Source organism: Xanthomonas sp. BRIP62415 (genome assembly GCF_003993515.1).
Lineage (GTDB): Bacteria > Pseudomonadota > Gammaproteobacteria > Xanthomonadales > Xanthomonadaceae > Xanthomonas > Xanthomonas euroxanthea.
This window is the reverse complement of sequence record NZ_QEZH01000032.1, coordinates 1-57,671: the sequence shown is the minus strand read 5'-3', so window position 1 is coordinate 57,671 and position 57,671 is coordinate 1. Positions and strand designations below refer to the sequence as shown.

General features: G+C 67.2%; 39 protein-coding genes, 1 tRNA gene and 1 other RNA gene (1 of these 41 running past the window's edge). 21 read left to right on the top strand and 20 right to left on the bottom strand.

Annotated features, from left to right (window positions below):
- Together bioF and bioB are read right to left on the bottom strand one after the other, a co-directional pair.
- On the bottom strand, nucleotides 1–1,180 hold the 5' portion of the coding sequence (bioF, locus tag EO141_RS17385) for an 8-amino-7-oxononanoate synthase (RefSeq protein ID WP_127169804.1). 26 nt of this gene lie to the left of the window's left edge; the window shows 1,180 of its 1,206 coding nt (coding positions 1–1,180); it begins with the start codon at nucleotides 1,178–1,180; the stop codon falls past the left edge of the window.
- Nucleotides 1,181–1,277: 97 nt separating this feature from the next.
- Nucleotides 1,278–2,312: a biotin synthase BioB gene (gene bioB / locus EO141_RS17380; protein WP_104649106.1), complete on the bottom strand. Its 1,035-nt coding sequence runs from the start codon at nucleotides 2,310–2,312 to the stop codon at nucleotides 1,278–1,280.
- A 49-nt stretch (nucleotides 2,313–2,361) separates the two neighbouring features.
- On the opposite strand from bioB, the gene EO141_RS17375 reads away from it, so the two are divergent.
- On the top strand, nucleotides 2,362–3,087 hold the full coding sequence (locus EO141_RS17375; protein ID WP_206514819.1) for a ComF family protein: 726 nt from the start codon (nucleotides 2,362–2,364) through the stop codon (nucleotides 3,085–3,087).
- 114 nt (nucleotides 3,088–3,201) lie between these two features.
- Here the strand turns inward: EO141_RS17375 and ubiA are convergent, their stop codons facing one another.
- Nucleotides 3,202–4,107, bottom strand: coding sequence for a 4-hydroxybenzoate octaprenyltransferase (gene ubiA, locus EO141_RS17370; RefSeq protein ID WP_104649108.1), 906 nt, complete (start codon nucleotides 4,105–4,107; stop codon nucleotides 3,202–3,204).
- Between the two features lie 229 nt (nucleotides 4,108–4,336).
- Between ubiA and EO141_RS17365 the strand changes: the two genes are divergently transcribed.
- Nucleotides 4,337–4,413: transfer RNA gene (locus EO141_RS17365), tRNA-Arg, on the top strand.
- A 419-nt stretch (nucleotides 4,414–4,832) separates the two neighbouring features.
- On the opposite strand, the gene EO141_RS17360 is transcribed toward EO141_RS17365, so the two are convergent.
- From EO141_RS17360 to EO141_RS17335, 5 genes are all read right to left on the bottom strand, one after another.
- On the bottom strand, nucleotides 4,833–5,315 hold the full coding sequence (locus EO141_RS17360) for a MarR family winged helix-turn-helix transcriptional regulator (protein WP_104649109.1): 483 nt from the start codon (nucleotides 5,313–5,315) through the stop codon (nucleotides 4,833–4,835).
- Between the two features lie 274 nt (nucleotides 5,316–5,589).
- Nucleotides 5,590–5,862 carry a hypothetical protein gene (locus EO141_RS17355; protein ID WP_126945059.1) on the bottom strand — a complete coding sequence of 91 codons (273 nt, stop codon included), beginning with the start codon at nucleotides 5,860–5,862 and terminating at the stop codon, nucleotides 5,590–5,592.
- A gap of 308 nt (nucleotides 5,863–6,170) precedes the next feature.
- Entirely contained in the window at nucleotides 6,171–6,533 is a 363-nt protein-coding gene (locus EO141_RS17350) for a hypothetical protein (RefSeq protein WP_164739277.1), read from the bottom strand.
- Nucleotides 6,534–6,901: 368 nt separating this feature from the next.
- On the bottom strand, nucleotides 6,902–7,648 hold the full coding sequence (locus tag EO141_RS17340; protein WP_127169800.1) for a glucose 1-dehydrogenase: 747 nt from the start codon (nucleotides 7,646–7,648) through the stop codon (nucleotides 6,902–6,904).
- 372 nt (nucleotides 7,649–8,020) lie between these two features.
- A complete protein-coding gene (locus tag EO141_RS17335) occupies nucleotides 8,021–8,362 on the bottom strand; it encodes an HPF/RaiA family ribosome-associated protein (RefSeq protein ID WP_104585671.1) in 342 nt (113 codons plus the stop codon).
- A gap of 352 nt (nucleotides 8,363–8,714) precedes the next feature.
- On the opposite strand from EO141_RS17335, the gene EO141_RS17330 reads away from it, so the two are divergent.
- Entirely contained in the window at nucleotides 8,715–11,138 is a 2,424-nt protein-coding gene (locus EO141_RS17330; protein WP_164739299.1) for a DUF3772 domain-containing protein, read from the top strand.
- Between the two features lie 525 nt (nucleotides 11,139–11,663).
- Here the strand turns inward: EO141_RS17330 and EO141_RS17320 are convergent.
- Together EO141_RS17320 and EO141_RS17310 are read right to left on the bottom strand one after the other, a co-directional pair.
- On the bottom strand, nucleotides 11,664–13,772 hold the full coding sequence (locus EO141_RS17320) for a phosphoglycerol transferase I (RefSeq protein WP_104649114.1): 2,109 nt from the start codon (nucleotides 13,770–13,772) through the stop codon (nucleotides 11,664–11,666).
- 369 nt (nucleotides 13,773–14,141) lie between these two features.
- Nucleotides 14,142–15,866 carry an AarF/UbiB family protein gene (locus EO141_RS17310; protein ID WP_104585679.1) on the bottom strand — a complete coding sequence of 575 codons (1,725 nt, stop codon included), beginning with the start codon at nucleotides 15,864–15,866 and terminating at the stop codon, nucleotides 14,142–14,144.
- A 240-nt stretch (nucleotides 15,867–16,106) separates the two neighbouring features.
- Here EO141_RS17310 and EO141_RS17305 point away from each other — a divergent pair, with 240 nt between their 5' ends.
- The gene (locus tag EO141_RS17305; protein ID WP_104649116.1) at nucleotides 16,107–17,048 is read left to right on the top strand and encodes a DUF808 domain-containing protein; all 942 of its coding nucleotides are present in this window, start codon (nucleotides 16,107–16,109) and stop codon (nucleotides 17,046–17,048) included.
- 247 nt (nucleotides 17,049–17,295) lie between these two features.
- On the opposite strand, the gene EO141_RS17300 is transcribed toward EO141_RS17305, so the two are convergent.
- Nucleotides 17,296–18,915: a GGDEF domain-containing protein gene (locus tag EO141_RS17300; RefSeq protein WP_127169797.1), complete on the bottom strand. Its 1,620-nt coding sequence runs from the start codon at nucleotides 18,913–18,915 to the stop codon at nucleotides 17,296–17,298.
- 484 nt (nucleotides 18,916–19,399) lie between these two features.
- Between EO141_RS17300 and glgA the strand changes: the two genes are divergently transcribed.
- The 8 genes from glgA (at nucleotide 19,400) to EO141_RS17260 (ending at nucleotide 32,637) form a co-directional block, all read left to right on the top strand.
- Entirely contained in the window at nucleotides 19,400–20,983 is a 1,584-nt protein-coding gene (gene glgA, locus EO141_RS17295) for a glycogen synthase GlgA (protein ID WP_164739275.1), read from the top strand.
- Entirely contained in the window at nucleotides 20,980–23,211 is a 2,232-nt protein-coding gene (locus tag EO141_RS17290; RefSeq protein ID WP_126945031.1) for a 1,4-alpha-glucan branching enzyme, read from the top strand. The genes glgA and EO141_RS17290 overlap by 4 nt, the downstream gene beginning before the upstream one ends.
- A 2-nt stretch (nucleotides 23,212–23,213) precedes the next feature.
- On the top strand, nucleotides 23,214–24,971 hold the full coding sequence (treZ, locus tag EO141_RS17285; RefSeq protein ID WP_127169796.1) for a malto-oligosyltrehalose trehalohydrolase: 1,758 nt from the start codon (nucleotides 23,214–23,216) through the stop codon (nucleotides 24,969–24,971).
- Entirely contained in the window at nucleotides 24,968–26,914 is a 1,947-nt protein-coding gene (locus EO141_RS17280; protein WP_164739274.1) for a 4-alpha-glucanotransferase, read from the top strand. Before treZ ends, EO141_RS17280 begins: the two co-directional genes overlap by 4 nt.
- On the top strand, nucleotides 26,911–29,514 hold the full coding sequence (treY, locus tag EO141_RS17275) for a malto-oligosyltrehalose synthase (protein ID WP_127169795.1): 2,604 nt from the start codon (nucleotides 26,911–26,913) through the stop codon (nucleotides 29,512–29,514). The genes EO141_RS17280 and treY overlap by 4 nt, the downstream gene beginning before the upstream one ends.
- Before the next feature lie 13 nt (nucleotides 29,515–29,527).
- Nucleotides 29,528–29,701, top strand: a complete 174-nt coding sequence (locus EO141_RS17270; protein WP_104649120.1) for a DUF2934 domain-containing protein — start codon at nucleotides 29,528–29,530, stop codon at nucleotides 29,699–29,701.
- A 124-nt stretch (nucleotides 29,702–29,825) separates the two neighbouring features.
- Nucleotides 29,826–31,988: a glycogen debranching protein GlgX gene (glgX, locus tag EO141_RS17265; protein ID WP_115675758.1), complete on the top strand. Its 2,163-nt coding sequence runs from the start codon at nucleotides 29,826–29,828 to the stop codon at nucleotides 31,986–31,988.
- A gap of 16 nt (nucleotides 31,989–32,004) precedes the next feature.
- On the top strand, nucleotides 32,005–32,637 hold the full coding sequence (locus EO141_RS17260; RefSeq protein WP_127169794.1) for an NAD(P)H-binding protein: 633 nt from the start codon (nucleotides 32,005–32,007) through the stop codon (nucleotides 32,635–32,637).
- A 585-nt stretch (nucleotides 32,638–33,222) separates the two neighbouring features.
- Here EO141_RS17260 and EO141_RS17255 read toward each other — a convergent pair.
- Entirely contained in the window at nucleotides 33,223–33,999 is a 777-nt protein-coding gene (locus tag EO141_RS17255; protein ID WP_127169793.1) for an SDR family NAD(P)-dependent oxidoreductase, read from the bottom strand.
- A gap of 212 nt (nucleotides 34,000–34,211) precedes the next feature.
- On the opposite strand from EO141_RS17255, the gene EO141_RS17250 reads away from it, so the two are divergent.
- From EO141_RS17250 to EO141_RS17240, 3 genes are all read left to right on the top strand, one after another.
- Nucleotides 34,212–34,287, top strand: a non-coding RNA gene (locus EO141_RS17250) — sX9 sRNA.
- Nucleotides 34,288–34,533: 246 nt separating this feature from the next.
- A complete protein-coding gene (locus tag EO141_RS17245; RefSeq protein ID WP_164739273.1) occupies nucleotides 34,534–35,943 on the top strand; it encodes an FAD/NAD(P)-binding protein in 1,410 nt (469 codons plus the stop codon).
- Between the two features lie 522 nt (nucleotides 35,944–36,465).
- The gene (locus tag EO141_RS17240; protein WP_115675762.1) at nucleotides 36,466–36,897 is read left to right on the top strand and encodes a VirK family protein; all 432 of its coding nucleotides are present in this window, start codon (nucleotides 36,466–36,468) and stop codon (nucleotides 36,895–36,897) included.
- A gap of 139 nt (nucleotides 36,898–37,036) precedes the next feature.
- On the opposite strand, the gene EO141_RS17235 is transcribed toward EO141_RS17240, so the two are convergent.
- Nucleotides 37,037–38,509 (bottom strand): TolC family protein, encoded by a 1,473-nt coding sequence (locus tag EO141_RS17235; protein WP_127169792.1) that lies wholly within the window; start codon nucleotides 38,507–38,509, stop codon nucleotides 37,037–37,039.
- Nucleotides 38,510–38,597: 88 nt separating this feature from the next.
- Here EO141_RS17235 and EO141_RS17230 point away from each other — a divergent pair, with 88 nt between their 5' ends.
- From EO141_RS17230 to EO141_RS17215, 4 genes are all read left to right on the top strand, one after another.
- Nucleotides 38,598–39,215 (top strand): TetR/AcrR family transcriptional regulator, encoded by a 618-nt coding sequence (locus tag EO141_RS17230; protein ID WP_119129403.1) that lies wholly within the window; start codon nucleotides 38,598–38,600, stop codon nucleotides 39,213–39,215.
- A gap of 75 nt (nucleotides 39,216–39,290) precedes the next feature.
- A complete protein-coding gene (locus tag EO141_RS17225; protein WP_127169791.1) occupies nucleotides 39,291–40,439 on the top strand; it encodes an efflux RND transporter periplasmic adaptor subunit in 1,149 nt (382 codons plus the stop codon).
- Entirely contained in the window at nucleotides 40,436–43,540 is a 3,105-nt protein-coding gene (locus EO141_RS17220; RefSeq protein ID WP_127169790.1) for an efflux RND transporter permease subunit, read from the top strand. Before EO141_RS17225 ends, EO141_RS17220 begins: the two co-directional genes overlap by 4 nt.
- Before the next feature lie 135 nt (nucleotides 43,541–43,675).
- Entirely contained in the window at nucleotides 43,676–44,482 is an 807-nt protein-coding gene (locus tag EO141_RS17215; RefSeq protein WP_127169789.1) for an oxidoreductase, read from the top strand.
- Nucleotides 44,483–44,813: 331 nt separating this feature from the next.
- Here EO141_RS17215 and EO141_RS17210 read toward each other — a convergent pair whose 3' ends face one another.
- Nucleotides 44,814–45,569, bottom strand: coding sequence for an SDR family oxidoreductase (locus tag EO141_RS17210; protein ID WP_164739272.1), 756 nt, complete (start codon nucleotides 45,567–45,569; stop codon nucleotides 44,814–44,816).
- A 129-nt stretch (nucleotides 45,570–45,698) separates the two neighbouring features.
- Here EO141_RS17210 and EO141_RS17205 point away from each other — a divergent pair, with 129 nt between their 5' ends.
- Both EO141_RS17205 and EO141_RS17200 read left to right on the top strand, forming a co-directional pair.
- Nucleotides 45,699–46,103, top strand: coding sequence for a helix-turn-helix domain-containing protein (locus EO141_RS17205; protein ID WP_104649130.1), 405 nt, complete (start codon nucleotides 45,699–45,701; stop codon nucleotides 46,101–46,103).
- A gap of 220 nt (nucleotides 46,104–46,323) precedes the next feature.
- A complete protein-coding gene (locus tag EO141_RS17200) occupies nucleotides 46,324–46,656 on the top strand; it encodes a DUF6172 family protein (RefSeq protein WP_127169788.1) in 333 nt (110 codons plus the stop codon).
- A 60-nt stretch (nucleotides 46,657–46,716) separates the two neighbouring features.
- On the opposite strand, the gene EO141_RS17195 is transcribed toward EO141_RS17200, so the two are convergent.
- From EO141_RS17195 to EO141_RS17165, 6 genes are all read right to left on the bottom strand, one after another.
- On the bottom strand, nucleotides 46,717–48,009 hold the full coding sequence (locus tag EO141_RS17195) for a DEAD/DEAH box helicase (RefSeq protein WP_127169787.1): 1,293 nt from the start codon (nucleotides 48,007–48,009) through the stop codon (nucleotides 46,717–46,719).
- Nucleotides 48,010–49,336: 1,327 nt separating this feature from the next.
- A complete protein-coding gene (locus tag EO141_RS17185; protein ID WP_127169785.1) occupies nucleotides 49,337–50,875 on the bottom strand; it encodes a dihydrolipoamide acetyltransferase family protein in 1,539 nt (512 codons plus the stop codon).
- Entirely contained in the window at nucleotides 50,872–51,255 is a 384-nt protein-coding gene (locus tag EO141_RS17180; RefSeq protein ID WP_104649133.1) for an SH3 domain-containing protein, read from the bottom strand. Before EO141_RS17180 ends, EO141_RS17185 begins: the two co-directional genes overlap by 4 nt.
- A gap of 1 nt (nucleotide 51,256) precedes the next feature.
- Nucleotides 51,257–52,330 carry an alpha-ketoacid dehydrogenase subunit beta gene (locus EO141_RS17175; RefSeq protein WP_164739271.1) on the bottom strand — a complete coding sequence of 358 codons (1,074 nt, stop codon included), beginning with the start codon at nucleotides 52,328–52,330 and terminating at the stop codon, nucleotides 51,257–51,259.
- Nucleotides 52,323–53,411: a pyruvate dehydrogenase (acetyl-transferring) E1 component subunit alpha gene (pdhA, locus tag EO141_RS17170; protein WP_104649134.1), complete on the bottom strand. Its 1,089-nt coding sequence runs from the start codon at nucleotides 53,409–53,411 to the stop codon at nucleotides 52,323–52,325. Before pdhA ends, EO141_RS17175 begins: the two co-directional genes overlap by 8 nt.
- A gap of 177 nt (nucleotides 53,412–53,588) precedes the next feature.
- Complete coding sequence (locus tag EO141_RS17165; protein ID WP_127169784.1) at nucleotides 53,589–57,176, bottom strand: lamin tail domain-containing protein; 3,588 nt, start codon at nucleotides 57,174–57,176, stop codon at nucleotides 53,589–53,591.
- Between the last annotated feature and the right edge of the window lie 495 nt (nucleotides 57,177–57,671).

Here is a 57,671-nt window from a genome sequence, read left to right as displayed (position 1 = left end):
GACCGACCACATCGCGCGCCTGCACGATGGCCTCGATCAAGGCCTGCACCTGCTGCGGCGTATGCAGCGCGGACAGGGTCACACGCAGACGCGCCTTGCCTTCGGGCACGGTGGGCGGGCGAATCGCGCCAACCAGAAAGCCGGCCTGTTCCAGCGCGGCGGACATCGCCATCACCGTGGCTTCTTCGCCGCACAGCAAGGGCTGGATCGGCGTATCCGAGGCCATCAGTTCGAAGCCGTGCCGGCGTGCGCCATCGCGGAAACTGCCGATCGACTCGACCAGCTTGGCACGCCGCCAATCGTCGCGACGCGCCAGGCGCACCGCCGCCAGGGTTGCAGCGACCTGCGCCGGCGGCAACGCGGTGGTGTAGATGTAGGGGCGCGCGGTTTCGGCCAGATGGCGTACCAGCGCTTCATCGCCAACGACGACCGCGCCATAGCCACCGAGCGCCTTGCCCAGGGTCACCAACTGCAGCGGCACCTCGGCCACGCCCAGTCCGGCATCGGCCACGCAGCCGCGCCCCTGCGGGCCGAGCACGCCCACGCCGTGTGCGTCGTCGACATAGAACAGCGCCTGCTGCATGCGCGCCACCAGGCTCAACGCGCGCAGCGGGGCCACATCGCCATCCATGCTGAAGACGCCATCGCTGGCCAGCATCGCCGCGCCCTCGGGCGCGCCCTTGAGCTGACGCATCGCGCCTTCTACATCCAGGTGCGGATAGCGGCGCAGCCGGCAGCCGGCCAGGCGCGTGGCATCGAGCAGGCTGGCGTGGTTGAGCCGGTCCTGCACGCAGACATCGTCGTCCTCGCTGAGCAGGGCCTGCTGCACCGCCAGATTGGCGACAAAGCCGCTGCCGAACAGCAGGGCCGACGGATAGCCCAGCCACTGCGCGATCTCGCGTTCCAGCGTTTCGTGCGCGGTGTGGTTGCCGCAGATCAGGTGCGAGGCGGTGGCGCCGGCGCCATCGCGCGCGGCGGCGTCCTGCAACGCAGCGACCACTTCGAACTGCTGCGACAGGCCCAGATAGTCGTTGGAGCAGAAGCCGGTCAGCCAGCGGCCATCGATCTCCAGCCGCACGCCATCGCGCCGGCTCACCAGCCGCCGTACCCGCACCCGTTCCTGGGCCACACGCAAGGTGCGCAGCGACGAAATCCGTTCGTGCAGATCGGGGCGAGCCATGGGGGCATTCAGCGGCAGAAAGGTGCGCTAGCGTAGCCTGCCGCGCCCGGCGCGCCCAGCCGGCACCGACGATCGGTGCCGGGTGCTCGCTTCGCGGTCAGGCAGCGTGCTCGCAGGCCGTGCTGCGGGTGATCTCCGCATGCACGGTGCCCGGGTGGTCATGGTCGGCGGCGTCGACGGTGATCTGCATCGGGCGCAGGCCCAGGCGCTGGAACAGGGCCTGGTCGCGCTCGGTGTCCGGGTTGCCGGTGGTCAGCAGTTTTTCGCCGTAGAAGATCGAGTTGGCACCGGCCAGGAAGCACAGCGCCTGCAGCTCGTCGCTCATTGCTTCGCGGCCGGCGGACAGGCGCACCATCGAGTGCGGCATCGTGATGCGGGCCACGGCGATCATGCGCACGAATTCGAACGGATCCAGCTGCTGGGTGCCGTGCAACGGCGTGCCGGCAACCTGCACCAGCTGGTTGATCGGCACCGAGTCCGGATGCGCCGGCAGCGTGGCCAGCGCCAGCAGCAGGCCGATACGGTGCTCGCGGGTTTCGCCCATGCCGACGATACCGCCGCAGCAGGTCTTCAGGCCGACATCGCGCACATGCTCCAGCGTGTTCAGGCGGTCCTGATACTGGCGGGTGTGGATGATCGAGTCGTAGTAATCCGGCGCGGTGTCCAGATTGTGGTTGTAGTAGTCCAACCCGGCGTCCTTGAGCGCGCGCGCCTGGCCGGCGTCGAGCATGCCGAGCGTGGCACAGGTCTCCAGCCCCATCGCCTTGACCTCGCGGATCATCGCCGCGACCTTGGGGATGTCGCGCTCCTTGGGCGAGCGCCAGGCCGCGCCCATGCAGAAGCGCGAGGCGCCGGCGGCCTTGGCCTGGCGCGCCTTGGCGACGACCTCTTCGGTCTCCATCAGCTTCTGCGCGGTCACGCCGGTGTCGTAGCGCTGCGCCTGCGGGCAGTACGCGCAGTCTTCCGGGCAGCCGCCGGTCTTGACTGACAGCAGCGTGGAGACCTGCACTTCCGCCGGATCGAAGTGTTCGCGATGCACGCTGGCGGCGCGGTGCAGCAGCTCCGGAAACGGCAGATCGAACAGCGCCTGCAGCTCGTTGCGATCCCAGTCATGGCGTACGACAACAGACATCGGGGTTTCCTGACAGTCAGCGGCTTGGAAGCCAGGCAGTCTGGTGAGCATGCGAGAGGCTGTCAACTTCGATGAGGTGCATTCGGTTTACAGCTGGCCGCGACGGGTGTTGCGGCTGCTGCTGCCGAACGTGTGCCTGGTATGCGCCGAGGCCGGCACTGCCGATGGCGATCTCTGCCCGTGGTGCCGCGCGGCCTTGCCCGATCACGGGCGCGCCTGCCTGTGCTGCGCAACGCCATTGTCCGCCTCCGATGAAGCGCTGCTGTGCGGGCAATGCCTGCAGCATCGGCCGCCGCTGCAGCACGTGCATGCGTGCTTCACCTATCGCTGGCCGGTGGATGGCCTGCTGCGGCGTTTCAAGTTTCGCCAGGATCTGGCCGCCGGGCGTCTGCTCAGCGAGTTGATGGTCAAGGCGTGTGCGGGCCTGCCGCGTCCGCAGGCACTGGTGCCGGTGAGTCTGCATCGGCAGCGCCTGCGCCAGCGCGGTTACGACCAGGCGCTGGAGCTGGCCAGACCGCTCGGGCGCGCGCTGCGGTTGCCCTGCCTGCCCTTGCTGCGCCGGGTCCGCGCGACCGCGCCGCAGTCGGAGCTGGATGCGGCCGAGCGCCAGCGCAACCTGCGCGGCGCCTTCGTCGCGGGTGGCGCGTTGCCGGCGCATGTGGCATTGGTGGATGACGTGATGACCACCGGTGCGACGCTGCATGCGGCGGCGCAGGCCTTGCATCGGGCCGGCGTGCAGCGGGTGGATGCGTGGGTGTGCGCGCGGGTGCCGTGAGGCTGGTGGGCCGCGGGTTGTGAGCTGCACCATGGAGCTTCGCCCGTACCCTCACCCCGACCCCTCTCCCGCGGGGAGCGGGGCTTAAGCCGAGGTGGTTTTCCCGTCTGCGGGTCAGCGCATTGCCAGGGCGGCGGCGATGCCGACGAAGATCGCCAGGCCCACCCAGTTGTTGTGCAGGAAGGCACGGAAGCAGGGGCCGCGTTCGCGGTGGCGGGCAAGCCGGAATTCGTAGGCCACCAGCAGCGCGGCCACGCCCAGCCCTGCCAGGTACGCGATGCCGAGACCGGCACGCAGGCCGACCAGTGCCAGTGCCGCAAACATCGACGCATACAGCAGGCCCTGCGCGAGCAGGTCGAACCTGCCGAACAGGATGGCGGTCGACTTGCTGCCCATGCGGATGTCGTCCTCGCGGTCGACCATGGCGTACCAGGTGTCATAGGCCGTCGCCCACAGGATGTTGGCCGCGTACAGCAGCCAGGCCAGCCATGGCACGCTGCCCTGCACCGCGGCGAACGCCATCGGGATACCCCAGCCGAAGGCCATGCCCAGATAGACCTGGGGCAGGTGGGTATGGCGTTTGAGATAGGGGTAGCTGGCAGCCAGGAACACGCCCGGCACGCTCAGCGCCACGGTCAGCCAGTTGAGCGTGAGCACCAGCGCGAACGCCACCAGCATCAGCACCACGAACACCCACAGCGCCTCGCGCCCGGACACCGCCCCGGTGGCCAGCGGCCGCGACTTGGTGCGCTCTACATGCGGGTCCAGCCAGCGGTCGGCGTAGTCGTTGATCACGCAGCCTGCCGAGCGGGTCAGCCAGACCCCGGCGGTGAACACGAACAGCGTCCACAGCGGCGGCAAACCATCGGCAGCCAGCCACAATGCCCACCAGGTGGGCCACAGCAACAACAGGCTGCCGATCGGACGATCGCCGCGGACCAGCTTCCAGTACTGCCCCAGTCGCTGCGGCCAGGTCAGCGCGGGCGCTGTCGGCAGCTGTTCAACACCATGCTTGCTCATCCTGCAAAGGGTAGCAGTGCGGCCTGGCCGCGGTCATGCGCTGGCCGGTGATCGCGCAGTGCATCGTCCGGGCTCCCAGGCGGCTGCCCGACGCCGCGCCAGGCCGGGCAGGAGTGGGCGCGGCATCCGGGCGAGCCCAGGTCGGCAACGCGGTGGTGCTTGGTCGTTCGGCAGGCCTGCGCTGCGGGGTCACGCGCACGGCGGCGGTTCTGGCATAATGCCCGACCAGGCGCTCGTAGCTCAGCCGGATAGAGTAGTGGCTTCCGAAGCCATTGGTCGGGGGTTCGAATCCCTCCGGGCGCACCAATTCGCGTTCCAGGCTTGTCCCGGGATACCAATAAACCCTCGAGAAATCGGGGGTTTATTGTTGCTGGTCCGCCGAAATCCGGGCAGGCCCATTGAAATGATTTCAATGCACGAACAATGGCCATCTTCATGGTGATGGATCCAGATAGCCGTGCGTTTGCGCTACGTGCGTACCCGGGCGTCTAGGTGCAGCTGGTGGATTCGACCGAGCAAACGCGGGTTGGCGGGCTCACGAGAGCCGGGGGCGCTTTCTCCAGTCGTATCACCGCTGGTCGACACCTCCGGGCAGCGGCGCACCGGGCGCATCGGTAAGGCACCGCTGCAGCGCTTGATCAGCTGCTACCTCGGGACGCTTCCTTGGCAAGCACCTGGCCGCCTCCCGCAAAAGCCCGCTCCTTACCCACATGTCATGCGGTCGGTCAGGCCTCGGACGTTCCGGCATGAAGGTCTCCAGCGGAGAATGCCAGGCATTGGCTCTCCAGGTTACGGAGTACGCGCACCGCAATGCGCCCTTCGGTGTCGTCCATGCCGGCGATCAGTTCGTTTCGCAGGCCGTCGAGCGCCTTGCCGAGTTTGAGCGACACCGCACGACCCCGTTCGGTCAGGTGCAGGGTTTTGGCGCGGCCATCGGACAGGTCCCTGCGCCGCTTCAGCAAACCGTCCCGTTCGAGTTGGGTGACCGATCGCGCAATGGCGGCCGGATCCAGCGCCGATTCCTCGGCCACGTCTTTCTGCCGGATACCATCGCCCAGCCGGGCGATCACAAGAAGAACCGCCGCGATGGACAGGGAAACGCCCAGTTGCGCCAGGGCGATTCCTGCTGCGCGTTGCCAGGCGCGCCCGGCAGGCAGCACGGTCCAGGTCAGCGTCGTTCGCCAATCTTCGCCTTCGTGAAATGACATATCCCGTGAGTCCCATTGCTGATGCGGCCGGGACGACGCGTCCGGGTTTCGCCTGTTTTCCCCGATACCTTAGCTTGATCTGCGCCGAGGCATTGAAGCGCTGGTCCGTTGTCGATGCATCAATTAAATCCCATCCGCGTCTCGCCGTTCAATCGATTCGTCGTGCGTGCGTGCTGCGACCGTCGTGAAGAGCAGGATGGACAAGCGCAGGCGCAGGACCGTGGAGCTGGATGCGTCACCGGCGGCGCTCGGAGAGGCGGGAAGCACTCGGCTGTCAGGGGGCGCTACAAAAACGGGAGCCGTCTTCTTTGGTCAACGGCTGCTGCTGACGCTTACCGTCCGGGGCAGTCCCTTCATACACCGCGCAGTTGCTGGCATCCCATTCAAAACGCGCGTCCTTGTAGTGATAACGCGCCTGGGCACGCTCGAATGCCTTGACCTCTGCGCTGGGCAGGGCGCCATCGTCGATCTTGTGTTCCTTGGCGACGGGGGCGCCCGTGCACGCAGTAAGTGAAAGCGCAAGCGCTGACAAGAGACCTAGCTTCATGACCACTCCAATTCGGACGCTGACGTCGGGATAGATGGAAGGCCAGTGCGGCCCCGTTATGGAAGCAGACTGTAAGCAGGTCAGTATGAAATGTGCGTGCGAGTCCTATCGCCAGGAGCGACTGACAAGACGTAACAAGCGCTCGTCAGGGTGGATGCGGACGGTAAACGGAAACCGGCGTGCACGACTGACGCGTGCCGATTCCGCGCACCGGCCCATACCCACCTGATCAGTCCAAGCGTCTGTACTTTCGTCACTTGCTGGCGACTGACTGCCCTGGTGCCCGGATGCTGGAGGACGCCGCGGACCTAATGCTTGCTGCCACTCGTGCCACGGCGAATTGTCTGCTCGGCCTCGTCCAGGGTCCTGTTGTAGCTGGCGCTCTCACCCGCGCTGACGAATCCCTGCTGCTTCGCTCTCGTTGCGGAATCGGTGCGGACCCAGCTGAGCTTCTTCTCGATCTCCGCAGCCTGGGCATTGGACAGCTTGCCTGCCTTGCGCGCCTCGGCCAGGCTAGCGTTAATCGCCTCGTAACGTGCCAACACCTTGGCGTGCAGCGGATCAGGGGCGTGGCTGGCCCGCTGCTGTGCACGTGCGACGTTGACGGAACTCATTCCTGCGAAGACACCGATGCAGGTGGCAAATGTCATGAACATCAGCGTTTTCTTCATGCGATTTTTCACCTGTCATCGAATGCGAACCAACGGCCTGTCGAACCGGCCCGGACCGTGCCGCATGATTATAGTCCAACGCCAAATTGACGGTGGATTGCTCTGAAATTTTGCGTCTCGACGCGCGATTGCTGGACGCCGCCCAACAAAACCCGTGCAGCTGCCACGCCGTACCGGAGGCGGCGCGGCAGTCACGATGGTGGCGCAAGCGTTCCATCACTGCCACCACGTCGCCGCCCCTGATGTGCTGGTGCACTTCACTGCTCACACGTTCCTTGGCGAAGTGATCCCGCCGGTCAGGGCCCGGGAACGATGCCGGTTGAACCAGGCGTGGCAGCGAGTCCCCACGCGTCCTGACACGGGCAAGCTTACTGGGCGAGCAGTCCACCATCGACGACATGCTCGTGCCCGGTGATGTAGGACGATTCGTCGGACGCCAGGAACAGAACCAGGTTGCTGACCTCGCTGGCCTTGGCGATGCGCCCCAGTGGGATCTGGGCAACGGCATCACCGCCGTTTTCGTCCGTCCCTTCCACCATCATCGGGGTCTGGATGAAGCCCGGGTGGACCGAGTTCACACGGATGTTGTCTGCGCCATATTCGATTGCCGTCGCCTTGCTCATTCCGCGTACGGCGAATTTGCTGCCGACATAGGCCAGGCTCGGGAATCCGTAATTGGCTGCCATTCCTGCGATCGAGGAAATATTGACGATCGATCCCACCTTCGCCTTCAGCATGGAGGGGATGACTGCCTTCATGCCAAGGTAAACGGCATTCTGGTTGATCGCACAGACCTTGAGGAAATCTTCTTCGGAGATGTCCGCAGTCTTGGCAATGGGGCCCAGGATCCCTGCATTGTTGACCAGAATCGTGACGTTGCCGAATGCCGCTTCCGCTTCGGCCACCACGTTCTGCCATGCGTCCCAGCTCGTGACGTCCTGCTGGACGAAGCGAACATGCTTGCCCAGCTCGGAGGCCAGTGCACGCCCTCCCTCGGCATTGATGTCAGTGAAAACAACGTGCGCACCCTCTTCAACGAAATTGCGCACATGCGACGCGCCCATGCCCTGTGCGGCACCGGTGACGATTGCGACTTTGCCTTGCAGTCTGCCCATCATTCTTCTCCTGCGATTGAGTGGCCTCGCGGCCGCCAGTCGAACTAGTGTGTGGAAATATAGATGACGGGTCAATTAATTACTGTCGAGGCGAAGAGGACGATCAGGTGGCCCTCGAGCGTTGCGCGCTGCATGGGCCTCGGCACTTTCGACAGCCCCGGCGCAACACGGCCATGTCCAGGCTCAGCGCGGCGAGCAGCTCCAATGCAAAAGCAAAACGCCATCGGCCCGCTGCAGTGTCACTGCAGCGGGCCGATGGCGTTTCTGATCAGGGTTGCACGCCGGCCTGAGTATCGACGCGGCGTTGCACTGTGAGGCCAGCGATGCGTCGCTTGGCAGGGGGCGAGGAGCGCCACCCTGCGCAGGCTCGGATCAGAGCACGTCCGGCGGCGGTGTGGTGGCCTTGGCGTGCTGCTTGCCACGTGCGTGTTCGATGGCGGTGCGCAGCTTGCGCGCGGCGCCGGTGACGGCCGAGGCGGTGGTTTCGGCGCTATTGGTGGCCGCGATCGGCGGCAGGCCGGCGACGTGCGCCTCGATGCTGCAGGTTCGATCCGCTGCGCCGCCGCGTTGGCCGTTTTCATCGCGCAAATGCACGTCGACGCGGGTGATGTCGCTGGCGAAATGCGCCAGCTGGGCGGAGCAGGTCTTCTCGACATGCTGCACGACAGAGGGGTCATGCGGCACGTGCTTGTCGGTCTGGATCTGAATCTGCATAGAGTGTCTCCTTCGCGGTCATCCGCTGCGTCTGCCGTAGCGGTGACTCGATTCTGCGACAGCGCACCGTTGCCGCAAGGTGACAAGCTGCACCACGTTCATGCACAGGTTGGGATGGCCCGGCGGTGCACCCGCTGCGGCGGCCGGCGCCGTAACCGCGATCGCCAACGCGCCTCCAATCGCGCAGCACCCGTCACGCCTGGCGAGCTCTGCCAGGCTGAACCCTCACGGCAGCGGCGAACTGCCCGGCTGCGGGCAGTGGATTAAGATGCCGGCACCGCGCTGATGTGCGCCTGTCCGATGTCTGCCTGTGTCCGAATTCCGAGTTGCCCTGGGTGCCCGTCGCGGCGTGTTGCAGCGTGTGCTGTTGCTGGTCGCGTTGTGGATGGTGTGCGTGGGTGCCGCCATCGCGCAGGACGACGACACCCTGCTGGAGACCGCGCAGACGCAGCTCGACAGCATGCAGAAGGTACTGACCCAGGCCGACGCGGGCATGGAGAAGGCCGATACCGAGCAGCTGGGCAAGCTGACCGAGGACGTCGCCGGCGCGCAGCGGCAGGCGCAGGATCTGGTGCGCACGCTGGAGCAACCGCTCAAGGAGCTCAACGGGCGCTTGGAGGGGCTTGGTGTCGCGGCGCAAAACGAACCGGCCGACCTGGTCAAACAGCGCAGGGCGCTGACCAAGGAGCGCGATCAGCTCAATGCCGAGTTCATCCGGGCCACGCTGCTGGCCTCCAACGCCAAGGACCTGGCCGACCGGCTCGAGCGCGAGCGCGTGCAACGCTTCAGCGTGCAGCTCTCCACACGGGTGGCCTCGCCGTTGTCGCCGACGTTATGGCATCAGATCGGGCAGCAGTGGCCGGACGATCGTGCCCGCCTGCAGGCCTTGTCCGACAAGACGGTGCAGCTGGTGCAGGCAGGTGTGGCGGCCAATGGCGTGGGCGGGCTGATCACCGCTGCCGTGGTCGCGTTGTTGCTGGCACTGCCGCTGCGCATCTTCCTGCGCCACCTGGGGCGTCGCTATGCGGCCTCGCGTGCGCCCGGCGGACGCCTGCGGCGCTCGGGGCTGGCCCTGTGGTTCCTGCTGGTCGGCACGTTGAGCCTGGGGATTGCGGCATTCGTGCTGGTCGAAGGGATCCGCGCGCTCGGCGAGCTGCCCGATGACCTGGACCAGCTGCTGACCGGGTTTGTCGCCATCAGCGTGGTGGCTGCCTTCGTCGGTTCGCTCAGTGCCAGCCTGTTGATGAAACACCAGCCCAGCTGGCGCCTGTTCCCGCTGGACGATGCCACCGTCGACCGCCTGCGCGTGCATTGCCTGGCCACCGCAGCAGTGATCTGGTTCAGCGGCATGGCGATCAAGATCAACGAGGTGGCCGGCAGCAGTCCGGCGCTGACCGCCGCCACCGATGCGGTGGCGGCGCTGCTGTATGCGGGGTTGATCCTGTCGGCGCTGGCCGGGCTGACCCTGTCCTTGCGCGCGCATGCGGCAAATGCCGGCGTGGCCGATCCGGACAGCGATGCGCCGCCGCCGGTGGTCACGCGCGGTGGCGGCTTCATCGTGCTGATCCGCCTGCTGGGTCACCTGGCGGTGATCTTCGCATTGATCGCAGCCCTGTTCGGTTATCTCAATCTGGCCTTGTTCGTGGAGCGGCAGATCATCTGGATCACCCTGGTGTGCAGTCTGCTCGGCCTGCTGGTGGTCTTTACCGACGATCTGATGACCTGGCTGTTCAAGCCGGACGGCCGTTTCAGCCGGGCGTTGTCGCATGCGCTCAGCATCGGCAGCGGACGCCTGGTGCAGCTCGGGCTGCTGATCTCTGCCGCGACACGGGTGTTGCTGGTGCTGCTGGGCATCGCGGTGCTGCTGACGCCGTATGGTGCCAATATCAGCGTGGTCACCGACTGGGCGGAGAACATCGCCCACGGCATCACCATCGGCAAGGAGCTGGTGATCACCCCCGGCGATGTGTTCAGGGCGCTATGCGTGTTCCTGCTCGGCATGGGGCTGGTGCACGTGGTGCAGCAGTGGTTGCTCAACACCTATCTGCCCAAGACCGAGCTCGATGACGGTGCGCGTAACTCCATCAGCACCGTGGCGCGTTATCTGGGCTGGCTGATCGTGGTGGTGTGGGGCCTGACCGCATTGGGCCTGGATCTGAAGCGGCTTGCGCTGGTGTTGAGTGCGTTGTCGGTGGGCATCGGTTTCGGTCTGCAGGCGATCACGCAGAACTTCGTGTCGGGTCTGATCCTGCTGGCCGAGCGGCCGGTGAAGATCGGCGATTGGGTACGCATCGGCGATCAGGAGGGCGATGTGCGCAAGATCAGCGTGCGTGCGACCGAGATCCAGGTCGGCGACCGCTCCACCCTGATCGTGCCCAACTCGGAATTGATCACCAAGAGCGTGCGCAACATGACGCTGTCCAACCCGATGGGCCGGGTGCAGCTGCAGTTCTCGGTGCCGCTGGAAACCGACGTGGCAAAGGTGCGCAACATGCTGCTGGACCTGTTCGCCGAGCACACCAAGGTGCTGGCCGACCCGGCACCCTCGGTGTTCATCGATTCGCTGGCTGGCGGGCACGTCAACTTCAATTCGTTCGCGTACGTGCGCAGTCCGCGCGATTCGTATGGGGTGCGCAGCGAGCTGTTCTTCGCGTTGCTGCAGCGGATGGAAACGGCAGGGATTGCGCTGCAGTCGCCGCAGGAAATCCGCTTCAGCCGCGCAGGTGCTGCGGTGGCGCGCGATCCGGGCGATGGCACGCCGGCATCGGAAGACTGAGCCGGCCCGTGCACGATGCGCGGCGTGTCCTGCGTTGGTGGTGCAGCTAAAACTCGCAGGGTCGAGGGCGCGGCGCCCTCACCGCTTGCGGCACGCGCCGTAAACCCATCCCTGGGGGCTCGGTGGCGGCATTCGTGCCGCCACACGGTCCCGCAACCGGCAAGGACACCGCACCAGACAGTTGGTCGGCGCTCATTTGAAAGCTGCCTGTCGTGCGGTGTGCATCAGACATGGAGCCGATACGTCATGAGCGTACGACGCATCCAGCACCGCTCTTACCGTGCACACCGACCGTTTCGACTGGCCCTTGCCCGCTTACCGTCGCGGGACCTTGAGCGGCATGGATGCCGCGCCGGAGCCTACATGGACGTACTTGCGGCGTGTCCCGCGATGGTGGGAGGGCAAGGGCCCTGCAGCCAGGCCGCACATCGCATGCTTCGGCTTCGGCCTTGCCTTTGCCTTTACCTCATCCACATCCCTCGACCTCGACTGAGACCGAGACCGAGACCGAGACGTTGGCCAGGCTCAGGAGCGATCCGCGACCTGGCTCTGTTTCACCAGGGCCAGATCGTCCACGCTGACATCTTCGGTGTAGTCCAGCCAGGCACGGATCTCCAGATCGTCCACCGCATGTTCCAGGCCCACCGGCATGCGGATGCGACCGGCCGCATCGGGCACCACCCACTGCTGGGCCAGCACCACCTTGCGCTCTGACGAGACGGCTTCCACCCAGAAGGCCCGCGTCGGCCGGCGCTTGGCGTACAGCTCCAGCATGTAACGACCGGCCTCGGTCTTGCGGGCAGTCTGGGTGAGCATGATCGGTTGGCGCACGCGGGGGCGCGGGCCTTGCTGGCTGGCCTCCAGCGGCGCGTCCACGGCGATGCCGCGGGTCAGGTCCGGATCGCGATACAGCTTCATGCTCTGGTGGCGGTCGACCACCAATGCGCACCAATCGCCATCGGCCGAACCGTCCTCGAACGCCGTGCAGCGATCCACATACGCCAGCGTGCCCTCGGTGTGGGTGCGATCGAACTGGCGCGAGGTGTTTTCCAGATAGACGGTTTTGAGATTGGTGTCGTCGTCGTATTCCAGCAGCACCGGCGGGCGCACCTGTTGCACGCCCACCACCACATCGCCATTGCCGTTGATGCGCAGCATGCGTGTGCTGCGCCCGGTCCACAGCGTGCGCGCGTAGGCGAGATAGCGCGGGTAGTCCTTGCCGCTGTCGCGACTGGCCGCCACGCTGGCGCTGGGAGGCGCGTCGCTGGCCAGCAGCGAGCGGCCAAAGCCCAGCGTGCGCATGCCCGGTTCCAGCAGCTGCAACAGCGTTGCACCCGAATCCAGCGTGCTGCCGGCGCGCGTGACCACTTGTTGCGGAGCGATGTCCTTGCCGAGGAACAGCAGCAGGTTTTCGCGCTTCTGCTTGGCGAGCACGTCGCTGAGATCGTTGGGCATCGCCAGGTGATCGGAGGCGATCACGATGATGGTGTTCTTGCCGTAGCGGCTGTTGCGAATGCGCGTGACCAGCTCGCCGATCAGCCGGTCGCTGCACTTGATCGCATGCAGCAGCCCGATGTCGCCCAGTGCGCTGTCGTAGTGCTGGCCCTTGCAGGCCAGCGGCAGATGGCCGGCGGGGTGGTGGGTGTCCATGGTCAGCGTGGTGAGCATGAACGGCTGGCCGGCGCGCGACAGCGTCTGGAAGCTGTCCCAGGCATCGTCCAGCAGCACATCGTCGTGCACCCCCCAGGCGGAAAAGTGCTTGGGCGCCACGCCCTTGTCGCGGAAGTAGCTGACGTCGTGCACCACATCGAAACCATGGCTGGACAGAAAGCTGCCCTTGCCGGCAAAGCTGGCATCGGCACCGCCGACATAGTGATTGCGGTAGCCCTGATCCTTGAGATAGTCGCCCAGGCAGCGTGCTTCGGGCAGGAACAGGCCCATGCGGCCCATGCTGTTTTCATCGCCGGGCGCGGTGGTCAGCGGCACGCCGCACATCGAAGCGACCATGCCGGCGATGGTCCAGCCGCTGCCTTCGGTGGAGGTGAGGTTGCGTACGTCCACTGCCTCGCTGGCCAGGGCGCGCAGGTTCGGCATCAGGCCGGGAAACACCTTTTCATCGAAGTAGGTGCGTTCCAGGCTCTCGCCGTAGATCCACACGATGTTCTTGCGCTTCTGCAAGGGCTGCTGCGGCACCAGGTATTCCGGCACCACGGTGGCGTAATCCACGGGGCGCAACTGGTAGTACAGGCGCTTGCCGTCGCGGTACAAGGGGCTGACCGCGATGCTGACCAGCAACATCATCACGAAGGCGCCAAACACCGCGTTGCCTCCGCGCGGGCGACGGAAACGCCGCACCTTCAGCAACACCAGCGGGCTGAGCGACAGCAGCACCATGCCGATAAACACGGCGATATAGGCGGAAAAATCGCTGACGCCGGCACCGTCCATGTCCGCGCGCAGGTGATACAGCGTGGCAGCGTTGATGCCATCGCCGCTGAGCCGATCCACCAGGCCCCAGGCACTGAGCAACAGCAGCAGCAACGACAACAGACCGGCCTTCAGCCACGCCAGACGCGGCGAGGCGACCAAGAGCCAAAGCAGGAGCAACAGCGAAAACAACAACATCCAATGCATGCGGCAGCGTCCGTGGGGGAATGATGCGAGCGCGTACCGGACGCCTTGCTCGCCATGTCCTGTGCGCCACACCCAATGTGACACCCGGATGACGGACTATGCCGCGCCGAAGCTGACTGAAATGTTTGTTCGCGTTAAGCCATCGCCGCAGCGTGGCGGATCGCACGCGTTGACGCTCCCCTGGTCGCGGTGGCGTTCGCCAGAAAATCGGCGCTATCTGCATTGCGCATTTGGCGCGCTTCTCGCAGATGGGCGACGTGGCTATCACCCCGCACCACCCGATCTGCTTTGACGGTTTGACGCGGCTGTCTTGGCAAGCGATGTCGCGCCCGGGTGCGCTCCTACGCGGAGGTGGGGTCTGTTGGAGTGCTATCGATGCCCGCGTTCTTCGCGCGCACGCACACGGCGGTCGAACAACAGGGCGCTGAGCACGATGCCCAGGCCCAGCACCACGCCGAGCAGGAACAGCACCATCGCAATGGCCGGGTAGCCCCACAGTTTCAAGCCGGTTTCGATGCGCATCATCTGCGCCGAGGCCATGATCAATGCCGCGGTCACGATGCCGGCCGCCACGCGGTTGGCGATCTTCTGCAGGCTTTCCATCAGATGCGATTCTTCCAGCCCGGTGACGCGCATCTGCAGCCGGTTTTCCGCCGCCAGCGACAGGATCTCGGACATGCGGCGCGGTCCTTCGCGCACCAGGTGCTGCAGTTCCATCGCCTCGCTGGCCAGATTGGCGGCGGACAGGGACTTTTTCAGCCGCGCGCGCATCACATGCTGCAGATGACGTTCGACGATGCGGCGCGTGTCCAGGTGCGGCGACAGCGCGCGGCACACGCCTTCCAGGTTCAACAAGGTCTTGCCGAGCAGGCTCAGCTCCGGTGGCGTGCGCAAGCCGTTGGAGGTGGCGATGCGCACCAGATCCAGCACCACGCGGCCTTCGGAGGTGGTGTCGTGGGCGGCATACCGGGCGATCATCTGCCCGGTTTCGCGCTGGTAGCGGTCCTCGTCGTAATCCTCCAGGCGCGTGCTGAGCGCAATGGTCTCTTCGGCGACTTCTTCGCCACGGCCGTCGACGGCGGCGAACAGCAGCTTGAGCAAGCGCTCGCGCAGGCGCGGGGGAACATGCGCGACCATTCCCAGGTCGAAGATGGCCAGGCGCCCGTCCTGCAGCACGCGCAGGTTGCCCGGATGCGGGTCGGCATGGATCTCGCCATGCACGAACATCTGGTCCAGGTAGCCCTTGACCAGCTCTGCGGCCAGGTTGTCCATCGGCTGCTCGGTGCGGCGCAGGCCGGAGATCTTGTCCACCCGCACGCCTTCGGCCAGCTGCATGGTCAGCACCTTGCGGCTGCTCAGGTCCCATACCGGTTGCGGAATCCACAACAGCGGAAATGGCTTCAGATGCTTGCCGAAGCGCGCCAGCGTCTCGGCCTCGTCTTCGTAATTGAGCTCGGCGCGCAGGGTCTTGCCGAACTCGCCCAGCCAGTCGGCAAAGCGCACGCGCCGGCCGATGCCGGTCAGGCGGTCGGCGGCGGTGGCAAAGCTCTTGAGCACGTCCAGGTCCGAACGGACCTGGGCGGCGACTTCGGGTTTTTGCACCTTGATCGCCACCGGGGTGCCGTCGCGCAGGGCGGCGCGGTGCACCTGCGCCAGCGAGGCGCAGCCCAGCGGCACCGGGTCGAAGAACGAGAACGCCTTGTTGACCGACACACCGAGTTCTTCCTCGATGATCTGGCGGATGCGCTCCACCGGCACCGAGCTGGTGTTCTCCTGCATGCGCTCCAGCGCCGTGGCGAACTCCGGCGGCACGATGTCCGGCCGCGTGGACAGCATCTGGCCAAGCTTGACGAAGGTGGGGCCCAGCGCTTCCAGGTCGGAGACGAACTGGTCGGGCGTGCCCTCGGCGGGCACTTCGTACTCGTTGATCGCGGCCGGATCCAGGTTCATGCCGGCGAATACGCCCGACCCGCGATACCGCAGCAACAGGCGCAGGATCTGCGTGCGACGGCTCATGCCGCCCACCACGCCGGTGTCGGCGGGGATCGCGGCCTGGGCCGGTGTGCGGTACGGGTCGTTCGGACTCAAGGCCATCTCCGGCGGTCGTGCAAGGGGGCGAGTGTGGCCAGCGGCGGGTCGTCAGGCGGTGAATCCAGCCATGTGGCCAAGGCGCTGCCGTGCGCGGCCCAGGGCCGGCGGGCACGGCCGGATCGTCCGGCTGGCGGGCGGCGGCATCGCGCAGCAACGGTCGCCAACAGCCTGCAACGGCCTGCCATCACCCCATACCGGCGCAGGATCGGCGAGAATCCACCGCCACTCACGAAGGACCCCCGCATGGCCGGTGCCAGCCTGTTCACCCTGCTCGACGACATCGCCACATTGCTGGACGACGTTTCCATCCTGACCAAGGTCGCGGCCAAGAAGACCGCCGGCGTGCTTGGCGACGACCTGGCGCTCAATGCACAGCAGGTCACCGGCGTCACTGCCGACCGCGAGCTGCCGGTGGTGTGGGCAGTGGCCAAGGGGTCGCTGATGAACAAGGTGATCCTGGTGCCGGCGGCGCTGGCGATCAGCGCCCTGGAGGCCTGGCTGCGCGGGCGCGGTTACAACGTGCCGCTGGTGATGCCGCTGATGATGATCGGCGGTGCTTACCTGTGCTTCGAGGGCGTGGAGAAGCTGGCCCACAAATTCCTGCACAACGAGGAAGACGAAGCGCAGCGGCATGCCGAACGCACCCGCGCGCTGGCCGACGAGAGCGTGGACGTGGTGGCGCTGGAAAAGGACAAGGTCAAGGGCGCGATCCGCACCGACTTCATCCTGTCGGCGGAGATCATCGTGCTGTCGCTGGGCGTGGTGGCGGGAGTGTCGTTCGGCCAGCAGGTTGCAGTGCTGGTGGCGATCGCGCTGGCGATGACCATCGGCGTGTACGGCCTGGTCGCGGCCATCGTCAAGCTGGACGACCTGGGCCTGTACCTGACCAACAAGGGCGCAGCCCTGGCTGCGCTGGGGCGCGGCATCCTGGTGGCCGCTCCGTGGCTGATGAAGTTCCTGTCGGTGGCCGGCACGCTGGCAATGTTCCTGGTCGGCGGCGGCATCCTGGTGCACAACATCCCGGCGCTGCACCACACCGTGCAGGACCTGACCACGTCGGCCGGTGGCATGGGCTGGCTGGTCGATGCGTTGGGCAACATGCTGGTGGGCGTGGTGGCCGGTGCGGTCGTGCTGGGCGCGGTGATGCTGTTCCAGAAGCTGCGCGGCAAGCCGGCGGCGCACTGATCCGCGCGGCGGCGGGCCGGGCGCGGGATGGGCGCCCGGGCCGGCGCGCCGTGATCGCCCCGCGTGCTGGATCAGCCGGCACGCCATAGCCGGCGGAAATCGCTGTCAACACGGCTCTGCTCGGGCCGCCGCGCCAACGGCGCCGCCCTGCACGGCCACGCCACCCTGTGCCGAGGAGCGCACCGGGCGGCGGTCTTCACCGCTCCAGGCAGGGCAGATGCCCCCTGCGTTCCGCCGACGGTCGTGCTCAGTCGGCGCTGACCACGCGATTCTTGCCGGCCGACTTGGCCTCGTACATGGCGCGGTCGGCACGGCGGATGACATCGTCCTGGGTTTCGTCGAGATGGCGCAGCGCCACGCCGCCGCTGAAGCTGACGAACAGGCGCACGTCGTCGTGCAACAGCGAGCGTTGCGCCAGCGCGCGCTGCAGGCGGATCACCGCCGCACTGGCTTCGAAGATGGTGGAGTCCGGCAACAGCAACACGAACTCCTCGCCGCCGAAGCGGGCGATGGCATCGGTGGTGCGCAGCACCGACTTGGCCACGTCCACCGTATGGCGCAGCGCGGCGTCGCCGCCGGCATGGCCGTGGGTCTCGTTGAGGCGGCGGAAGTCGTCCAGATCCAGCATCGCCACGCACAAGGGTTGGCCGCCGCGCTGGGTACGGGCGGCCTCGCGCTGGAACAGCTCTTCGAAGCCGCGGCGGTTCAGCGCCCCGGTCAGCTGGTCTTCGCGCACCAGGCCGGCCACGTCCTTGAGTTCCTGTTCCAGCAGGGCGATGCGCTGCTCGGCGTCCTCGACCTGGCGACGTGCGGCGAGCAGCTCGTCGCGCGCGGCCAGCGCCTGCGCCTGCACGCCGGCGGTGTCCTGCAACACGTCCTGCAGCAGGCGATTGAGGTCGGGAATGCTGCGAGCGTCGCCGATCGCCTGCGAATAGCCGGCAACGCGATCGTGGTACTCGCCGGTGCTGGTGGCCATGCCGTCGAGCCGGTCGACGAAGGACACCATCATCTCGCGCATGGCGGTCTTGGAGTCGGCAATGCCTTGCTTGAGCAGGCCCTGCTTGTAGATGACCTCGCGCAGGGTGCCGCGTGCCTGCTCGATCGAGCCGACATCCAGCGGCCCGGAGATCAGCTGCCGCACCACCGAGATCTGCCCCTGCAGCCAGCTGCGATCGTCCAGCAGTTCGCCCACGTTCTCCAGCAACAGGTCGAACAGGCCCAGCAACAGGTTCTGCTGCTCGCTGGCATCTTCGGCACGCAGGCCGATCTGATGACTCAGTTCGCGCAAGCGTTGGTCCAGGGTGATCAGTTCATGGCCGGGGCGCCAGTGGCGCAGCGCCGATGCCAGGGTCTGTGCTTCTTCGGCCAGCTCCGGGCTGCGTTGCAGCAGCGTGGCCAAGGCATTGCCCAGTGCGTGACGCAGCAGGTCGCGCAGCTGCTCGGCTTCGGTGCGCCCTTCGGCCAGCGAGTCGCCGGTATCGATGGTGCGGATGTACTTGTCGATCAATTGCCGCAAGGCGCGGCCGTAGCCGGGCCAGTCGCCGGCCGCATAGGCCGCGCTCAGGCGCACGCCCATATCGCCGAGTTCGCCATGCAGGCTGGTGATGCCCTCGGCGAAGGCCAGCAGCAAGGCCTCCGGGTGCGCGGCATGCGAGAACAGGCGCATCAGCAGGGCGGTGGCGGCAGCCGGGTCGTGCGCGCCGGACTTGTTCTTGGCCGGCACCAGCTGATGCGCGGCCAGGCCGTGCCCGCCGCCGACCACGCTGGGCAGGGCGGCGGCCGGGCGTGCGCTGTCCGCGCCACCCCAGGGCAACAGGCGGCGCAGCCCACCACGTGGGCGGCTTGGAAGTTCAGGCTGGTCTGCCATGCGCCGGGGTCTCGGAAAGTCGTGATGCTACCGCTGGTTATCGGCGTGCAAGCGTCTTGCTTAAGCGGTCCGGACAGGTCTGCGCAGTTCCAGCCTGCGCGCACGATGGCCGGCGATGGTCGAAAGGCGATGCCGACCTGTGGCTGAACAAGTCAGGCGGGACTGGCAGGCGCCGCGGCCAGCGCCTGCTTCCGGTGCGTTTCAACAACCACGCACCACGGCGGGGATGTCATCACACGGCGACGCGCCGCTTATGCCGGGACGTACACGCGACCATGCGCAAGGGAATGTCGGTGTCGCAGAAAAGTCAGCACGTATTCACGCATATTTTATTTGCCCGGGGTGTAGATTCATCTCAAGGACGACGTGGAGTACGCGCGTTGGCCCCGCTCCTCATTCGTAGCAGGTCGTCTGGCTGAATCGGCAGATGATGGTTGTCGCTTCGCTGTTTTCCGTCTCCACCCACTTTACGACGGACGTTTAGATGGTTGCCATGATGCCGCTTCACGCCACTACCGCACGCTTTGAACGCAGTACGTTGCTCCCCACTCTGAAGAAGAGCGGGCGACCGCGTGACGCACGCGGGCGCTTCATTCGCCATCACGAACGTCTGCCGGTGTCGCCGGCCGATACCCGCGGCGCCTTGTTCGTGGTGTCGGAGATGGCGGACTTTATCAAGGCTGGCGGCCTGGGCGATGTGGCGGCGGCGCTGCCGCGCGCGCTGCGCCATCGCTACGACGTGCGGGTACTGATCCCCGGCTACCGCGCAGTGCTGGCGCGCGCGGGCAAGGTGGAGATCGTCGGCCGGGTATTGGCGCATGCGGCACTGCCGGCCTGCGACATCGGCCGCATCGTGCAATCGGACGGCCTGCCGATCTACATCCTGCTGTCCAAGGAATTGTTCGAGCGCGACGGGTCGCCTTATGTGAGCACCAGCGGGTCGGAGTTCGAAGACAACGCGATCCGCTTTGCCACCTTGTCGCATGCCGCCGCGCAGATCGCCGCCGGCCACGCCGGGCTGGGCTGGAAGCCGCGCCTGCTGCACCTCAACGACTGGCCGTGCGCGCTGGCTGCCGCCTATGTGCGCTGGTCCGGCGGCACCACGCCGTGCCTGTTGACCATCCATAACCTGGCCTACCAGGGCCTGGTGCCGTATTCGATGGCCGCTGCGCTGGGCATCCCCGCCGAGCGCGTGGCCGAGCTGGAGTTCTACGGGCAGATGTCGTTCCTGCGTGGCGGCATCGTGCATGCCGACCACGTCAACACGGTCAGCGTCAGCTATGCCCAGCAGATCACCGGCCCGGCGCAGGGCTGTGGCCTGGACCGCCTGCTGGCCGGTCGCGCCGCCAAGGGCGCGCTGACCGGCATCGTCAACGGCATCGACGCCAGCTGGGACCCGCGCACCGACGAATATCTGGACACGCATTTCAGCGTGAATCAGTGGCAGGGCCGGCAGGCCAACGCCGCGCAGGTGCGCAAGGCCTTCGGGCTGCGCGAGAGCACCGGCCCGCTGTTTGCGGTGGTATCGCGGCTGGTGCACCAGAAGGGCCTGGACCTGATTTGCGAAGTCGCCCCGCAGATCGTGGCCGCTGGCGGCCAGATCGCGGTGATCGGCGGCGGCGAGCCGGAGATCGAGCAGCAGGTCGCCGAGCTGACCCGGCGCTATCCCGGCCAGGTGGGTGCCTTCATCGGGTTCGAGGAAGGCCTGGCGCGGCGCATGTTTGCCGGTGCCGACTTCCTGCTGATGCCGTCGCGCTTCGAGCCGTGCGGCCTGAGCCAGATGTACGCGCAGCGCTTTGGCTGCCTGCCGATCGCGCACGCCACCGGCGGCCTGATCGACACGGTGGATGACGGCGTCACCGGTTTCCTGTTCCAGCACGCCAGCGCCGAGGCCTTGCGCCGTTGCCTGGAGCGCGCATTCCGTACCTTCCGCCTGCCCAGCCTGCTGTCGGCGATGCGCCGCGCGGCGATGTTGCGTCCCAGTGGCTGGGATGTGGCGGGCAAGAAGTACCTCTCGCTGTACGAACGCACCGCCGCAACCGCTCCCGCGCTTGCGACGGTGTCATGAGCGAACGGCTGGGCGTGCAGGGGCAGGAGACGGAAACGACGGCGGTGACCATGGACGGGATCTCGGATTCAGCGCAGAGCGTGCAGGCGCTGGCCGCTGGCCTGCCTGCCGATGCATTCGCGGTCCTGGGCCCGCATGTCCAGGCCGACGGCCGCCGTCTGGTGCGCGTGTTGGCGCCCGGTGCCGAGGCCATGGGCCTGATCGATCCGCGCGGCAAGTTGCTGGCGCGCATGCAGGCCGGCCCGGTCGATGGCGTGTTCGAGGGCGTGCTGGCGGTCGAAGGACCGTATCGGCTGCGCATCGTGTGGCCGGACGTGGTGCAGGAGATCGAAGACCCTTACGCCTTTGCTGCCACGCTGGACGAATCCATCCTGCTGCAGATCGCTGCCGGCGACGGCCAGGCCTTGCGTTGCGCCCTGGGTGCCCGGCACCTGCGCTGCGACGATGTGCCGGGGGTGCGCTTTGCGGTGTGGGCGCCGCATGCGCAGCGCGTGGCGGTGGTGGGCGATTTCAACGGCTGGGACGTACGCCGGCATCCGATGCGCCAGCGCATCGGTGGGTTCTGGGAGCTGTTCCTGCCGCGCGTGGAAGCCGGCACGCGTTACAAGTACGCCATCACCGCTGCCGATGGCCGCGTCTTGCTCAAGGCCGACCCGGTGGCGCGCCAGAGCGAATTGCCGCCGGCCACCGCCTCGGTGGTGCCGGGCGCGGCAGCGTTCGGCTGGACCGACGCGGCCTGGATGGCCGCGCGCGATGCCCGTGCCGCGCCGGCGCCGCTGTCCATCTATGAAGTGCACGCCGCGTCCTGGCGACGCGATGGGCACAACCAGCCGCTGGACTGGCCGGGGCTGGCCGCACAGCTGATTCCCTATGTGCAGCAGCTCGGCTTCACCCATATCGAGTTGCTGCCGATCACCGAACATCCATTCGGCGGCTCCTGGGGCTACCAACCGCTGGGGCTGTATGCGCCGACGGCGCGCCACGGCAGCCCGGACGGCTTTGCCCAGTTCGTCGACGCCTGTCATCGCGCCGGCATCGGCGTGATCCTGGACTGGGTCAGCGCGCACTTTCCCGATGACGCCCACGGCCTGGCGCAGTTCGACGGCGCGGCGGTGTACGAGCATGCCGACCCGCGCGAGGGCATGCATCGCGACTGGAATACGCTGATCTACAACTACGGCCGGCCCGAAGTGACCGCCTACCTGCTGGGCAGCGCGCTGGAGTGGATCGACCACTACCATCTGGACGGCCTGCGCGTGGACGCAGTGGCCTCGATGCTGTATCGCGACTATGGCCGTGCCGAAGGCGAGTGGGTGCCCAACGCGCATGGCGGCCGCGAGAATCTGGAAGCCGTTGCCTTCCTGCGCCAGCTCAACAGCGAGATTGCCGCGCGCTTCCCCGGTGTACTGACCATCGCCGAAGAGTCCACCGCCTGGCCAGGCGTGACCGCGCCGATCAGCGAGGGTGGCCTGGGCTTCACCCACAAATGGAACATGGGCTGGATGCACGACACGCTGCACTATATGCAGCGCGATCCGGCCGAGCGCGCGCAGCACCATAGCCAGCTCACCTTCGGTCTGGTGTACGCGTTCTCCGAGCGTTTCGTGCTGCCGATCTCGCACGACGAAGTGGTGCACGGCACCGGTGGCCTGCTCGGTCAGATGCCTGGCGACGACTGGCGGCGCTTTGCCAACCTGCGCGCGTATCTGGCGCTGATGTGGGCGCATCCGGGCGACAAACTGCTGTTCATGGGCGCCGAATTCGGCCAGTGGAACGACTGGAATCACGATCAGTCGCTGGACTGGCATCTGCTCGACGGGGCCGCGCATCGCGGCGTGCAGCAACTGGTCGGCGATCTCAATGCCGCATTGCGACGGGTGCCGGCACTGTATCGCGGCACGCATCGTGCCGACGGCTTCGACTGGAGCGTGGCCGACGACGCGCGCAACAGCGTGCTGGCGTTCATCCGCCACGATCCCGAGGGCGGCGCACCCTTGCTGGCGGTGAGCAACCTCACTCCGCGACCGCACCACGACTATTGCGTCGGCGTGCCGCGTGCCGGCGGCTGGCGCGAAATCCTCAACACCGACAGTGCCCATTACGGTGGCAGCAACCTCGGCAACAGCGGTCGCCTGGCGACCGAGCCGATGGGCATGCACGGGCACGCACAACGCCTGCGCCTGACCCTACCGCCGCTGGCCACGATCTATCTGCAAGCGGAGAAATAGCAATGAACGAGCGCAATGACACCACGCCGGCATGGGGCGCATGGCCAGCGGGTGAGGGACAGGTGCGCTTCGCGCTCTGGGCACCGGATGCCAGGAGCGTGGAGGTGGTCTTCGACGACGGCGCGCGCGTCGCGTTGCAGGCCGCGCAGGATGGCTTCTTCAGTGCGGCGATCGACTGCGCGGCCGATGCGCGCTATCGCTACAGCGTCGATGGTGGCGAACCGGTGCCGGATCCGGCCTCACGCTGGCAGCCCGAGGGCGTGCATGGCCCCAGCGCCGTGCAGCCAACCGACGGCTACGCCTGGCAGAACACCCAGTGGCAGGGACGGCCGTGGGACGAGGCGGTGATCTACGAACTGCATGTCGGCACCTGCGGCGGCTATGCCGGCGTGCAGGCGCAATTGCCGCAGCTGGCGGCGATGGGCATCACCGCGATCGAGCTGATGCCGCTGAGCGCATTCCCGGGCGCGCACAACTGGGGCTACGACGGCGTGCTGCCGTACGCGCCGGTGGAAGCCTATGGCACGCCGGACCAGTTGAAGGCGCTGATCGACGCCGCGCACGGACACGGCCTGATGGTGTTGCTGGATGTGGTCTACAACCACTTCGGCCCGGACGGCAATTATCTGCACAGCTATGCCGCCCCGTTCTTCAACGAGGACAAGCCCACTCCGTGGGGCGCGGCGATCGATTTCCGCAAGCCGCAGGTGCAGCGTTACTTTCTCGACAATGCGCTGATGTGGCTGCACGAATACGGCTTTGACGGCCTGCGCCTGGACGCGGTGCATGCGATCACGCCGAACGCGTTCCTGGATACCCTGCGGCAGACCGTGCAGGCCAGCCTGCCGGCCGGCCGCCACGTGCACCTGGTGCTGGAAAACGAGGCCAACCAGGCCTCGCAGCTGCAACGCGGCTACACCGCGCAATGGGACGACGATTTCCACAACGCCCTGCATGTGCTGCTGACCGGCGAAGCCGAAGGCTATTACGCCGCCTTCGCCGACAAGCCCACCGAGCACCTGGCGCGCGTGCTTGGCGAAGGCTTCGCCTACCAGGGCGAGCCGGACCCGCGCGGGCATGTGCGTGGCGAGCCGAGCGGGGCGCTGCCGCCGCACAAGTTCGTGGTCTTCGCGCAGAACCACGACCAGATCGGCAACCGGGCGCGCGGCGAGCGGCTGAGCGTGCTGGTCTCGCCGCAGCGCCTGCGCGCTGCGCTGGCGCTGACGACGCTGACGCCGATGATTCCGCTGTTCTTCATGGGCGAGCCGTGGGGCGCCGAACAGCCATTTCTGTTCTTCACCGATTTCGGCCCGCCGCTGGACGATGCGGTGCGCGAAGGGCGGCGCCGTGAATTTGCGCACTTCGCCGCATTCGCCGACGAAGCGCAGCGCGCCACCATTCCCGATCCGAACAGCCACGACACCTTTGCTGCCTCGCGCGCGCCGATCGAAGACGCCGCCCGCGGCGATGGCGTGCAGTGGACAGCCTGGTTCACCGCGCTGCTGGGCGTACGCCGCCAGTGGCTGGTCCCGGGGCTGGCACAGGCGCGCGCGGTGGGCGCCGAGGTGCTGGCCGACGGTGCAGTGACCGCCAGCTGGGAATTGCCCGACGGGCTGTGGCATGTCGCCTTCAACGTGGGTGCCGCGGCGGTGCCGATGCCGCCGCTGCGCGGACGCGTGGCGCATGCCGAAAACGTCGCCGCCGACGCGCAGCAGTTGCCGGTCGATGGCTTCATCGCCTGGCATGAGGCGCGCGCATGAGTACGCGCGATCTGAGCAGAAGCGATCTGCATGCGCTGGCCGGCGCGGCCGGGGTGATGGTGGACTGGGTGGATGCCAGCGACCAGCCGCGGCAGGTGGCCGAGCCATCGCTGCATGCGGTGCTCACCGCGCTGGAATTGCCTGCCGGCACCGCCACGCAACGCGAAGACAGCCTGCGTCGCTGCAAGGCGCAAGCCACCGAGCCGGCGCCGCTGCTGACCGTGCAGGTGGCCGAGCTGTTGCCGGTGTCGGTTGCCGCCAACGCCAGCGGCCGTTGGGTGGACGACAGCGGCGCCAGCGAGCCGGCGCGTGCCGATGCGCAGGGCCAGGTGCGTGCGCCGCAGCGTTTCGGTTATTGGACGCTGCAGATCGGCAACCTGACCCAGCAGGTCGCGGTTGCCCCGCAACGCTGCTTCAGCGTGGCCGATGCCTGTGGCCTGCCGGCACCGCGTGCCTGGGGCATGGCGTTGCAGGTGTATTCGGCGCGCAGCATCGACGATGCCGGCATTGGCGATGCTGCGGGCACGGTGGAATGGGTGCGGCATGCCGCACTGGCCGGTGCCGATGCGCTGGCGCTGAGCCCGGTGCATGCCGCGCGCCCGGTCACTGGCGGCTACAGCCCGTATTCGCCCAGCGACCGGCGCTTCCTGGATCCGCTGCATGCCGCGCCGGTGCGCGTGCTGGGCGAGCGCGCGCTGGAGGCCATCAACGAGGTGCCCGGCCTGCGCGAGCGCTTCGATACGCTGCACCACGGCGCCCTGATCGACTGGCCGGCCTCCGCGCAGGCCAAGTGGCAGTTGCTGCGTCATCTGTACACCCGCGTGCCCGCCGATCACCCCGATCTGCTCGCCTTCCGCAGCGAGGGCGGCGCGGCGCTGGAAGGCTTTGCGCGGTTTGCCGCGCAGGATTTCGGCGATGGCGATCCGCAACTGCACGTGTTCACGCAATGGTTGGCGGCGCGCAGCTGGTCCGATGCACAACGCGAGGCGCACGAGCGCGGCATGAAGATCGGGTTGATCGCCGATCTGGCGGTCGGCTTCGATCCCAATGGCGCCGAAGCCGCGGCGGCCGCCGACACCGTGCTGCGTGGCCTGGTGCTGGGCGCGCCGCCGGACGCCTTCAATGCCGACGGCCAGCATTGGGGCATCGGCGCATATTCGCCCACCGCGTTGCGGCGCAGCGGCTATGCGCCATACATCGCGCTGCTGCGCGCGGTGCTGCGCGATCGCGGCGGCATCCGTATCGACCATATTCTGGGCTTGATGCGGCTGTGGGTGGTGCCCGAAGGGGCCAGCTCCAACGAAGGCGCGTATCTGGCCTATCCGCTGCACGACCTGCTCAATCTGCTCGCGCTGGAATCGTGGCGGCACCGGGCGATCGTGATCGGCGAAGACCTCGGCGTGGTGCCGCCCGGCATCCGCGAGGAACTGTCGCGGCGCGGGGTGATGGGCATCGATGTGTTGATGTTCACCCGCGACGACGACGGCGCCTTCGTCTCGCCGGCGTTGTGGCGGCCGGATGCGTTGGCCACCACCACCACGCACGATCTGCCGACGCTGACCGGCTGGCGCGAAGGCCGTGATATCGACTGGCGGCGCAGGCTGGACCTGATCCAGCCCGCGCAGGCCAAGGACGATGCCGCGGCCCGCATCCAGGATGTGGCACGCCTGGATGCAGCGGTCGAACACACCGGACTCAGCGCTGACGACCCGCTGCTGGGCGCGCTGCGCTTCACCGCCACCAGCGTGTCGCCACTGGCCCTGCTGCCGGTGGAAGATGCGCTGGCGCTGGAAGAACAACCCAATCTGCCGGGTACCGTCGAGGTCCATCCCAACTGGCGTCGACGCCTGCCCGATCCCTTGCCGCATGCGCGCCTGAGTACGGCGCTGCAGGGCTTTGCCGAGGCGCGTCGCGTCGCGGCCGTTTCGGAACCGCATCCATGATCGAGCTTCGCGCCACCGCCCGCCTGCAGCTGCATGTCGGCTTCACCCTGCACGATGCGCTTGCGCAGGTGCCGTACTACGCCGGGCTGGGCATCAGCCATCTGTACCTGTCGCCGATCGGCACCGCAGTGCCCGGCTCCACGCACGGCTACGACAATATCGACCCGACCGTGGTCAATCCCGAGCTCGGCGGCGAAGACGCGCTCATCGCCCTGTCGCAGGCCGCGCGCGAGCACGGCATGGGCCTGATCGCCGACATCGTGCCCAACCACATGGCCACGCATGCGGACAACGCGTGGTGGTGGGATGTGCTGCGCAACGGCCGCAGTGCCAAGCATGCCGACTGGTTCGACATCGATTGGCGCGCGCCCGGGCGCGACGGCAAGTTGTGGCTGGCGGTGCTGGACCGCCCGTATGCCACCGCACTGGCCGAAGGCCTGATCACCCTGGTGGTCGAGGACGACGGCAGCGCGGCACTGGCGCACTACGACCAGCGGTATCCGATCCGTCCGCAGACGCTGGAAGTGCCTGAAAAGGCTGCGCGTGCGCAATGGCTGCGCGACTACAACGACGGCGCCAAGCGCGGCGATGGCCGTCTGCACAAGCTGATCGAGCGCCAGCCGTACCGCCTGAACTGGTGGCGCGTGGGCAACGACATGCTCAACTACCGTCGCTTCTTCGACATCACCTCGCTGGTGGCGTTGCGGGTGGAGCTGCCGGCGGTGTTCGACGCGGTGCATGCGCTGCCGCTGCGGCTGGTGACCGAGGGCCATCTGGACGGCCTGCGCATCGACCATGTGGACGGGCTGACCGATCCCACCGGCTATGTGCGCAAGCTGCGCAGCCGGCTGGATGCGGCCGGCCGCACGCGTGGCCTCAAGCCCGGCACCCTGGGCCTGTATCTGGAAAAGATCCTGGCGCCCGGCGAGCACCTGCCGGCCGACTGGCCCTGCGATGGCACCACCGGTTACGACTTCATGGACCAGGTCGGCGGCGTGCTGCATGACGCGGCCGGCTTCAAGCCGCTGGCGCGTGCCTGGCAGAAGGTGAGCGGGCGCAGTGGCGACTTCGCACAGGAAGAACGCGCCGCCCGCGACGAGATCCTGCGTGGCCCGCTGCAGACCGAATTCAATCGCGCCGTCGGTGCGTTGTCGGCATTGGCGCGGCTGGACCCGCCCACGCGCGAGTTCAGCCCGCAGATGCTGGCGCGCGGCCTGTGCGTGTTGCTGCGCTGGTTCCCGGTGTACCGCACCTACGCCGGTGCCAAGGGCGTGACCGGCAGCGAAGCCGAGCGCCTGCGCGCCACCGCCGCGCGTGCGCGCGAGGGCATGCCGGAGTCCATCGTTGCGGCCGTCGATGCGATCGAACGCTGGCTGCTCGACGATGCCGGCGCCGACCGCGCGCAGGTCGCCCTGCGGCGCATTCTGCGTCGTCGCGTGGAGCAGTTGTCCGCACCGCTCAATGCCAAGTCGGTGGAAGACACCGCGTTCTACCGGCACGGCGTGCTGTTGTCGCGCAACGAGGTCGGCAGCCATCCGACCCACTTCGCCAACGAGGCGGCCGACTTCCACGCGCAGAATCTCGAACGCGCCAAGCACTTCCCGCGCGCGTTGCTGGCCACCGCCACGCACGACCACAAGCGCGGCGAAGACCTGCGCATGCGGCTGGCGGTGCTGTCCGAGCAACCGCGCTGGTGGATCGAGCAGAGCACCCGGTTCGATGCCTTGGCCGAGACGCTGGAGGCACCGGCACTGGCCGGCGGCGACCAGCAGATGCTCTGGCAGACCCTGGTGGCCGCCTGGCCGATCGGCCTGGGTGCCGACCAGACCGAGCCGCTGGCCGAGTACGCCGAGCGCATTGCGCAGTGGCTGCTCAAGGCCGTGCGCGAGGCCAAGTTGCACACCAGCTGGACCGACGGCTCGCCGGCCTACGAACAGGCCGTGCAGGCCACCGTGGAGCAGGTGCTGTGCAGCCGCGCCGGGTTGCCGCTGCGGCGGGCGCTGCTGCGCGCCAGCAACCACATCGCCGCGGCCGGTGCGCGCAACGCGCTGGTGCAGACCACGTTGCGCCTGACCGTGCCGGGCGTGCCCGACCTGTACCAGGGCACCGAAGGCTGGGATCTGTCGCTGGTGGACCCGGACAACCGCCGCCCGGTCGACTACGCGCAGCGCCAGCAGTGGCTGGCGCAGGCACGCGACTGGAACACGCTGCTGCGCAGCTGGCGCGATGGTGCGGTCAAGGCACGTCTGACCGCACTGCTGCTGCAGTTGCGGGCCGAACATCCGGCGCTGTTCGCCAAGGGCGACTACCAGCCCCTGACCGTGACCGGCAGCGGCGATGCGCAGGTGCTGGCGTTCCGCCGCCAGTACCGCGGGCAGTCGCTGGTGGTGGCAGTCACGCGGCTGGGGGCCGGCAACGCGGGCGATGGCGATCTGCCGCTGCTGGTGCCGCCGGCCAGCTGGGGTCAGGCGGCGTTGGCATTGCCGCAGGCCAGTTACCGTAATGTGCTCGATGGCAGCACGGTGCAGCCGCAAGGCGGCCGCGTGGCGATATCCACGCTGTTTGCACGTGCGCCAGTGGCAGTGTTGTTGACCCCCTAAGAGAACGTACGCAATGAACGACACGGAACGGCAGGCGCGGCTTCGCCAGTTGGCACAGGAGATCTGGGAGGCCGAAGGCCGCCCGGACGGCCACGCAGATCGGCACTGGGCCATGGCCGAGCGCCTGGTGGATGCCGAAGAGCGCGCCGCCGAGCAGGCCGGCCCGCCGGCGAGTGCACGCCAGTAACGGTCACTCTGTCACCCTGCATGGCTCACCCTGCAGGCTGCGCCATGTCAGGGTGAGCGTGCACAGGCACGCAGGCAGCCGCATTCGCTCAGCGTTTTGAGTTCACCGTTCTCAGGAGTTACCGATGGCCACCCGCAAGTTCACTCAGCGCTCGCGCATCCGCGAAGGCCGTCCCAACCCGCTCGGCGCCACCTGGGATGGCCTGGGGGTCAATTTCGCGCTGTATTCGCGCAACGCCACCCGGGTGGAGCTGTGCCTGTTTGACGAGCGTGGCCGCGAGCAGGAGCGCCTGGCGCTGCCCGAATATACCGACGAGGTCTGGCACGGCTATCTGCCCGACGCACGCCCCGGCCAGCTGTACGGCTATCGCGTGCATGGACCCTATGCGCCCGATGCCGGGCATCGCTTCAACCACAACAAGCTGCTGCTGGACCCGTATGCCAAGCAGATCGTCGGCGAGCTCAAATGGGCGCCGCACCTGTTCGGCTACACCATTGGCCACCGCGACAAGGATCTGAGCTTCGATCGCCGCGACAGTGCCGCGTTCATGCCCAAATCCGCGGTGATCGACCCGGCCTTCACCTGGGGCCAGGACCGCCCGCCGCAGACGCCGTGGAACCGCACGGTGATCTACGAGGCGCACGTGCGTGGGCTGAGCATGCTGCACCCGTCGGTGCCGCCGGAAAATCGCGGCACGTTCTCGGCGCTGAAGACCGACGAGCTGATCGACCACATCAGCTCACTCGGCGTCACCGCAGTGGAACTGCTGCCCGTGCACGCCTTCGTCGACGATCAATACCTGCTGGAAAAAGGCCTGCGCAACTACTGGGGCTACAACACCCTGGGGTTCTTCGCCCCACAGGCGCGCTACATGTCCACGCGCACCGTGGCCGAGTTCAAGCAGATGGTGGCGCGGCTGCATCACGCCGGGCTGGAAGTGCTGCTGGACGTGGTCTACAACCACACCGCCGAAGGCAACGAGCTGGGGCCGACGCTGTCGTTCAAGGGCATCGACAACGCCAGCTACTACCGCCTGGCCGACGATCGCCGCTTCTACATCAACGACACCGGCACCGGGAACACCTTCGACCTGACCAATGTCGGCGCGCTGCGCATGGTGATGGACTCGCTGCGTTACTGGGTGCAGGAAATGCATGTCGATGGTTTCCGCTTCGACCTGGCCACCATTCTCGGGCGCGAGCGTTATGGCTTCGATCCATCGGGCAGCTTTCTCGATGCGGTGCGCCAGGATCCGGTGCTGAGCCAGACCAAGCTGATCGCCGAGCCCTGGGATATCGGTCCAGGCGGTTACCAGGTGGGCAATTTCCCGCCCGGCTGGGTGGAGTGGAACGACAAGTTCCGCGACAACGTGCGCGCGTTCTGGCGTGGCGACGGCGGCCAGCTGGCCGAACTGGCCACGCGCCTGACCGGTTCGGCGGACCTGTTCAACCACAGCGGTCGTCGCCCCACCGCATCGGTCAATTTCGTCACCGCGCACGATGGCTTCACCCTGCGCGATCTGGTCAGCTACGAAGGCAAGCACAACTTCGCCAACGGCGAAGAGGGCAGGGACGGCAGCGACCACAATATCTCGGCCAACTACGGTGTCGAGGGCGACACCAACGATCCCGCCATCAAGCAGCTGCGCCGTCAGCAGATGCGCAACCTGCTGGCCACGTTGCTGCTTTCGCAAGGCACGCCGATGCTGCTGGCCGGCGATGAGTTCGGCCATAGCCAGAACGGCAACAACAACGCGTATTGCCAGGACAACGAACTGACCTGGATCGACTGGACTGCTGCCACCAAGGCCGCTGCCGCCGATCAGGCTGCGTTCGTGCGGCGGTTGATCCGTATCCGCCAGCGTTATCCGCTGCTGCATCGCGCCCGCTTCTTCGACGGCAAGTTCGATGAAGCGCTGGGTTTGAAGGATCTCACCTGGCTGGCGCCGGACGGCCACGAGATGGACGAAGCCAGCTGGCACGACCCGGAAGCGCGCGCGCTGATGCTGCGGCTGGATGGCCGCTCGCCGACCACCGGCCTGCGCGAGATCGCCGCCAACGTGACCTTGCTGATGCTGATCAATGCCGCCTCCACCAGCGTGTCGTTCACGCTGCCGGCGATGCATGACGAGCACTGGCGCGTGCTGGTCGACACCGCGCGCCACGGCGGCCGCGTGGTGGCCGGCGGCAGCGAATGGAAGGCCCCGGCGCACTCGCTGACCTTGCTCGCAGTAGAGCGCGATCGCATCGCCAGCAGCGCGCGCATCGTCTCCGAGGGCGCGCGCTGATGGCGGGGGTGATCTGATGGATGTGTTGCTGGCAGGGGCCACCGGTCTGGTCGGTAGACATGCCCTGCAACAACTCCTGGCCGATGCGCGCTGTACCGGCGTGGTGGCGATCACGCGCCGGCCGTTGTCCCAGATCCACCCCAAGCTGCGCAACCAGGTGATCGATTTCGATCGCCTGGACCACTGGACCGCACCGCGCATGGAGGCGGCCATCTGCGCCCTGGGCAGCACGATGAAACAGGCCGCCTCGCGCGAGGCCTTCTACCGCATCGACCATGATTATCCGATGGCGCTGGCACGCGCGGCCTGCGCGCAGGGCACCTCGGTATTCGTGCTGAATTCGGCCGCCGGTGCCGATGCGCACTCGCGCATCTTCTACAACCGCGTCAAGGGCGAGCTGGAACGCGACCTGCGCGCGGTCGGCTTCCCCTCGCTCACCTTCGTACGCCCGGGGCTGATCGGCGGCGAACGTGAGCAGCGGCGCACCGGCGAACACATCGGCAGCCTCGTGCTGGGCGCGCTCGGTCCGCTGCTGCCACGCCGCTTCCGCCTCAACCCGGCCGAACGCATCGCCGCCGCCATGGTGGGCGCCGCGCTGGCACCGGCGCGTGGCGAGCACAGTGTCGAGGCGGCGGAGCTGGCTGTCTAACGCTGTCTCAACGCCTCGTCGCGAGGCAGTCGGTCGGATAGATGTGAGAAGCCGCCGTGTCGTAGGAGCGCGCTGTCGCGCGACGGGGCGTTACCGATAAAGCTCCGTCGCGCGCGGGCACGCTCCTACGGGTCCATGCAGCGGATCGGCATCTTCGCCAGCGAACATCCCTACTCACACCCTCAATGACTGCCCGCCATCCACCGCCAGCACCTGCCTATAGTCGCGAGGGTGCCGAGACATAGGACTGGCTGTCCGCCGTGTGGTAGGAGCGCGCTGGCGTGCGATGAGGCGTTACCGGTAAAGCCTCATTGCGCGCCGCGCTCCTACAAATGCGCGCGTAGCGGATCGGCGTTTTCGCCATTACAAATACCTTGCCTACACCCCAGCGACTGCCAAATCGTCCACCGCCAGGGCTCGCCCATAGCTGCGAGGGTGCCGCAGAAATAGGACTGGCTGCCAGCTGTGTCGTAGGAGCGTGCCTGCGCGCGACGCGGCGTTACCGATAAAGCTCCGTTGCGCGCAGGCACGTTCCTACGGGTCCACGCGGCGGATCGACATCTTCGCCAGCGCAAACATCCCCACTCACACCCCCAGCGACTGCCCGCCATCCACCGCCAGCACCTGCCCGGTGATCCAGCGCGCCTGCGGCGATGCGAGAAACAACGCCGCATCGGCGATGTGCTGCACTTGACCGAATCCCCCGAACGGGATGCTGTCGCGGATGCGTGCATATAGCTCCGGTTCTTCATCGCGGCGCCGGGCCCATAGCCCGTCGGGGAATTCGATCGAGCCCGGTGCGATCGCGTTGACGCGGATGCGCTCGCGTGCGAGTTCGGCGGCCAGCGTGGTGGTGTAGTAATTGAGCGCCGCCTTGGCGGTGGAATAGGCGATCGCACGCGGCGTGGGACGTTGCGCATTGATCGAGCTGATATTGAGGATCACCGCCGCGTCGCTGTTGCGCAGGTGCGGTAGCGCGGCGCGATTGCAGCGCACTGCGGCCATCAGATCCACGTCCAGGCCGGCTTGCCAGCTCGCATCGTCGTTGCCGTGTCCATAACCGGAGGCATTGTTGATCACCACGTCCAGACCATTGAGTGCCTGCGCTGCGGTCTCCACATAAGCCTCGATTTGCGCAGCATCCGACAGGTCGCAGGCGAAGGTGTGTACCGTGGCTCCATGAGGCGCCAACGCGTGGGCGGCCTGTGCGAGGCCATCGGCATTGCGTGCGCATAGCGAGACCTGCGCGCCGTTGCGCACGAACGCGTCGGCAATGGCCAGGCCGATGCCACGGCTGCCGCCTGCGATCAGCACGCGTTGATTGCGCGGCGAGATTTGCGTGGGTGCTGCGGAAATGGACATGGCGGACACTCGATCGGAAACCGACATTATCGAGCAGCCCGGTCATGACGCGGTGCCCGGTGCCGTTGCAGTGTTGAACGCAGCATCGCAATGTCTGCTGTCCCTTTCACTCTTCCACCGCTTCTGCCAACGACGCGTCGACCACCGCGCATAGCGGGTTGGCGATCTACTGCGCTCATCCCCAGGCGCGCGCGGCCGGGGCTCGGAATTGCATGTGCCACGCGTACACTCAGGTTTTGAGCGCACCGTCCACACGCCCCGAGCGATTGCTCGCTACGTTGTTTTGTCAGTCACCCTAATGGCGGTGCGCAGCGCTGCGCTATGCGCCAGCTTGGAAGCCATGCACCGGCACCTGTCTGCGGTCGCGTGCGCTGTCATCTGCGTGCAACACGGTGTACGCGCAGCTTGCGACGCAAGCCTCATCACCAAGCATGATCAGCTCATGCGTTTTCGGTTGTTCGCTACTAACCATTTGTTTACACGCTTGCATCGCGCTGCGGGCAAAACGTGCGGGTCATTCAGTGGGAGTTGCACATGGAAACCCATATCACCGTCATCGGTGCCGGCTTTTGCGGCACCGCGCTGGTCCGTGCACTGGCGCAGACGGCCGATGCGCAGGTGCGCATCACCCTGGTCGGCGTGGCCGATACCTTCGGCAGCGGCATCGCCTATGGCGCCGCGCGGCCGGAGCACCTGCTCAACGTGCGCGCCAAGGACCTGGGAATTGATGCGCAGGCGCCAGGCGCCTTCGCCGACACCTTGCACCTGGGCGACAGCGGGCGGCTGGAATTCCTGCCGCGGCTTGCCTATGGCGATTATCTGCGCAGCGAGCTGGATACCGCGGTCAGTGGCGCGCAGGCGTCGATCGTGCGGCTGTCGCAGGAAGCGGTAGCAGTGGAGCGTGCACGCCAGGGCTTCCGCGTGTTCCTGGCCAATGGCGACGCCTTCCACAGCGACCGGGTGGTGCTGGCGGTGGGCGCATTGCAGCCGCAGGCGCTGGCCGGCATCGGTCCGCGGCTGAGCGTGCATCCGCGCTATATCGGCTGGCCGTGGCAGGGCGATGCCCTGGCGCGCCTGGCGCCGGACGACGACGTGCTGATCGTCGGCACCGGGCTGACCATGGTGGACGTGGCATTGACCCTGCACACGCGCGGGCATCGCGGTCGCCTGCTGGCGATTTCGCGGCGCGGCCTGGCGCCGCAGGCGCATCTGCGCCAGCCGGGCGCGGCGCTGGAGTTGCCGCCGCATCTGCAGCGCGCACTCAAGGATGCCGACCTGCGCGGCCTGCTGCGCGGCGTGCGCCAGCTGAGCGCCGTGGTCGACGACTGGCGACGCGTGGTGGATGCCTTGCGCCCGCATCTGCAACCGCTGTGGCAGCGGCTGGAGCTGCCGCAGCGTGCGCGTTTCCTGCGCCATCTGCGCCCGTATTGGGAAGTGGCGCGGCATCGGGTTGCGCCGGGCGCGGCGGAGCAGCTGGCGCAATTGCAGGAATCGGGGCAGCTGCAGATCGTTGCAGCGCGGCTGCTGCGTGCGCGTTGGGTGCCCGATGGTGTGGAGGCGGTGATCCGCCCGCGTGGATCGGCCGACGCGCAGACCGCTCATTACGATGCGGTGATCCGCGCCACAGGGTTGGATACCGATATCGACCGCACCAGTGACCCGCTGATCGCCGGCATGCGCGAAGCCGGGCTGCTGCGTGCCGACCCGCTGGGCCTGGGCGTGGACACCGATGCGCAACTGCGCGTGCGCGACGGTGCCGGGCAGATCGTGCCGGGGCTGTATTGCGTGGGCCCGCTGCTGCGCGGGCGTTACTGGGAAATCACCGCCGTGCCGGAGTTGCGCGTGGCCACGCGCGCCCTGGCAGAACGTCTGTTGCTGGGGGCGATGCCGGCGTTACAGCCAGAGCCGGAACAGGTGCCGCGCGAGGTCAATGGGCGTTTGTAGCGAATGTGCGTTCATTCCGACGTCTTTACGGACGGCCGGGCGTTGAAGCTTCGACGATCGCGGGTTCCAGCCCTTCTCCCATCGAGAGAGGGGGGCGCGCCCGCGCCGGATGGGGGCGCGCGCGCAGCCTCGTGTGGTCAGAGGATTCTCTGAAAAAGGTCATTCCGGTCGACGCGCCAGCCGTAGGAGCGGACCTGGCCGCAACTGAGGCGTGACCGGCACCCGCGCAGCGCGTGACGCGTGCATCGGACACTTGCGTGATGCGCATACCGTCTGCCGTGTGCCGTCTTTCCCCTGTCATTTTTTCTGGCGCGGAAGACGCCCGATCACGCTGCAAGCAGCCTCTGCGCGCACGGGCATAGCCCGCATCTGGCAATTGCGTGCGGGCTTCGCCAAACAGCGCAATCATGCCGCGTGATGCGTAGCGCAGCGCAGCGGTGCAGACAGGACTAGGTCATGGTGATCGCCCTGGGCAGATGACCGTCCAGGGCGTTTGATTCCCCCGTCCGCCTGGAGTCCGCCATGCCCCGTCTTGCTCCCGCCACCTTGCTCGCCACGCTGTGCGCCTGTGCGCTGCCCGCCTGGGCCAGCGAATCGCTCAATACCCGTGCTGAAGTGCTCGCAGCCCTGGAATCCGGCTACGACGTCAGCCTGACCACCGACCTTGGCCGCTGCACACCCGAAGAGGGCACGCCCGTCACGCAGACCCGTGGCGGCCGCCATATCGAGGCGTACCGCATCACCGAAGACGGCACCGCCGCGTTCTCCGGTTCGCACTTCACCGTGGCCAACGACGGCAAGCCGATCCAGCAGTTCATGCGCTACCAACTGCGCCCGGATGGCAGCGTGCGTTTCACCACCTACATGTACGATCTGCCGGGCCTGCAGCAACGTGGGCCGGTGCTGGCGTATCAATGCACGATCAATCAAGGCATCCGCTTCCACGCCGATTGATCGCGCTGCACCGTGACGACTGCAGGCTGCAGTGCAGCGCCATCGCGTTGCCCTGCGGCCTGCAGCGGTCGGGCCGCGTGCCGATGCCATGCAATCGCCGCGGCTGGCGATTGCATGCTCGGGTCTTGCCTGGGTCACGTCACCGCGGTGACGACTGCTGTACTGCCACCGCCTCGGCGGCGCTGGATTGCCAGCCTCCGCCCAGCGCCCTGAAGGTGGCCACTGCACTGCGCGCTGCATCCGTGCGCGCCTGCACCTGCGCATCGGACGCGCGCAGCAGCGTGTCGTCGGCATTCAGCACTTCGATCAGGCTGACCGCGCCTTTCTCATAGGCCAGGGCCGAGGCGCCACGCGCCTTGCCGAGCGCCTCCACTCCCTGCGACAGCACCGCGGCCTGCTGCTCGCGCTTGACCAGCGCGGTGAATGCATTTTCGACGTCCTCGGTGGCGCGCAGGACCGCCAGGCGATACGCCGCCAGTTGCTCGGCTTCCTGACCCTTGGCCTGGGCGATCTGCGCATTGATGCGGCCGAAGTCGAACAGCCGCCAACGCAGCCCCAGCACACCGGACGACTGCGCGGCATCGCCGGTGAACAGGTTGCCGCCGGAGATGGCCGTGGCGCTGCCGAGCAGGCCGCTGAGCGAGAACTTGGGGTAGTACTCGCTCATGGCCACGCCGATGCGCGCGTTCGACGCTGCCAGCCTGCGTTCGGCGGCGATCAGATCGGGGCGGCGGCGCAGCAGGTCGCCGGGCGTGCCTGTGGCGGCGATCTGCGGTGCAAGCGGAATCGGCTTGGTGGCGGCCAGTTCCGCGCGGTGCGTGCCGGGCGGCACACCCAGCATCACGTCCAGGGCGTTCATCGCCGCGACCAGGCCACTTTCGATGCCGGGCACCGACGCCTGCGCCTGCGCAAGCGCGCCTTGCGCCTGGTGGAGTTGCAGCTCGGGCGCCAGTCCCTTGCCATGCAGCAGCGTCACCATCGACACCAGCCCCTGCTGGGTGGCGACCTGGCGCTGGGCCACCTCCAGCCGGGCCTGCAGGCCGCGGATGCTGATGTAGATATCGGCGGTCTGCGCCGCCACCGCCAGGCGGGTGGCGGCGGCACCGGCTTCGCTGGCCTGGTAGTCGGCCAGGGCGGCCTGGCGCCCGCGACGCAGGCCGCCGAACAGATCCAGTTCCCAGCTCGCGCCCAGGTTGGCTTCGTAGGTACTGGCATAGCGGTCGAAGTTGGGCGTGCTGCTGAGCACCTGGCCAAGCGGCGTTTCCAGCGACTGATAGGCGCGGGCCGCGTTGCCGCTGATGTTGCCCGAAGGCAGCAGCGCGGCGGTGGCGGCAGTCAGCCCGGCGCGGGCCTGGGTGACGCGTGCGGTGGCCTGGGCCAGGTCCAGGTTCTGCGCCAGCGCCTGGGTGACGTAGCGGCTCAGGTCCGGGTCGTTGAAGCCGGTCCACCAGGTGGCCAGGTCGGCCTGCACGGTGGCCTGGCGTTCAGCCACGGCGGCCTGGCCAAGGTAGCGATCCGGCACGGGCGCGTCCGGGCGGGCGTAGTCGGGGCCGACCGCACAACCTGCGGCGAGGCTGGCGGCAATAAGCGCTGCAAGGGTGCGGAGTGGCATGAGGAGACCAAAGTGGCGAAACGGTGAGTGACTGTAATACGAAATGGTCACTTTTGTAAGTCGGGGGCGACAGCGCTAAGCTGTCCAAATGAACAAAGCATCCAGTTACCCAGTTGCGGGCCGGGGCCCGGTCGATCACGACGTGCGCGACCAGATCGTGGCCGCAGCAGCCGACCACTTCAGTCGCTATGGCTACGAAAAGACCGCCGTGTCCGATCTGGCAAAGGAGATTGGATTCTCCAAGGCCTACATCTACAAGTTCTTCGCCTCAAAGCAGGCCATCGGCGAGGTCATCTGTGGCCAGTGCCTGCAGGAAATCAAGCTCGAGACGGCCGCGGCCGTTGCCCAGGCAACAACGCCGCAGGAGAAATTACGCAGTCTTTTCAAGGTGGTAGTCAACGAAAGCCTGCGCCTGCACGCACGCGGACCGAAGCTGTACGAGATTGCCACGTCTGCCTCGATCGAGCGGTGGCCCACGGTCCTCGTCTACGAAGCGCAGCTACAGGCGCTGCTGCAGGAGATCCTGGTGGAGGGGCGTTTGAGTGGTGACTTCGAGCGAAAGACGCCGCTGGACGAGGCGAGCCGGGCGATCTACCTGGTGATGCGGCCATACATCAATCCGCTGCTGCTGCAGCACAGCCTGGAGTACGCCGAAGAGGTCCCGGCGCTGTTGTCGAGTCTGGTATTGCGCAGTCTGGCGCCCTAGTTCGTTTGTGACTATTGACTGATTTGGTCACAAGTCTCAAGATGCGAGCCATCAACAGCTCGCTTTGAGACGACCATGCTGCCGCGCCTCCCGATTCCCTTCGCCCTACTGTGTGTTCTGCCGCTGGCGCTGAGCGCCTGCGGAGGCAATGCTCCTGCTGACCCGCGGACCGCCGCGCCGCTGGTCCGGGTGGCCACTGTCGCGTACGCCGACGCAGGCGCGCGCAGTTTCTCCGGCACCGTCGCCGCGCGGGTGCAGAGCGACCTGGGCTTCCGCGTCGCCGGCAAGGTATCCGAGCGGCTGGTCGATGCCGGCCAGCGCGTCAAGCGTGGGCAGCCGCTGATGCGCATCGACCCGGTGGACCTGCAACTGGCCGCGCGTGCGCAGCAGGATGCGGTGGCCGCTGCCCGCGCCCGTGCCCTGCAGACCGCCGAAGATGAAGCCCGTTATCGCGACCTGCGCGGCACCGGCGCCATCTCTGCCTCGGCCTACGACCAGATCAAGGCGGCCGCCGATGCGGCCAGGGCGCAGCTGAGCGCCGCCCAGGCCCAGGCCGCTGTCGCGCGCAATGCCAATCGCTATACCGACCTGCTGGCCGATGCCGACGGGGTGGTGATGGAGACCCTGGTCGAGCCGGGCCAGGTGGTTGCTGCCGGGCAGCCGGTGGTGCGCCTGGCGCATGCCGGGCCGCGCGAGGCGGTGATCCAGTTGCCGGAAACCCTGCGCCCGCAGGTTGGCTCGGTGGCCCAGGCCACCTTGTTCGGCAACGCCGCGGTCAGCGTGCCGGCCACCTTGCGCCAGCTCTCCGAGAGCGCAGACCGGCTCACCCGCACCTTCGAGGCGCGGTACGTGCTCAACGGCGCGCTGGCGCAGGCGCCGCTGGGCACCACCGTCAGCGTCCGCGTGCCTGCCGGCACCGCCACCGGCACCCAGGCCGGCCTGCAGGTGCCGCTGGCCGCGGTGTTCGATGCCGGCAAGGGGCCGGGCGTGTGGGTCATCGCCGGCAACCCGACCCGGGTGAGCTGGCGGCCGGTGACCGTGCTGGGCCTGGACGATGACCATGCCAATGTCGCCGGCAAGCTGGGGCGTGGCGAGCGCATCGTGGCGCTGGGCGCGCACCTGTTGCGCGACGGCGAGCGGGTGCGGGTCGCCAACACGATCGCGCCTGCCAATGGCAGCGCGACCGGCGCCAGAACCGCGTCCGCGGCAGGAGCGCAGCCGTGAGCGAGGGCCGATTCAATCTCTCGGCACTGGCGGTACGCGAGCGCTCGATCACGCTGTTTTTGATCTTCCTGATTTCGTTGGCCGGCCTGGTCGCATTTCTCAAGCTGGGCCGCGCCGAAGACCCGGCCTTCACCGTCAAGGTGATGACCATCGTGACTGCCTGGCCGGGTGCCACGCCGCAGGAAATGCAGGACCAGGTGGCCGAGAAACTCGAAAAGCGCCTGCAGGAACTGCGCTGGTACGACCGCAGCGAAACCTATACGCGCCCCGGCCTTGCGTTCACCACCTTGACCTTGCTGGACAGCACGCCGCCCAGCCAGGTGCAGGAGCAGTTCTACCAGGCACGCAAGAAGGTGGGCGACGAAGTCGGCAACCTGCCGGCCGGCGTGATCGGGCCGATGGTCAACGACGAATATGCCGACGTCACCTTTGCACTGTTCGCCCTCAAGGCCAAGGGCGAGCCGCAACGCCTGCTTGCGCGCGATGCCGAGACCCTGCGCCAACGCATGTTGCACGTGCCGGGCGTCAAGAAGGTCAACATCATCGGCGAACAGCCCGAGCGCATCTTTGTCGAGTTCTCGCACGAGCGCCTGGCCACGTTGGGCATCAGCCCGCAGGACGTGTTTGCCGCGCTCAATGCGCAGAACGCCTTGAATGCGGCAGGTTCGGTGGAAACGCGCGGGCCGCAGGTGTTCATCCGCCTGGATGGTGCGCTCGACAGCCTGCAGAAGATTCGCGACACCCCGTTGGTGGTGCAGGGCCGCACCCTGAAGCTGTCGGATATCGCCACGGTCAAGCGCGGCTACGAGGATCCGTCCACCTTCATGATCCGCAGCGGCGGCGAGCCGGCGTTGTTGCTGGGCATCATCATGCGCGATGGCTGGAACGGGCTGGATCTGGGCAAGTCGCTGGACAGCGAAGTCAGCGCGATCAATGCCGAGCTGCCGCTGGGCATGACCCTGAGCAAGGTCACCGACCAGGCGGTCAACATCGACGCATCGGTCGGCGAGTTCATGACCAAGTTCTTCGTCGCATTGCTGGTGGTGATGCTGGTGTGCTTCGTCAGCATGGGCTGGCGCGTGGGGATCGTGGTGGCGGCGGCGGTGCCGTTGACGCTGGCGGCGGTGTTCGTGGTGATGCTGGCCACCGGCAAGAACTTCGACCGCATCACGTTGGGGTCGTTGATCCTGGCGCTGGGCCTGTTGGTGGACGATGCCATCATCGCCATCGAGATGATGGTGGTGAAGATGGAGGAAGGCTACAGCCGCGTCGCCGCATCGGCGTATGCGTGGAGCCATACCGCCGCGCCGATGCTGTCCGGCACGCTGGTGACCGCGGTCGGCTTCATGCCGAACGGCTTTGCCGCCTCCACCGCCGGCGAATACACCAGCAACATGTTCTGGATCGTGGGCATTGCGTTGATCGTGTCGTGGGTGGTGGCGGTGGTGTTCACGCCTTATCTGGGCGTCAAGCTGCTGCCGGACCTGAAGAAGATCGAAGGCGGCCACGCCGCGATGTACGACACGCCGCGCTACAACCGCTTCCGCGCTGCGCTGGGGCGCGTCATCGCGCGCAAATGGCTGGTGGCCGGCTCGGTGGTGGGGCTGTTCGTGCTCGCGATCGTTGGCATGGGCATCGTCAAGAAGCAATTCTTCCCGATCTCCGACCGCCCCGAAGTCCTGGTCGAAGTGCAGATGCCGTACGGAACCTCGATCAACCAGACCAGCGCGGCCACTGCCAAGGTCGAAGCCTGGCTCGCCAGGCAGGACGAAGCCAAGATCGTCACCGCCTACATCGGGCAGGGCGCGCCGCGCTTCTTCCTGGCCATGGGCCCGGAGTTGCCGGACCCCTCGTTTGCCAAGATCGTGATCCGCACCGATGACCAGCACCAGCGCGATGCATTGAAGCTGCGTTTGCGCAAGGCCATTTCCGAAGGCCTCGCATCCGAAGCACGCGTGCGTGTCACCCAGCTCACCTTCGGCCCGTACTCGCAGTTCCCGGTGGCGTACCGGGTCAGCGGGCCGGACCCGCAGGTGTTGCGTGGCATCGCCGCGCAGGTCAGGCAGGTGATGCAGGACAGCCCGATGCTGCGCACCGTCAACACCGACTGGGGCACGCGCACCCCCACGCTGCATTTCACCCTGGACCAGGACCGCCTGCAGGCAGTGGGGCTGACCTCGACCGCCGTGGCCCAGCAACTGCAGTTCCTGCTCAGTGGCGTGCCGGTCACGCTGGTGCGCGAAGATATCCGCAGCGTGCAGGTAATGGCGCGTTCGGCCGGCGACACGCGCTTCGATCCGGCGCGCATCGCCGACTTCACCCTGGCCGGCGCCAATGGCCAGCGCGTGCCGTTGGCGCAGGTGGGCAAGGTGGATGTACGGATGGAAGAGCCGATCATGCGGCGCCGCGATCGGGTGCCGACGATCACCGTGGGTGGCGATGTCGACGACCAGCTGCAGCCGCCGGATGTCTCGGCCGTGATCACCAAGCAATTGCAGCCGATCATCGAAAAGCTGCCCAGCGGGTATCAGATCAAGGAGGCGGGTTCCATCGAGGAATCCGGCAAGGCGACCACCGCGATGCTGCCGCTGTTCCCGATCATGCTGGCGGCCACCTTGCTGATCATCATCCTGCAGGTACGCTCGATCTCGGCGATGGTGATGGTGTTCCTGACCAGCCCGCTGGGCCTGATCGGTGTGGTGCCGACCTTGATCCTGTTCCAGCAACCCTTCGGCATCAATGCGCTGGTGGGCCTGATCGCGTTGTCGGGCATCCTGATGCGCAACACGCTGATCCTGATCGGACAGATCCACCACAACGAGGCCGAGGGTCTGGACCCGTTCCATGCCCTGGTGGAAGCCACCGTGCAGCGCGCCCGGCCGGTGATCCTGACCGCGCTGGCGGCGATCCTGGCGTTCATCCCGCTCACGCACTCGGTGTTCTGGGGCACGCTGGCCTACACGCTGATCGGCGGCACCCTGGCCGGCACGATCCTGACGCTGGTGTTCCTGCCGGCGATGTATTCGATCTGGTTCAAGATCCGCCCCGATACCGGCAACGGCAACGGCAGCAGCACCGCGGCGGTTGCGCAGCACGCCTGAGTGCCATTGGCGACGGCGACCAAGCTGCCGTCGCCTTTGGCTATAGGGCGCTTGTCATCCTCGCGTTCGATCCGCGCGCCGCCAACGGCTGCGCACCTAGCCGGCCGCTCTTCCCTCATAGATAAAGGAATTACCATGCAACAGCAGTCCGTTGTGCTGATCACCGGTGTGTCCTCCGGCATCGGCCGCGTTGCCGCAGAGCGCTTCGCCCAGCGCGGCTGCACCGTCTACGGCAGCGTGCGCGCGCTTTCCGGCGCCGCGCCGCTGGCCAATGTGGAATTGGTCGAGATGGATATCCGCGACGCTGCCTCGGTGCGGCGCGCCGTCGACGGTATCGTCGGCCGCAGCGGCCGCATCGATGTGCTGGTCAACAACGCAGGCAGCAGCCTTATCGGCGCAGTGGAGGAAACCAGCCCCGAAGAAGCTGCCGTGCTGTTCGATACCAACGTGCTGGGCATCCTGCGCACGGTCCAGGCAGTGGCACCGCACATGCGTGACAAGCGCCGGGGGCGCATCGTCAATGTCAGCTCGGTGCTGGGTTTCCTGCCGGCACCGTACATGGGGGTGTATGCCGCCTCCAAGCACGCGGTGGAAGGCTTGTCGGAAACGCTGGACCATGAGCTGCGCCAGTTCGGCATCCGGGTGACGCTGGTGGAGCCGGCGTACACCAAGACCAGCCTGGGCAGCAATTCGCCGGTGGTGCAGAGCACCATCGCCGAGTACGACCGCGAACGTGACATGGTCGGCCGTGCGTTCACCGGCTACATCGACAATGCGCCGGGACCGCAGGACGTGGCCACCACCGTGGTGGAGGCCGCACTGGGTAAGTGGCGCATGCGTCGCACCCCGCCCGGCCAGGCATCGCTGCTGAGCAAATTGCGCCGGTTCATGCCCGCCAGCGCGGTGGATGGCAGTTTGCGCAAGCAGCTTGGGCTGAGCTGACGCACCTAGCGCGCCTGCGGGTGGATGCGTGACACCTTGCGCGTCGACAAGCACTGCGCGTCGCCGGGCAGATGCGGGTGGTGCCTGCAATCGCCACGCACTGCCTGTCCATCGCCGGCCTTGCGTGTGTCGCCCCAACCATGTGGGGCGACCCCTCACCGCTTGGCAGCGGCGGCTAGGTCAACCGCGTGCCGAGCGATGACCAACGCACCGATTTCGAGCACCGACCACGCCCGGGTGGCGGTGCGCACAGGGGCTTTGCTAGCTGCTCCAAAGCGTCGCGTGCCCCATGCCGCCGGGGAGCCGGCTGCATGGAGTGGTCGAGCATCGGTTACACCTGGTCGGTGGGTAACACATACACTTCGGCAATATTGACGTTCGCCGGTGCCTGCGCTGCGAACAGGATGGTGTCGGCAATATCCATCGGATCCAGCATCCGCACCGTGCCGGCATAACCGGCCATCATTGCCTGATATTCCGCGCTGGTGGTCTGTGCCGGAAGCTCGGTTGCAACGATGCCCGGCTGAATGCTGGTGACGCGGATGTTGTGCTTCTTGCCGACTTCCATGCGCAGGCCTTCGGTGAACGCGGTCACCGCAAACTTGCTCGCCGAGTACACCGCAAATCCCTGGCCAAAGACCTTGCGCCCGGCGATCGAGGAAGTATTGAAGACATGGCCGGAATGCTGCTTGATCATCTGCGGCAGCACCGCTGCGGCCACGTTGAGCACGCCTTTCACGTTGACATCGATCATCTGTTCCCATTCGTCGGTATGGAAGTCATCGATGCTGGACAGCGGCATGATGCCGGCGTTGTTGACCAGCACATCGATGGCGCCATAAGCGGCGATCAGTGCTGCGACGCCGGCAGCGACCGAGTCCTTGCTGGCGACGTCCATTTCCAGCACGACGGCCTGGCCGCCCGCCTGCTCGATGTCTGCCTTCAATGCCTGCAGCCGGTCGATGCGACGCGCCGCAAGGCCCACCTTCATTCCTGCCGCTGCGAGTTTCTTGGCCGTTGCGCTACCGATGCCGCTGGAGGCGCCGGTAATCAGGGCCACTTTGCCGTGGAGCTCATTCGTTGACATGGACAGTCTCTCGCTGGTTGTCGATACGGGATTGGACGCGGCGATACCGCGTCCAGTCGGTTTTCAGTACCGGCGAGATGATATCCATCCTATACTTAGTTTCAATTACGCACTTTGAGGTAACTAGATATGGCCGAGGAAACCGCTGCGCCCTGCGACCTCTATCGCATCTCGGATATCCGCACCGTGCTGGAGCCGATCGCCAACAAGTGGTCGATCATGATCATGACGGTGCTGTGCAACGGACCGACGCGCTTCAATCAGATCAAGCGGCAACTGGACGGGGTGACGCACAAGTCGCTGACCGAAGCGCTGCGGCGGCTGGAGCGGATCGGCTTGATCAGCAGGGAAGTGATTTCCTCGTCTCCGGTGGCCGTGCAATACCGGCGCACGCCCTTGGGCGACACCCTGGAAGCGCCGATGATGGCGCTGCTGCACTGGTGCCAGGACCACGCCGATGAGGTGATTGCGGCCGAGCAGGCGTTCGTCGCGGGCACGCAAGCGCTGGCGCCGGCAACGGCAACGGTGGGGTGAGGGACTGCGGCTGATGCACGTGTGCGCGATGACGAGTTGAGGTGACGGAGGCTTGCACATGGTGCTGCCTGGCATCGGCGTGCATCCCGGCACGAACGCGACCACGCAATCGAGCGCATGCACACGCAGGTGCCTGCTCGGTCCACGCCAATGGCCGGCGATTCACCCAGACTGGCCGCATGGCCTCACAATAGGCGGCCAGTTCCCAACCGATGTCGCCATGCGCAAGACCTATCAGCTCAACCTCGAAGGCAAGAACCGCGATCGTCTGTTGGAGTCCAGCAAGCACGATATCCGCAAGTACATCCGCCGCGAGCGCCGCAAGGATTTGCCCGAAGGCGCGGATTACTGGGACTTCGACATGCGCTTCGGGGTGGACGAGGCCAGTGCCGCGCCGCTGCCGCCGGCCGAGCTGATCCGCTCGATCAATGCGCTCACCAGCGAAGGTGGCGAACAGTTCTTCGTGGAAATCCTGCGCAAGCCCGGCAAGCGTACCCCGCGTGCGGATGGCGACAACGCGCCGGGCGGCGAGCTGGATTTCGAGCAGGACTGAGGCATCGTCGCACCGTCCACCTTCGCGTGACGACGGCGCGTCAGGTGGCACTTCCTGCTGTCAGTCGGGCTTGCCAGCCTGCGTCGCGGCCGCTGCGCGTTGCTTGTCCTTCTTGCTCGGCCGCCTGCCCTTGATGCCGCCGTTGTCGTCCGGAGCGCGCGCGCCGACATGTGGCGTCTGCGTCGCAGGCGTCGTCGCCGCCAGGGTCGGCTCGAAACCGGCAACCACGCTGGTCGGCACGCGCAGGCCCTGGCGTTTTTCGATCAGGCGCCATTGCGGCTGGCTCTCTGCGGTGATGAAGCTGATCGCAAGGCCGCTGGCGCCTGCGCGCGCGGTGCGGCCGATGCGGTGGGTGTAGTCCACCGTCGAACGTGGCAGGTCGTAATTGACCACCGCCGGCAGCGCATCGATATCGATGCCGCGCCCGGCCAGATCGGTGGCCACCAGTACCTGCAGCTCGCGCTGTTTGAAGGCATGCAACGTACGCTCGCGGCGGCCCTGGCTCAGTTCGCCATGCAGCGGTTGCGCGTTGATGCCGGTCTTGGTGAGTTTTTCGGCAACTTTCTCGGCGGTGTGCCGGCTGGCGACGAATACCAGCACATGCGACCAGCCATGCTCCTGCAGCAGGTGGCGCAACAGCTGCGTGCGTTGGCCGGCGTCGACGGCGATCGCGCGTTGTTCGATCGCAGGCGCAGCTTCCGGGGTGGCATCGACGGTGATGCGTAGCGGGTCGCGCAGGCGACGCTTGGCCAGCGAGGCGATGCCGGGCGGAAACGTGGCCGAGAACAGCACGCTCTGCCGTTGCGCCGGCAGCAGGGCCAGGATGCGATCGAGCTCGGCGCCGAAGCCCAGTTCGAGCAGGCGGTCGGCTTCGTCCAGCACGAGCGTGGCAACCTCACCCAGGCGCAGCGCGTTGTGATCCACCAGGTCCAGCAACCGGCCGGGCGTGGCGACCACGATATCGGCACCACCGCGCAGGGCAAGCAACTGCGGATTGATCGAACTGCCGCCGGTGGCCGCAACGATCTTGAGCCGCCGCGGCAGATGCGCGGCCAGTTGGCGCAAGGTGTCTTCGACCTGCGCGGCGAGTTCGCGCGTGGGCACCAGCACCAGCGCGCCGAGCACGCGCGGGGCAACATCCGGCGCCAGGCAGCGTTGCTGCAGCAGCGGCAGCGCATAGGCCAATGTCTTGCCCGAACCGGTCTGCGCCATCGCAATCAGATCCCGGCCCTGCAGCATCGGCGCAATCGCCTGCTGCTGGATCGGCGTGGGCGTGTGGTGGCCGGCGCGTGCCAGCGCGGTGTCGAAGAATGGCTGCAGCTGCGGCGACAGCGAAAGATGGGCAAATGACATGGACCGATTATCCAGGCATTTGCACTGCAATGGTCGGTGAGACCCATGCGGGGCCGCCGCGGGCACTGCGTCGGTGGGTGGGCAAGGGCCCTGCAGCCAACGCGCAGCGTCGAGTGCGAGGTGCCCTCACCGCTTGCGGGACACGCCGTGAACCCGTCCCTGGGGGCTCGGTGGCGGCATCCATGCCGCCACACGGTCCCGCAATCGGCGAGGGCACCGCACCAGACAGTTGGCCGGCTGCTTTCCTGAAAGCGTGCTCGGCTTGCGTGGCAGACGAGACGTTTGCAGGTTGCGTGTAGGAGGCTTGTCTGCCGCTCGGCTTGCGACGGAGCAATGATGGGAGTTGAGCGAACGCCTAGTGATCCGACCAGCGCACGTCGTGCGCATCATGTACTGCTTGCGACTAGACACACCGACCCTCCCGACAGAGGTCCTTGCCCGCTCACCGTCGCGGGACCTTACGCGGCATGGATGCCGCGTAAGAGCCTACATGGACGTACTTGCGGCGTGTCCTGCGATGGTGGGCGGGCAAGGGCCCTGCAGCCAAGCCCCAGCGTCGAGGGTGCGGTGCCCTCACCGCTTGCGGGACACGCCGTGAACCCGTCCCTGGGGGCTCGGTGGCGGCATCCATGCCGCCACACGGTCCCGCAACCGGCGAGGACACCGCACCAGGCAGTTGGTCGGCTGCTTTCCTGAAAGCATGCTCGGCTTGCGTGGCAGACGAGACGTTTGCAGGTTGCGTCTTGGAGGCCGGTCTGTCGCCTGGCCTGCAATGGAAAATGGTGGAAGGTCGAGCGAACGCCCCGTTATCCAAACAGTGCACGTCATGCATTGCTTGCACCCGCACACCGACCATCTCGACAGGTCCTTGCCTGCTCACCGTCGCGGGACCTTACGCGGCATGGATGCCGCGTAAGAGCCTCCATGGATGGATTCACGGCGTGTCCTGCGATGATGGGCAGGCGAGGGCCCTGCAGAAATCCCGCAGATCGGCTGCTCTGCAACTGATCCATCCGCAGTGTTCAAGCCTCATCGGGGCACGGCGCATAAAGCGACCAATACTTCGACCAAGGCGTCATTCCGCCGCGGTCAGATGCTTGAAAAAAAACGGTGGGTCGACTGCGCGACGCCCTTACCGAGCGGCGCCCTCAACCGATCGTGTGACACGTCGCGACTTCATCCATGGATGGCGACATGGTGGCCTGCCGCCAACGGTCCCCAAGCAATGCGTGCACTGCAGGCGCCGCCCCGGTCGCGTGCGGATGAGATCCGCAAGACTGGCCGGGCCCACCTGGCGGTGGGCGCCGGTCGTCTTGCTGTCCGCGGGTTAGTTGGCCAGCGCCAGATCGTCCAGCAGCGCACGCAGGAAACGCGCAGCTTCGCCGCCGGTGGCGGCGCGGTGGTCGAAGGTCAGCGACAGCGGCATCACCTTGTGGGTTTCCACGCCGCCCATCACCGGGGTGAGCTGGTAGCGCGCGCGCCCGGCGGCGACGATGGCCACGCATGGCGGCACCACCACCGGAGTGGCGTAGCGGCCGGCGAACATGCCGAAGTTGGACAGCGAGATGGTGTAGCCGCTGAGTTCCGATGCGGCGATGCTGCGGGTTTCCACCTGCTGGCGCAGCCGGTTGACGCTCTCGCGGATGCCGTGCGCGTCCAGCATGTCGGCATTGCGCAGCGCGGGCACGAACAGGCCTTCTTCGGTATCCACCGCAATGCCGATATCGACCTGGGGGTGCAGGGTGCGGCTGAGTGCCTCGCCGTCGAACCAGGCGTTGAGGGCCGGCACCGCCTGGCAGGCACGCACGATGCCGCGCACCAGGCGCACGGTGACGTCGTTGCCGGGCTGCCAGGCGTGGATGTCGGCATCGTCGTTGAGCGTGGTCGGTACCACCTTGCTGTGCGCATCGGCCATGACCCGCGCCATGTTGCGACGCACGCCCTTGAGCTGTTCGGGTTGGCCCTTGACGCTGGTGCCGGGCGATTGGGTACGCATCGGCTTGCCGCTGGCCGACAGCGACGAGCGGGCGGTGGTGCCCTCATCCGCCCTGCGGGCACCTTCTCCCGCAGGCGGGAGAAGGGAACGCGCGTTGCCATCCGAATGGTTCGCGCTGTTGTCCGAAGGATGCACGCTACCGTCTGACTGGTGCGCGTTGTTGCCTGCGGTCGCTCCGCCGCCAGCGGCGGTCCCTCGGCCACTGGCCGATGAGGTCGACACGCCCTGCGCGCCGGCTGAAAGCCGTGCGGTGCCCGCGGCTGCGGCCTGCTTCACATCCGCCATCGTCACCGTGCCGTCCGGGCCGGTAGCGCGCACCTGTGCCAGGTCCACCCGCAGCTTGCGCGCCAGCGCACGCACCGCCGGCATCGCGCGCACGCCGTCGACGGCAATCGCCTGTTCGCTCTGCACGGCGTTGGAGCTCTGCATCGCACCGACCACCGTGCCGGCGTCGTCGCGCTCGCTCTGGCCACTGGCGTCGGCGTCGGCAATCTCGCCACCGTTGTCGGAGGCGACCACGCGCGCGGTCGGGCCGGCCGCGCTTTCGCCGGTGCTGGGCGTGTGCGTGGGTGCAGGGCCATGCGAGTGGCCGGTGTCCTGGCCGTCGGCGCGCTGCGGCTGCGAGGCGTCCAGCGCGAACTGTGCCAGCATCGCGCCGGTCACGATCACATCGCCAGCGGCACCGGCGAGCTTGGTCACGGTGCCAGAGAACGGCGAGGGCACCTCGACCACCGCCTTGGCGGTCTCCATCGAGACCAGCGGATCGTCCAGGCGCACGTTGTCGCCTTCCTTGACGAACCATTCGACGATGGTGGCATCGGGCAGGCCTTCGCCCAGGTCGGGCAGGTGGAAATTCTTGGCTTCGCTCATGGCAGGTTCTCTTGCGCCGCAGGCAGTGGCGGCGTGGTGTCGTCGAGGAGTTCGAGGTCGGCAGCCGGCAGCCAGCCCTGCATGCCATCGGCACGCTCGGACCACCACCAACCGCCATGTTCGTAATGCAGCAACACGTCCTCGCCCTGTTGGGCGTCGAGTTCGCGTGCGTCGTAGTCGCGCAGGGCTTCGGCCTGGCCGTCGCCCAGGGGGCGCAGCCAGGCCACCGGGGCCCAGCCGGCATGACCGTCGCCGGTGTTGACCCAGGCGAAGGCCGGCCATTCCTCGTCGCGCACGCCGATGGTCACGTGCTGGCCAGCGTGGAAGCGGATCGGGTTGGCGTACGCGGCGCGGTAATCGCAGAGCAGACGGGCGCGCATGTCAGCCGGCAGCCACCGCGCGACGGGCGGCGGTGACGATGCGCTCCACGCTCGGCAGGTACTTCATTTCCAGCCGGAACAGCGGGATATGCGTGTCGTAGCCGGTGACGCGTTCGACCGGTGCGAGCAGGTCGTACATCGATTTTTCCGCCAGCTGCGCGGCGATCTCCGCACCGAAGCCGGCGGTGCGCGGGGCTTCCTGCACGATCACGCAGCGGCCGGTCTTGGCCACCGATTCGGCGATGGTGTCGAAGTCGAGCGGGCGCAGCGTGGCCACGTCGATGACTTCGGCGCTGATGCCTTCGCCGGCGAGCTTGTCGGCCGCTTCCAGCGCTTCCTTGACCTGCGCGCCCCAGGTGACCAGGGTGACGTCGGTACCGTCGCGCAGCACGAAGCACACATCCAGCGGCAGCGCTTCGCCATCGTTGGCGACCACTTCCTTGTACTGGCGGTAGATGCGCTTGGGCTCCATGTAGATCACCGGATCCGGGTCGCGGATCGCGGCCAGCAACAGGCCGTAGGCGCGCTGCGGCGAGGACGGCAACACCACGCGCAGGCCGGGCACGTTGGTGAAGATGGCTTCGTTGGCTTCGCTGTGATGTTCCGGCGCGCGGATGCCGCCGCCCCACGGCACCCGCAGCACCATCGGGCAATGCAGGCGGCCGCGGGTGCGGTTGCGCAGGCGTGCGGCATGGCAGATCAGGTGATCGACCATGGGATACACGAAGCCGTCGAACTGCGCTTCGGCCACCGGCTTCATGCCCTGCGCGGCCAGGCCGACGCTCAGGCCGGCGATGGTGGTTTCGTCCAGCGGCGTGTCCAGCACCCGCTCGCTGCCGAAGCGCTGCTGCAGGCCCGCAGTGGCGCGGAACACGCCGCCGTTGACGCCGACATCCTCGCCCAGCACCAGCACCGCAGGGTCGTGTTCCAGCTCCCAGGCCAGCGCCTGGGTGATGGCTTCGATCAGGGTGATGGGCGAACTCATGGCACTCTCTCCGCGCGTGGCTGCGGCGTTGTAGGGGGCACTGGCCTGCTGCTGTGTCGCAGCCAGGTGTGACTGGTTGAGCTCATCCATGACGGGCCTCCTGCGCCATCACCTCGGCGCGCTGGGCCAGCAACTCGGCCGGCGGGTCGCCGTAGAGGTAATCGAACATCGCTTCGACCGGCTGCACCGGGGTGTTGAGATAGGCATTGACCTCTGCGTCCACGCGCGCACCGCATTCGGCCTTCCATGCGGTTTCCTGCGCCTCGTCCCACAGGCCTTGCGCGGTGAGATAGCGGCGCAGGCGCAGCAGCGGCTCGCGCGCCCAGCCTTGCTTGACCTCTTCTTCGCCGCGGTAGCGCCGCGCGTCGTCGGCGGTGGTGTGATCGGACAGGCGATAGGTCAGGAACTCGATCACCGTGCCGCCGTCGCCGGCCAATGCGCGCGCGCGCGCCTGGCGCATCGCCTCGAGCACCGCGATCAGGTCGTTGCCATCCACCTGCAGGCAATGCAGGCCGCCGGCCAGGCCCTTCTGCGCCAGCGTCTGCGCACCGGTCTGCGCCGAGCGCGGCACCGAGATCGCCCAGCCGTTGTTGATCACGCACAGGATCAGCGGCAGTTTGTAGGCGCCGGCCGAATTGAGCGCGGCATAGAAGTCGGTCTTGGAGCTGCCGCCATCGCCACAGCAGGCCACCGCGACCTGCGGCTTGCCCCGCAGCTTGAACGACAGCGCCGAACCGGCCGCATGCAGGCACTGGGTGGAGATCGGCACGCAGATCGGGAAGTCGATCGCCGCATCGGCATCGCGCGGATAGTCGCTGCCGCGTTCGTCGCCGCCCCAGTACAGCAGCACATCGCGCGGGCGCACGCCGCGTTCGAACATGGTGCCGTACTCGCGATAGCTGGGCGCGAACACATCGCCACTGCGCATCGCCGCGCCGATGCCCACGTGGGTGGCTTCGTGACCGAGGCAGGCCGCATAGGTGCCCAACTTGCCGGTGCGCTGCAGCGCGACCGACTTGCTGTCGAAGGTGCGCACGAACAGCATGCGCTTGAACAGGGCGAGCAGCTGTTGCGGGTTGGCGGCGTCGGCCGGCAGGTCGTCGCGGACGATCTGGCCGTCCGCGTCCATGTATTGCAGATATTCGATCTCGAACTGCGCGGCTACGCTCATTGCGGCGACACCTTCACCAAGAAGTTTCAAATGATATGAGTTGCGATGTTAAGGACCACACAGCAAAAAGCTGTCCTGCACCGCAGCACACAATGATGCTGGCTTGCACAAAAAAAAGGGCGCGGACCAGGCCGCGCCCTTTGTCGCAGTACAGAATTGCGACGTGGTGCACTGCGATCAGCGGCGGTCGGCGCCTCCACCGATCGGGGTGACGATCAGCGCCGAATCGTTGGCCGGGTTGGCATCGGGCGAGGTCGATGTGGCCCTCGCCTGCACGCGGATGGCACCGTCGGCAGGGATCGGCCTGGCTGCCACGGTCAACTGGAAGGCCAGCTGCGCGCCCGGCAGCACGACCGCCGCGCTGCTGCACACGAAGCGGGCATTGCGCAGCGATTGCAGCTGTTTGTCGCAGCGCCAGCCCTGCGGCGGCACCAGCTGCGATAGCGCAGACACCGTATTGCCTTCGATCACCAAGCCGGGACGCTGCGCCGGCGCGGCACCGACGTTGTCCAGCAGCACGCGATAGCTGGCGCTGAACGCTGTTGTCGGCAGGCTGGCCGGGCCGTCGAACCGCACCGCCAGGTCGCTGCGCGGCTGCGGCCGTGCCTGCACCACAACGGCAGCGGTGTCGGTGTTGTTGTCCGGCTGCGGGTCGGGCGACTGCGAGGCGACCGAGGCGGCCAGGGTCAGGGTGCGCCCGGCCAGGTCCGGGCCGGCATCCAGTTGCACTGCAAAACTCTGCGCAGATCCCGCCGCAAGCAGTGGGATGTTGCAGGTAAACGTGGTCTGCGTGGCATTGGTCTGGTTCTGGCAGATCCAGCCCGGCGGGGCAGTGAGGCGCGCCCGTGCCGGCAGGTCGAACACCAACGCCAGCGCAGTGAACGGCGCGCGATCCGGCCCTCGGTTCTCGACATCCACGGTGTAGTCGATGTGCTCGCCTTCGACCACCTGGTCGCGCGCGGCGGTGACAGCTACCTGCACGTCCGCGTTCACCTGCTTGGTCATGCGCAACAGCACCACGGTGGGGTCGTGGTCGGACAAGCGCGTGGGCGTATTGGCATCGTTGCGCGCGGTGCCGGGGAAGTCGGCATTGATGCGCGCATGGCCCACCGACAGCGAGGCGATGTTGGGTGCGCGCATCAGCGCCTCGTTGGCCAGGATGTGGTCCAGCGACTGCACGTTGCCGTCGAAGGCGTACGAGTAGCTCTGGTCCGGCGTGTTGAACCAGGTCAGGTCGGTGTAGTCCGGGTTGACCAGGTCCACACCATCGCCGCCCACCACGGTCTGCGCATCCGGCGCCGGCCTGCCGGTGACGGTACCCATCGCATCCACGTAGCCGTCGTTGAACTCGAAGGCGTTGAAGTCGCCCATCACCAGCACCTGCTCGGCCGGGTCGAGCTGCTGGCGCGTCTGCAGCAGGCGCGCCAGGTACTCGGCCTGGGCCTGGCGCTTGGCGCGGATGCGGGTGCCGGCCGCATCGTCGGTCTCGGCGCCGTTGAGCGAGCGCTGATGCACCACGATGGCGGTCAGCGGCAGCACGCGGCCATCGGCCTGGTGCACTTTGGCACTGAGCACCAGTGGCGGGCGATCGTTGAGCAGGCTCACCGCGCCGCCCGGTTCGGTCCAGGTGGTGGTCTTGCCTTCCTGGGCGACGGACACCACTTCCACGCGCGGTACGCCGGCCGAGACCGAACCGGTCTTGACCAGGAAGCCCACGTCGATACCGCCGACGTCATTGCCTTCCTGCAGGTAGGCCACGTACTGCGGATCGGGCTGGCCGGAAGCGATGGCATCGGCGTTGATGCGCGCAGCCAACGTCTGCAGCACACCGAAGCTTTCCACTTCCACCGTGCCCAGGATGTCGGGCGTGTGCAGGTAGTTGCGGATCGCCAGCGAGGCCTTGTTGAGGCGGGCCTGGAATGCGGCCGGGGTGAGCACCGGCTCGCCGGTCGCCGGGTCGTTCTGGTCGTCGAAGAAGCGCTCCATGTTGTAGGTGGCCACGGCCACGTCGTCGGCCTGCGGCCGCGGTGCCGGGCGCGGTTGGTCGGCACCGTTGCAGTTCACCTGCGGGGTGCGTTCCGGATACAGCGTGTAGCGGCGGAAGCTGTAGTCCAGCGGGCCGGTGACATCCTGCAGGACGCAGCCCGATGCCAGGTCCAGACGCTCGGCGCCGACGCCGGCACTGCCGACCGCGATCACTTCCGGGTTGGTGTTCCAGCGCGGCACCCCGGCAGGCGAGCCGGCCGGCAATGGATCGGGCAACTGCACGCCGGGCTCGCGAAAGGCACGCGGCACGCCGGTGACCACCGCATGGAAGACGCCATTGCTGGTGGCGGTGGCGTTGGTCTCGTTGACGTTGCCGCCGGTGGGCGCATTGACGGTGAGGCTGGCGGCGGTAACGCGCATGCCTTCCAGCGCTTCGAGCTGATCAAAGGCTCCGTTCGGGTTGGGGAAGTTCGTGCTCAACGCCACCGGCATCGGCAACGGATTGCCGGTGGAATCCAGCAGCACGGTCAGGCTGCCGCCGATCTCGGTCAGTGGCGGCTGGGTCGGGTCGGCGGTGGGCACGTACTCAAGCACCGTGCCTTGCACGCGCACCCGGTTGCCGATGGCAGCGGCGTCCGGCGGTGCGCTGCCGGTGTAGACATAGACGCCTTCGGAGGTGGCCGCATCGCCATCGGTTTCCGCATCCGCTGCCTGCAGGAAGAAGCCGGCGCTGCGGCGGGCAGTGACGATGCCCGAGGTGGCGACCACCTGGCCTTCCAGCGGCGAGCGTGCGCCCTTGCCCTGGATGGCGTGGATCGGCAGCAGGCTGAAGTCGTCGTTGAGGACGGTGCCGGTGGCGCTCAGCGTGGCCGGCAACGCGCCGGTGAGGCCGCTGATCTGCAGCGCGAAGGTCTCGTCGGGCTCGGGTGTGGTGTCGCCCAGCACCTCCACGCTGATGCTGGCGCTGCGCTCGCCAGCGGCGATCCGGACGCTGGACGCGGGCAGGGCGACATAGTCGCTGCCAGCGACGGCGGTGCCATCGGCGGTGGCTGCGGTGAAGCTCACCCCGCCCGCACCGGCCGGCTGGCTCAGGCTCAGCGTGAACACAACGCTGCGGCTGCCGCTATTGCCCTCGGCCTGGCTGACATCGGCCAGCGTGGCGATTGGCTGGCCGCCGCCACTGCACAGGCGTGCGGGGCTGGCGGCGTTGCGCGGAGCCGGCGTGCCGGTGGCGAAATCGGCCGCGTTGTTGTCGGTGTCGGTGCAGCCATCGCCGCCGCGCAGCACCGCCAGCGTATTGCTGGGCGCCGGGGTGGGCGCATTGCCTTCGGCGCAGCTGGCGGTGCTGCCATAGCCGACCAGATCGGCATTGCCGGTGGGGCAGGCGCCGCTCAACGCCGAGGCGCTGTTGCTCAGCGCCACCTTGCCGGCGCCGCCGCCCATGGCGATGGTGCCGGTGGCATCGGGCGTGGGTAGCGCAACGCTGCCGCCGCTGCCGTCGGCCTGCTTGACCAGGTAGTAGCCGCCGGCCGGCACGCTGCCCGCCAACGGGGTGACCTGCCAGCTGCTGCCGGCGGCCGAGGCGTACTGCACCGACCAGCCGTCCAGGCTGACCGTGGTGCTGCCGATGTTGTGCAGCTCGATGAAATCGCTGCGGAAGGTGGCACCGCTGTTGCCGCCACCGCCGTAGACCTGGCTGATGACGACCTGGGCGTTGGCGTGGCCGGCAACCGCCAGCGCACAGACAAGTAAGGCTGCACGACGCTGCAACACATGCATGAGATGAGAGTCCCCTGATCCGTGAGACGTGAAACGCTCCCCTGGTCCGGCCACGTCCCTGGCCGGCAGCGCCGTTCGATTCTGCATGAATTTGCAGACCTAGGTTGACGATACGGTGACACCGGCGCAGTTGCTGCGACTGCGCAGTCGAAAGCGGTTGGCTTTTTCAGGTGTGAAGTACCAGTCGCGTACGCCACCGGGTTGTCAGGCTGCCCGCGTGAGCCGGCGGTCACCCAGTCAGATCGGGCGCTGCGGCAAAGGCTCGCTACAGCGCCATGCAGGCGCGCTGCAACGACATGCAGGCCGCGCGCTGCACAAGGAATAATCCGGAAGGGCGTCGGTCCAGCCAGAAGGTCTGCACGGTAGAACGATGCGACACACACCGGAGATCACGTGTCGAAGACCCAGCCTCCAGCGCCGCCCTCAGCCGCCAGGCCGTCGATATCCAATCTCCGCTCCCGATTCCCGATTCCCCCAATCCCCAATCCCCAATCC

Bases quoted from the DNA above. Each gene is read 5' to 3' on its own strand.
- bioB (WP_104649106.1), bottom strand. From the start codon at position 2,312: ATGTCTGTTGTCGTACGCCATGACTGGGATCGCAACGAGCTGCAGGCG.
- EO141_RS17375 (WP_206514819.1), top strand. From the start codon at position 2,362: ATGCGAGAGGCTGTCAACTTCGATGAGGTGCATTCGGTTTACAGCTGG.
- ubiA (WP_104649108.1), bottom strand. From the start codon at position 4,107: ATGAGCAAGCATGGTGTTGAACAGCTGCCGACAGCGCCCGCGCTGACC.
- EO141_RS17360 (WP_104649109.1), bottom strand. From the start codon at position 5,315: ATGTCATTTCACGAAGGCGAAGATTGGCGAACGACGCTGACCTGGACC.
- EO141_RS17355 (WP_126945059.1), bottom strand. From the start codon at position 5,862: ATGAAGCTAGGTCTCTTGTCAGCGCTTGCGCTTTCACTTACTGCGTGC.
- EO141_RS17350 (WP_164739277.1), bottom strand. From the start codon at position 6,533: ATGAAGAAAACGCTGATGTTCATGACATTTGCCACCTGCATCGGTGTC.
- EO141_RS17340 (WP_127169800.1), bottom strand. From the start codon at position 7,648: ATGGGCAGACTGCAAGGCAAAGTCGCAATCGTCACCGGTGCCGCACAG.
- EO141_RS17335 (WP_104585671.1), bottom strand. From the start codon at position 8,362: ATGCAGATTCAGATCCAGACCGACAAGCACGTGCCGCATGACCCCTCT.
- EO141_RS17320 (WP_104649114.1), bottom strand. From the start codon at position 13,772: ATGCATTGGATGTTGTTGTTTTCGCTGTTGCTCCTGCTTTGGCTCTTG.
- EO141_RS17310 (WP_104585679.1), bottom strand. From the start codon at position 15,866: ATGGCCTTGAGTCCGAACGACCCGTACCGCACACCGGCCCAGGCCGCG.
- EO141_RS17305 (WP_104649116.1), top strand. From the start codon at position 16,107: ATGGCCGGTGCCAGCCTGTTCACCCTGCTCGACGACATCGCCACATTG.
- EO141_RS17300 (WP_127169797.1), bottom strand. From the start codon at position 18,915: ATGGCAGACCAGCCTGAACTTCCAAGCCGCCCACGTGGTGGGCTGCGC.
- glgA (WP_164739275.1), top strand. From the start codon at position 19,400: ATGGTTGCCATGATGCCGCTTCACGCCACTACCGCACGCTTTGAACGC.
- EO141_RS17290 (WP_126945031.1), top strand. From the start codon at position 20,980: ATGAGCGAACGGCTGGGCGTGCAGGGGCAGGAGACGGAAACGACGGCG.
- treZ (WP_127169796.1), top strand. From the start codon at position 23,214: ATGAACGAGCGCAATGACACCACGCCGGCATGGGGCGCATGGCCAGCG.
- EO141_RS17280 (WP_164739274.1), top strand. From the start codon at position 24,968: ATGAGTACGCGCGATCTGAGCAGAAGCGATCTGCATGCGCTGGCCGGC.
- treY (WP_127169795.1), top strand. From the start codon at position 26,911: ATGATCGAGCTTCGCGCCACCGCCCGCCTGCAGCTGCATGTCGGCTTC.
- EO141_RS17270 (WP_104649120.1), top strand. From the start codon at position 29,528: ATGAACGACACGGAACGGCAGGCGCGGCTTCGCCAGTTGGCACAGGAG.
- glgX (WP_115675758.1), top strand. From the start codon at position 29,826: ATGGCCACCCGCAAGTTCACTCAGCGCTCGCGCATCCGCGAAGGCCGT.
- EO141_RS17260 (WP_127169794.1), top strand. From the start codon at position 32,005: ATGGATGTGTTGCTGGCAGGGGCCACCGGTCTGGTCGGTAGACATGCC.
- EO141_RS17255 (WP_127169793.1), bottom strand. From the start codon at position 33,999: ATGTCCATTTCCGCAGCACCCACGCAAATCTCGCCGCGCAATCAACGC.
- EO141_RS17245 (WP_164739273.1), top strand. From the start codon at position 34,534: ATGGAAACCCATATCACCGTCATCGGTGCCGGCTTTTGCGGCACCGCG.
- EO141_RS17240 (WP_115675762.1), top strand. From the start codon at position 36,466: ATGCCCCGTCTTGCTCCCGCCACCTTGCTCGCCACGCTGTGCGCCTGT.
- EO141_RS17235 (WP_127169792.1), bottom strand. From the start codon at position 38,509: ATGCCACTCCGCACCCTTGCAGCGCTTATTGCCGCCAGCCTCGCCGCA.
- EO141_RS17230 (WP_119129403.1), top strand. From the start codon at position 38,598: ATGAACAAAGCATCCAGTTACCCAGTTGCGGGCCGGGGCCCGGTCGAT.
- EO141_RS17225 (WP_127169791.1), top strand. From the start codon at position 39,291: ATGCTGCCGCGCCTCCCGATTCCCTTCGCCCTACTGTGTGTTCTGCCG.
- EO141_RS17215 (WP_127169789.1), top strand. From the start codon at position 43,676: ATGCAACAGCAGTCCGTTGTGCTGATCACCGGTGTGTCCTCCGGCATC.
- EO141_RS17210 (WP_164739272.1), bottom strand. From the start codon at position 45,569: ATGTCAACGAATGAGCTCCACGGCAAAGTGGCCCTGATTACCGGCGCC.
- EO141_RS17205 (WP_104649130.1), top strand. From the start codon at position 45,699: ATGGCCGAGGAAACCGCTGCGCCCTGCGACCTCTATCGCATCTCGGAT.
- EO141_RS17200 (WP_127169788.1), top strand. From the start codon at position 46,324: ATGCGCAAGACCTATCAGCTCAACCTCGAAGGCAAGAACCGCGATCGT.
- EO141_RS17195 (WP_127169787.1), bottom strand. From the start codon at position 48,009: ATGTCATTTGCCCATCTTTCGCTGTCGCCGCAGCTGCAGCCATTCTTC.
- EO141_RS17185 (WP_127169785.1), bottom strand. From the start codon at position 50,875: ATGAGCGAAGCCAAGAATTTCCACCTGCCCGACCTGGGCGAAGGCCTG.
- EO141_RS17180 (WP_104649133.1), bottom strand. From the start codon at position 51,255: ATGCGCGCCCGTCTGCTCTGCGATTACCGCGCCGCGTACGCCAACCCG.
- EO141_RS17175 (WP_164739271.1), bottom strand. From the start codon at position 52,330: ATGGATGAGCTCAACCAGTCACACCTGGCTGCGACACAGCAGCAGGCC.
- pdhA (WP_104649134.1), bottom strand. From the start codon at position 53,411: ATGAGCGTAGCCGCGCAGTTCGAGATCGAATATCTGCAATACATGGAC.
- EO141_RS17165 (WP_127169784.1), bottom strand. From the start codon at position 57,176: ATGCATGTGTTGCAGCGTCGTGCAGCCTTACTTGTCTGTGCGCTGGCG.